The 57,671-nt window shown below is 39.1% G+C and carries 52 protein-coding genes, 1 tRNA gene and 1 pseudogene (1 of these 54 running past the window's edge); 10 read left to right on the top strand and 44 right to left on the bottom strand.

Translation table 11 applies throughout. The features are described from left to right. Nucleotides 1-517: 517 nt before the first annotated feature. The 8 genes from H4J41_RS13530 to H4J41_RS13565 all read right to left on the bottom strand — a co-directional run bounded on the left by H4J41_RS13530 (nucleotide 518) and on the right by H4J41_RS13565 (nucleotide 6,733). Nucleotides 518-2,173 carry a B12-binding domain-containing radical SAM protein gene (locus H4J41_RS13530; protein ID WP_182134718.1) on the bottom strand — a complete coding sequence of 552 codons (1,656 nt, stop codon included), beginning with the start codon at nucleotides 2,171-2,173 and terminating at the stop codon, nucleotides 518-520. A gap of 107 nt (nucleotides 2,174-2,280) precedes the next feature. Then, a complete protein-coding gene (locus H4J41_RS13535) occupies nucleotides 2,281-3,273 on the bottom strand; it encodes a DUF1186 domain-containing protein (protein WP_182134719.1) in 993 nt (330 codons plus the stop codon). Nucleotides 3,274-3,807: 534 nt separating this feature from the next. Next, entirely contained in the window at nucleotides 3,808-4,275 is a 468-nt protein-coding gene (locus H4J41_RS13540; RefSeq protein WP_182134720.1) for a DTW domain-containing protein, read from the bottom strand. A gap of 82 nt (nucleotides 4,276-4,357) precedes the next feature. Further along, entirely contained in the window at nucleotides 4,358-4,579 is a 222-nt protein-coding gene (locus H4J41_RS13545) for a hypothetical protein (protein WP_182134722.1), read from the bottom strand. A 124-nt stretch (nucleotides 4,580-4,703) separates the two neighbouring features. After that, entirely contained in the window at nucleotides 4,704-5,009 is a 306-nt protein-coding gene (locus tag H4J41_RS13550) for an energy transducer TonB (protein WP_182134724.1), read from the bottom strand. 219 nt (nucleotides 5,010-5,228) lie between these two features. Beyond that, on the bottom strand, nucleotides 5,229-5,648 hold the full coding sequence (locus tag H4J41_RS13555; protein ID WP_182134726.1) for a GFA family protein: 420 nt from the start codon (nucleotides 5,646-5,648) through the stop codon (nucleotides 5,229-5,231). 136 nt (nucleotides 5,649-5,784) lie between these two features. After that, the gene (locus H4J41_RS13560; RefSeq protein WP_182134728.1) at nucleotides 5,785-6,012 is read right to left on the bottom strand and encodes a DUF6429 family protein; all 228 of its coding nucleotides are present in this window, start codon (nucleotides 6,010-6,012) and stop codon (nucleotides 5,785-5,787) included. Nucleotides 6,013-6,292: 280 nt separating this feature from the next. Further along, nucleotides 6,293-6,733 carry an SRPBCC domain-containing protein gene (locus tag H4J41_RS13565; RefSeq protein WP_182134730.1) on the bottom strand — a complete coding sequence of 147 codons (441 nt, stop codon included), beginning with the start codon at nucleotides 6,731-6,733 and terminating at the stop codon, nucleotides 6,293-6,295. 282 nt (nucleotides 6,734-7,015) lie between these two features. Between H4J41_RS13565 and H4J41_RS13570 the strand changes: the two are divergent. Then, a pseudogene (locus H4J41_RS13570) lies at nucleotides 7,016-8,170 on the top strand (IS110 family transposase). A 349-nt stretch (nucleotides 8,171-8,519) separates the two neighbouring features. Here H4J41_RS13570 and H4J41_RS13575 read toward each other — a convergent pair. From H4J41_RS13575 to H4J41_RS13605, 7 genes are all read right to left on the bottom strand, one after another. Further along, nucleotides 8,520-8,858 (bottom strand): hypothetical protein, encoded by a 339-nt coding sequence (locus tag H4J41_RS13575; RefSeq protein WP_182134732.1) that lies wholly within the window; start codon nucleotides 8,856-8,858, stop codon nucleotides 8,520-8,522. A 151-nt stretch (nucleotides 8,859-9,009) separates the two neighbouring features. After that, on the bottom strand, nucleotides 9,010-9,309 hold the full coding sequence (locus H4J41_RS13580) for a type II toxin-antitoxin system RelE/ParE family toxin (RefSeq protein WP_182134734.1): 300 nt from the start codon (nucleotides 9,307-9,309) through the stop codon (nucleotides 9,010-9,012). Then, nucleotides 9,297-9,554, bottom strand: a complete 258-nt coding sequence (locus H4J41_RS13585; RefSeq protein WP_182134736.1) for a type II toxin-antitoxin system Phd/YefM family antitoxin — start codon at nucleotides 9,552-9,554, stop codon at nucleotides 9,297-9,299. The genes H4J41_RS13580 and H4J41_RS13585 overlap by 13 nt, the downstream gene beginning before the upstream one ends. 276 nt (nucleotides 9,555-9,830) lie before the next feature. Further along, a complete protein-coding gene (locus H4J41_RS13590; protein WP_404851964.1) occupies nucleotides 9,831-9,971 on the bottom strand; it encodes a transposase in 141 nt (46 codons plus the stop codon). Next, a protein-coding gene (locus H4J41_RS13595; RefSeq protein ID WP_182134738.1) for an IS3 family transposase occupies nucleotides 9,968-11,154 on the bottom strand; the annotation gives its coding sequence in 2 pieces (ribosomal slippage) (nucleotides 9,968-10,869 and nucleotides 10,869-11,154; 1,188 coding nt in all). Before H4J41_RS13595 ends, H4J41_RS13590 begins: the two co-directional genes overlap by 4 nt. 87 nt (nucleotides 11,155-11,241) lie before the next feature. Continuing rightward, nucleotides 11,242-11,895 (bottom strand): hypothetical protein, encoded by a 654-nt coding sequence (locus tag H4J41_RS13600; RefSeq protein ID WP_182134740.1) that lies wholly within the window; start codon nucleotides 11,893-11,895, stop codon nucleotides 11,242-11,244. 163 nt (nucleotides 11,896-12,058) lie between these two features. Then, a complete protein-coding gene (locus H4J41_RS13605) occupies nucleotides 12,059-13,084 on the bottom strand; it encodes a serine hydrolase (RefSeq protein ID WP_182134742.1) in 1,026 nt (341 codons plus the stop codon). 735 nt (nucleotides 13,085-13,819) lie between these two features. On the opposite strand from H4J41_RS13605, the gene H4J41_RS13610 reads away from it, so the two are divergent. Next, a complete protein-coding gene (locus tag H4J41_RS13610; RefSeq protein ID WP_182135141.1) occupies nucleotides 13,820-15,082 on the top strand; it encodes an IS110 family transposase in 1,263 nt (420 codons plus the stop codon). Between the two features lie 38 nt (nucleotides 15,083-15,120). Here H4J41_RS13610 and H4J41_RS13615 read toward each other — a convergent pair whose 3' ends face one another. The 4 genes from H4J41_RS13615 to H4J41_RS13630 form a co-directional block, all read right to left on the bottom strand. After that, nucleotides 15,121-15,378, bottom strand: a complete 258-nt coding sequence (locus tag H4J41_RS13615) for a hypothetical protein (RefSeq protein WP_182136732.1) — start codon at nucleotides 15,376-15,378, stop codon at nucleotides 15,121-15,123. A gap of 496 nt (nucleotides 15,379-15,874) precedes the next feature. Then, a complete protein-coding gene (locus tag H4J41_RS13620; protein ID WP_182136733.1) occupies nucleotides 15,875-16,108 on the bottom strand; it encodes a hypothetical protein in 234 nt (77 codons plus the stop codon). 113 nt (nucleotides 16,109-16,221) lie between these two features. Beyond that, complete coding sequence (locus tag H4J41_RS13625) at nucleotides 16,222-16,539, bottom strand: hypothetical protein (protein WP_182136734.1); 318 nt, start codon at nucleotides 16,537-16,539, stop codon at nucleotides 16,222-16,224. Nucleotides 16,540-17,478: 939 nt separating this feature from the next. After that, nucleotides 17,479-17,569: transfer RNA gene (locus H4J41_RS13630), tRNA-Ser, on the bottom strand. A 283-nt stretch (nucleotides 17,570-17,852) separates the two neighbouring features. On the opposite strand from H4J41_RS13630, the gene H4J41_RS13635 reads away from it, so the two are divergent. Further along, on the top strand, nucleotides 17,853-19,301 hold the full coding sequence (locus H4J41_RS13635; RefSeq protein WP_182136735.1) for an MATE family efflux transporter: 1,449 nt from the start codon (nucleotides 17,853-17,855) through the stop codon (nucleotides 19,299-19,301). A gap of 115 nt (nucleotides 19,302-19,416) precedes the next feature. Here the strand turns inward: H4J41_RS13635 and H4J41_RS13640 are convergent, their stop codons facing one another. From H4J41_RS13640 to H4J41_RS13650, 3 genes are read right to left on the bottom strand one after another with little or no spacing between them, the layout of a single operon-like run. Then, nucleotides 19,417-22,089 (bottom strand): M14 family zinc carboxypeptidase, encoded by a 2,673-nt coding sequence (locus H4J41_RS13640; RefSeq protein WP_182136736.1) that lies wholly within the window; start codon nucleotides 22,087-22,089, stop codon nucleotides 19,417-19,419. A 41-nt stretch (nucleotides 22,090-22,130) separates the two neighbouring features. Next, a complete protein-coding gene (locus H4J41_RS13645) occupies nucleotides 22,131-23,372 on the bottom strand; it encodes a RimK family alpha-L-glutamate ligase (protein WP_182136737.1) in 1,242 nt (413 codons plus the stop codon). After that, complete coding sequence (locus tag H4J41_RS13650) at nucleotides 23,341-24,294, bottom strand: RimK family alpha-L-glutamate ligase (protein WP_182136738.1); 954 nt, start codon at nucleotides 24,292-24,294, stop codon at nucleotides 23,341-23,343. Before H4J41_RS13650 ends, H4J41_RS13645 begins: the two co-directional genes overlap by 32 nt. 226 nt (nucleotides 24,295-24,520) lie before the next feature. On the opposite strand from H4J41_RS13650, the gene H4J41_RS13655 reads away from it, so the two are divergent. Beyond that, the gene (locus tag H4J41_RS13655) at nucleotides 24,521-25,681 is read left to right on the top strand and encodes a M20 family metallopeptidase (RefSeq protein ID WP_259364441.1); all 1,161 of its coding nucleotides are present in this window, start codon (nucleotides 24,521-24,523) and stop codon (nucleotides 25,679-25,681) included. Between the two features lie 24 nt (nucleotides 25,682-25,705). Here H4J41_RS13655 and H4J41_RS13660 read toward each other — a convergent pair whose 3' ends face one another. The 3 genes from H4J41_RS13660 to H4J41_RS13670 form a co-directional block, all read right to left on the bottom strand. Next, nucleotides 25,706-27,409, bottom strand: coding sequence for a SulP family inorganic anion transporter (locus H4J41_RS13660; protein WP_182136739.1), 1,704 nt, complete (start codon nucleotides 27,407-27,409; stop codon nucleotides 25,706-25,708). 231 nt (nucleotides 27,410-27,640) lie between these two features. Beyond that, the gene (locus tag H4J41_RS13665; protein ID WP_182136740.1) at nucleotides 27,641-28,177 is read right to left on the bottom strand and encodes a hypothetical protein; all 537 of its coding nucleotides are present in this window, start codon (nucleotides 28,175-28,177) and stop codon (nucleotides 27,641-27,643) included. Nucleotides 28,178-28,287: 110 nt separating this feature from the next. After that, a complete protein-coding gene (locus H4J41_RS13670) occupies nucleotides 28,288-28,983 on the bottom strand; it encodes a HupE/UreJ family protein (protein WP_182136741.1) in 696 nt (231 codons plus the stop codon). A gap of 236 nt (nucleotides 28,984-29,219) precedes the next feature. Here H4J41_RS13670 and H4J41_RS13675 point away from each other — a divergent pair, with 236 nt between their 5' ends. The 3 genes from H4J41_RS13675 (at nucleotide 29,220) to H4J41_RS13685 (ending at nucleotide 31,210) form a co-directional block, all read left to right on the top strand. Then, the gene (locus tag H4J41_RS13675; protein WP_182136742.1) at nucleotides 29,220-29,966 is read left to right on the top strand and encodes an ABC transporter permease; all 747 of its coding nucleotides are present in this window, start codon (nucleotides 29,220-29,222) and stop codon (nucleotides 29,964-29,966) included. Between the two features lie 157 nt (nucleotides 29,967-30,123). Further along, nucleotides 30,124-30,519 carry an antitoxin Xre-like helix-turn-helix domain-containing protein gene (locus H4J41_RS13680; protein ID WP_182136743.1) on the top strand — a complete coding sequence of 132 codons (396 nt, stop codon included), beginning with the start codon at nucleotides 30,124-30,126 and terminating at the stop codon, nucleotides 30,517-30,519. Between the two features lies 1 nt (nucleotide 30,520). Then, nucleotides 30,521-31,210 (top strand): RES family NAD+ phosphorylase, encoded by a 690-nt coding sequence (locus H4J41_RS13685; RefSeq protein ID WP_182136744.1) that lies wholly within the window; start codon nucleotides 30,521-30,523, stop codon nucleotides 31,208-31,210. Between the two features lie 188 nt (nucleotides 31,211-31,398). Here the strand turns inward: H4J41_RS13685 and H4J41_RS13690 are convergent, their stop codons facing one another. Continuing rightward, nucleotides 31,399-33,195, bottom strand: a complete 1,797-nt coding sequence (locus H4J41_RS13690) for an acyl-CoA dehydrogenase C-terminal domain-containing protein (RefSeq protein WP_182136745.1) — start codon at nucleotides 33,193-33,195, stop codon at nucleotides 31,399-31,401. A gap of 606 nt (nucleotides 33,196-33,801) precedes the next feature. Here H4J41_RS13690 and H4J41_RS13695 point away from each other — a divergent pair. Then, a complete protein-coding gene (locus tag H4J41_RS13695) occupies nucleotides 33,802-34,464 on the top strand; it encodes a nitroreductase family protein (RefSeq protein WP_182136746.1) in 663 nt (220 codons plus the stop codon). Between the two features lie 292 nt (nucleotides 34,465-34,756). After that, complete coding sequence (locus tag H4J41_RS13700) at nucleotides 34,757-35,449, top strand: crotonase/enoyl-CoA hydratase family protein (RefSeq protein WP_182136747.1); 693 nt, start codon at nucleotides 34,757-34,759, stop codon at nucleotides 35,447-35,449. A gap of 920 nt (nucleotides 35,450-36,369) precedes the next feature. Here H4J41_RS13700 and H4J41_RS13705 read toward each other — a convergent pair. The 15 genes from H4J41_RS13705 to H4J41_RS13775 all read right to left on the bottom strand — a co-directional run bounded on the left by H4J41_RS13705 (nucleotide 36,370) and on the right by H4J41_RS13775 (nucleotide 53,266). Next, nucleotides 36,370-37,542 (bottom strand): VWA domain-containing protein, encoded by a 1,173-nt coding sequence (locus H4J41_RS13705; protein ID WP_182136748.1) that lies wholly within the window; start codon nucleotides 37,540-37,542, stop codon nucleotides 36,370-36,372. 2 nt (nucleotides 37,543-37,544) lie between these two features. After that, nucleotides 37,545-38,381, bottom strand: coding sequence for a MoxR family ATPase (locus tag H4J41_RS13710; RefSeq protein ID WP_182136749.1), 837 nt, complete (start codon nucleotides 38,379-38,381; stop codon nucleotides 37,545-37,547). A gap of 349 nt (nucleotides 38,382-38,730) precedes the next feature. Further along, complete coding sequence (locus H4J41_RS13715) at nucleotides 38,731-39,396, bottom strand: hypothetical protein (RefSeq protein WP_259363202.1); 666 nt, start codon at nucleotides 39,394-39,396, stop codon at nucleotides 38,731-38,733. Between the two features lie 149 nt (nucleotides 39,397-39,545). Then, nucleotides 39,546-40,544 carry an NADP-dependent oxidoreductase gene (locus H4J41_RS13720; RefSeq protein ID WP_182136750.1) on the bottom strand — a complete coding sequence of 333 codons (999 nt, stop codon included), beginning with the start codon at nucleotides 40,542-40,544 and terminating at the stop codon, nucleotides 39,546-39,548. 125 nt (nucleotides 40,545-40,669) lie between these two features. After that, nucleotides 40,670-42,328, bottom strand: a complete 1,659-nt coding sequence (locus H4J41_RS13725; protein ID WP_182136751.1) for an AMP-binding protein — start codon at nucleotides 42,326-42,328, stop codon at nucleotides 40,670-40,672. A gap of 89 nt (nucleotides 42,329-42,417) precedes the next feature. After that, nucleotides 42,418-43,599 (bottom strand): acetyl-CoA C-acyltransferase, encoded by a 1,182-nt coding sequence (locus H4J41_RS13730; protein ID WP_182136752.1) that lies wholly within the window; start codon nucleotides 43,597-43,599, stop codon nucleotides 42,418-42,420. Between the two features lie 64 nt (nucleotides 43,600-43,663). After that, nucleotides 43,664-44,593, bottom strand: coding sequence for an SDR family NAD(P)-dependent oxidoreductase (locus tag H4J41_RS13735; RefSeq protein WP_182136753.1), 930 nt, complete (start codon nucleotides 44,591-44,593; stop codon nucleotides 43,664-43,666). 67 nt (nucleotides 44,594-44,660) lie between these two features. Then, nucleotides 44,661-45,122, bottom strand: a complete 462-nt coding sequence (locus H4J41_RS13740) for a MaoC family dehydratase (RefSeq protein WP_182136754.1) — start codon at nucleotides 45,120-45,122, stop codon at nucleotides 44,661-44,663. 78 nt (nucleotides 45,123-45,200) lie between these two features. Next, the gene (locus tag H4J41_RS13745) at nucleotides 45,201-47,006 is read right to left on the bottom strand and encodes an acyl-CoA dehydrogenase (RefSeq protein WP_182136755.1); all 1,806 of its coding nucleotides are present in this window, start codon (nucleotides 47,004-47,006) and stop codon (nucleotides 45,201-45,203) included. A gap of 72 nt (nucleotides 47,007-47,078) precedes the next feature. Beyond that, complete coding sequence (locus H4J41_RS13750; RefSeq protein WP_182136756.1) at nucleotides 47,079-47,840, bottom strand: SDR family NAD(P)-dependent oxidoreductase; 762 nt, start codon at nucleotides 47,838-47,840, stop codon at nucleotides 47,079-47,081. 105 nt (nucleotides 47,841-47,945) lie between these two features. After that, the gene (locus tag H4J41_RS13755; protein ID WP_182136757.1) at nucleotides 47,946-49,022 is read right to left on the bottom strand and encodes a phosphotransferase family protein; all 1,077 of its coding nucleotides are present in this window, start codon (nucleotides 49,020-49,022) and stop codon (nucleotides 47,946-47,948) included. 37 nt (nucleotides 49,023-49,059) lie between these two features. Beyond that, nucleotides 49,060-50,283, bottom strand: coding sequence for an acyl-CoA dehydrogenase family protein (locus H4J41_RS13760; RefSeq protein WP_182136758.1), 1,224 nt, complete (start codon nucleotides 50,281-50,283; stop codon nucleotides 49,060-49,062). 110 nt (nucleotides 50,284-50,393) lie between these two features. Then, the gene (locus H4J41_RS13765; RefSeq protein ID WP_182136759.1) at nucleotides 50,394-51,593 is read right to left on the bottom strand and encodes an NADH:flavin oxidoreductase; all 1,200 of its coding nucleotides are present in this window, start codon (nucleotides 51,591-51,593) and stop codon (nucleotides 50,394-50,396) included. Nucleotides 51,594-51,717: 124 nt separating this feature from the next. Continuing rightward, nucleotides 51,718-52,485: an SDR family oxidoreductase gene (locus tag H4J41_RS13770; RefSeq protein WP_182136760.1), complete on the bottom strand. Its 768-nt coding sequence runs from the start codon at nucleotides 52,483-52,485 to the stop codon at nucleotides 51,718-51,720. Nucleotides 52,486-52,543: 58 nt separating this feature from the next. Next, the gene (locus H4J41_RS13775) at nucleotides 52,544-53,266 is read right to left on the bottom strand and encodes a histidine phosphatase family protein (protein WP_182136761.1); all 723 of its coding nucleotides are present in this window, start codon (nucleotides 53,264-53,266) and stop codon (nucleotides 52,544-52,546) included. Nucleotides 53,267-53,828: 562 nt separating this feature from the next. Between H4J41_RS13775 and H4J41_RS13780 the strand changes: the two genes are divergently transcribed. Then, nucleotides 53,829-54,752 (top strand): LysR family transcriptional regulator, encoded by a 924-nt coding sequence (locus H4J41_RS13780; protein WP_182136762.1) that lies wholly within the window; start codon nucleotides 53,829-53,831, stop codon nucleotides 54,750-54,752. A 428-nt stretch (nucleotides 54,753-55,180) separates the two neighbouring features. Here H4J41_RS13780 and H4J41_RS13785 read toward each other — a convergent pair whose 3' ends face one another. The 3 genes from H4J41_RS13785 to H4J41_RS13795 form a co-directional block, all read right to left on the bottom strand. Next, nucleotides 55,181-55,906, bottom strand: coding sequence for an ABC transporter substrate-binding protein (locus H4J41_RS13785; protein WP_182136763.1), 726 nt, complete (start codon nucleotides 55,904-55,906; stop codon nucleotides 55,181-55,183). A 64-nt stretch (nucleotides 55,907-55,970) separates the two neighbouring features. Further along, a complete protein-coding gene (locus H4J41_RS13790) occupies nucleotides 55,971-56,813 on the bottom strand; it encodes a M23 family metallopeptidase (protein ID WP_182136764.1) in 843 nt (280 codons plus the stop codon). Then, nucleotides 56,806-57,671: the 3' portion of a 6-carboxytetrahydropterin synthase gene (locus H4J41_RS13795; protein WP_182136765.1), read on the bottom strand. The gene runs 16 nt beyond the window's last position; 866 of the gene's 882 nt are visible here — the last part of the coding sequence; the start codon falls outside the window, past its right edge; its stop codon occupies nucleotides 56,806-56,808. The genes H4J41_RS13790 and H4J41_RS13795 overlap by 8 nt, the downstream gene beginning before the upstream one ends.

Raw genomic sequence — 57,671 nt, forward strand, 5'->3', positions numbered from 1 at the left:
TGTGCGCAGAGAAAATGCATCTGGGCAAGACGCTTGATTGAGCAATAGCTGGCTATTGTGATTGAGAGCACCGTAGCCTTGGTGTATTTTAACCAGCACAAGTGGGCAATAACTTAATGAAATTGATATAACTTAAACGGCAGCTATGAGTTTGTAAAGACATAGCGTTGTATTTATCCTGACAGATAACTGAGCCAACAATATAGTCTTTAACCTTTTTAAAAATTCAGATGGCAGAAGCTATTTACTCGATATAATCACTTTAGGGGCTAACCTATTACTTTGATTCAACGCCTTTCTTATAATCTGCGATAAATTAAATATTGCCTATTCTCTGAGCGCTAAAGCGTTTGAACTCCCCCTAATCCCTTGACAGAGCTTCAATAGGGTTCATTTTTGCCGCATTACGGGCTGGAAGATAACCAAAAAAATACCTATGAGGCTCGAGCAAGCAGAAGCGGCTATTATGTCCTGCCACACTTGTAGCTGATAAAAAATGATGACATTTAATCAGCTATTAACTCATATGCCTTTGTTGTCGCTGCAATGATTTATTCTTAACCCTAGCTGCTGCTTGTGGCACCGCATAAAGGCTCAAGCTGCTAAACAAGCTTTTCAATTTAGCTGCTTCGTAATCTTGCTCTATCTTTTCGATAACCGCTTCATGCTTTTCAGGATACAAAGCTTCAACCGCTTGTGAAATTAGCTCAAATAACTTTTTCAGGTTAATTTTATGAATTTGCCCGGTTTTATTAAAAATCCACTCGGTAATCGCCATAAAATCATCAAACGGTTCATCCGACAACATATGGGGTAAAGCGTATTTAAAACGTCCTGAATTACCAATCATGTCCCAATAGCGAGCAAAGCGATTAATACGTTGCATGGTGGTAAAGCTCACCCGGTCGGTACTTAAGATATTAAAAGGCGGCAAGGGATTAAAACGCAAATCAAATGCTTCGGTATGTCGAATAATCGGGCTACCTTTCAAACGTTTCAATATACCCATTTGAATTTCATGCGGACGACAATGATAAAGTTGGTTGAAGCTGTCTTTAAAGGTCTCGAAGGTTTCGCCGGGTAAACCAAAAATAAGATCAGCATGAATATGCGCGTGGGTATGATCTTTTAACCAGATTAAATTGTCTTTCGACTTAGCGTTGTTTTGCTTACGGCTAATATTTTTTTGTACTTGTGTATTAAAGGTTTGTATACCAATTTCAAATTGCAAACTGCCCTCTGGAAATTGCGCTAACACCTCTTTTAACTTTCTAGGCAGATGATCAGGTACAACTTCAAAATGCAGATACAAGTCGTTAGTCATTCGGTCTAAGAAAAACTGCATAATTTTCATCGTGGTATTAATGTTTAAGTTAAAGGTTCTATCAATAAACTTAAAATTACGTGCGCCACGGTTATATAAAATTTCCATTTGCTCCAGAAATATGACTATCTCAAATGGCACAGAGGTTTTATCTAAAGACGATAAACAAAACTCACACTTAAACGGGCAACCACGCGAGGCTTCAACATAAAGCAAACGATGAGTTAAATCTTCATCGGTATAATACTGATAAGGTGATGCTAACTCATTTAATTCAACGGGTTTAGAGTGAACTATTTTTTTATCGGGTGGCGTGTTATTTATAATGTCTTTACACAGTTGATAAAAACTTAAATCTGCCGGACCTGTCAATACATAATCGGCATTGGCAACAATGGCTTGCTGCTCAGTTTCATAACTTACTTCTGGCCCACCTAAAATAATCTTAATGTCAGGCGCGATAACTTTTAATAAGCTAACCACATCGGTAGTTTCAACAATGTTCCAAATATAGACCCCAAACCCAACAATATCAGGTTTTGACGCAAGAATTTGTTCAACAATATCAATGGGGCGAGTTTGAATAATAAACTCTTTTATTTCACAATAATCCTGTAATTCTTTTAAATTAGCGTAAAGATAACGTAAACCAAAACTGGTGTGAAAGTATTTAGCGTTGAGGGTAGCAAGCACAATTTTAGGCACAGCTTTATCAATATCATCACTGTTTAACTCAGCAACCTGTGTACACTTTCTTATTGCCTCAGGTTTTATGGCATCTGAGGTATGTGCTTCAGTTAGATCAAGCTGGGTAAAGGTTAGTTCGGGATAATTTAATTGTTCTGCCATACTGCTTTTTAAATACCTTTGATTAAATACCTGATGATAATGTGCAATTATACTGTGATTGCTGATGTTATTCAGCAATCTTATTTTGGCTATTTCAACTTACTGTTTTACTGTAAACAACACTTTTTATATTTCTTGTTACTACCACACGGGCAAGGATCATTGCGGCCAGCCGTTGCTAATGAGCTTACGGGCACACTGTTCTCTAAAATGGTATTTTCGTCGTACAAGATATTAGACAACAAACCGCCCTCGCCCATTAACGAATCAAATACATCAAGGTTGTCGTTTGAAAGGTTATCGCTTGAAAGGCTATCGATTGAAGGATTGTCGAATACTTCATCATCTGAGCCATCACCTTCAGCCCAAGAGTTTAAGGTGTCAACAAGATTAAACTCTGTTTGAATAATGCCAGACTCAATCAACTTACGCCCATCAACACTTTGCCATGCTTTTACTTCATCTTGTTTAAAGCGGTATTCATCAAATACGTCTTTATCACATAAGCTAATAAACTGACTTTTAAGATCATCAAGTTGATATTCGATACAAGAATCAGCTAATGCGCTCATTAAAAAACTACTGATTGAACTGGGTAAAGCCAAAAATGCGGCTAACCAAAGCGTAATATGTTCACTTAATTCAGCTTTATCAATAGTGCCCACCTCGTATTGAGCAAATACCGCTTCCATAGCAGATGCTTTGCCATACATAGCTTGATGACCATCAACAATATAGTCAGACAAGGCTTGTGTATTACCATTGGCGACATTATAAAATAAGGTTGATGTTAATTCAGTAATCGCATCACCAAACACCCCTTCAATAGGCGTTAAAAACGAGTCACTGCACGAAAAAAGCTGTAAGCACTTTGACAGCGCAGGAGAATATTTTAATTCTGCTAATAATAAGGTGCCAAAAAATAAAACGGCATTCTGCTCATCGGTTAGCGAACTATCATCTGCGACAAATTGATCTATTATCTGCTCTAATTCAGCATAAAATGCTGACCAATTCGTTTTAGCTACGTCGAGCGCGGCAACAGGTAGTTCATTGTCATGTGCATTACCTATTACCAATAAAGCTTGTTCTAAATTCATGTAAATTCCGCGTTAAATAATCAATGATGAGTGGCAAATGCCAAATGTTATGACCATTCAAAGTACGTAGATTTTAGTCGGATTAAAAATATTAACTACAAGGTACATGCTTGACTAATAGCCAGCTATTAGGATTGAATGCAACAGGATAACGGGCTTTTTAAAGCGAATAAAACAAGAAATTTGAATGATGACGGGGGTATCTTAAACACTTCTTATTACCGTTACCATGCAAAGCATCAGATTCAACCGAATTTTCATTTGATTTGCCACTATAACGTCCAAATTGCTCTTGTTTCGCTGCCATAAATTTAGCGTGCCAATTTAACCAGAACACACACTCCTTGAAAAATGAACAACAAGGTTTAAGCCAACCTGACTTTATTTAGAATAACAATCATGACTTATAGGACTTTAGCTAGATATTTAGTACGATAGCTAGATATTTTACAGTGGTTTTTTAGCTTGTTCATTCAATAAAAATAGCGTAGACGCAGCCAACCCTAATTTTTAGTTTAATATTTTGTTAAGTTTTTAGCCATTAAATTGCTCAAATTTTAATGATAATTCTGCTGCCATTTTATCTTGTCCTTTAAGCCTTAATACTTCGATTATGCATTCGATGGTGCATAGGCCACCTTTAGGTTGATTGGCTCTCAGGTTATATAACGAAGCATTTGCCGTTTTCAAAGTGCATTGTGGCGCATTTTTTAAATACGAGCTCTGGTTGAAGATTTTATTTGATTCCTGCCATGTGCTATCAATAATAATAATGTTTTCATACTCTTCAATTGTTGGCCTTGATGCTGCAGACGATGATTCTGCCTTCGAATATAATAATACCGCCTCATTATTTTCTATGAGTCGAGTCAGGTCTTTATTAGGGTTTACTCTTTCCCAGATTATACGTTCAACAATTTCATTAGCACTTTCTAGTGCCAGAGCGCCGGTATTAGTTGCCCTATGTAATTCACGCTCATGTGTAAGTAAAAATATTTTCATTATTAGGTATTGTTCCGCTTTATCGGGGGAAGATCATTTTCCGTTTGAAGTTCTTGTTAGCATGCTTTACACCAAACTATTTTTATTTTGAATAAAGCCAATTGAAAAATTTTATCCAAATTTGATAGAAGACTAAAATTGTAATAATTTTAATTACAAAATAAAGTGGGTCAAACGAATCAGGAAAAAAAAGATAATTAAAATTTAGCTTATAAAACGCAAATTCAGCCATAAAAAATGCAAAAATAAAAGCCAATACATTGGCTAGTTCAGAAGTAGGGTTTTGCCAAAAAGATTTAAACATATGCTTTCCTTGCATGCTAACGCCCACTTAAGGGGCAAAATAGAGTTGGCTAAAATAGGTGAACGGAGTGAACAAAACAGCCAACTTTATTTTGTCCCTCTTTAAGTTGTTAGGGCTAAACGCCCTATTTAGATATACAATGCTTTTGAAAGCTACTATCAACAACATCTTTACTAAATTCAAAATCCATTTGAACCAAGGTTAAAACTGGTTGATTCGTTGTATTTTCCTTGGTAGGTTTATATTTCCATGTTGCTAATGAGGCTTGAGCGCTTTCATCAAATAGTCTTTTTGGATAAGATTTATTGATTTTATACTCTTGTACATCACCTTTTTCATTGATTTTTATAAGTAACTCTACACATCCAGAAATTTTTTTCATTGCTGCTTTTATTGGATATTTTGGGTTAACCCTTTCATTATCTTCCAATATGTATCGAAAATACTTTGGTCATAATCATTTGTTAAATCTAAATACTCTGTTTTTTCTTGGTTAGTGTTTATCGATGAGCAGGAAATTAACATTGATGAAAATGATAATATTAGTAATGTTTTTTTCATTTTTCTATTCCTTTAGATGGATATGTCGCAGGCTAGAATTTTAGCCCTAACGCCCGCATAAACTGCGGAGTCAGATTTGATGCGTTTGTTATGTATTAATTGGAGGATTCTCTTCAAAGGCGGGTAATTCATGTGTTTCTTTAACCCAAGGAAGCATTCTTTTTGTCCAGCATTGAGCAGATGGCTTAATTAAGCTTTGATCATTTAAGCTGCCTGCCGCAAGTGCTGTGTAATTGGGAAGCCATGCAGAAGACTCGAAAATATGTGTGCCGCATTCTGGGCAAAAAAACTTGCTCATAAGATTTCCAGAGTCGGTGGTTACTTTGAATTCTTTTAGCTTTCCTGTGATTGAAATATTCTTATCTTCAAACAGGCACATAGTTGCATAAGATGACCCAGTCCATTTTTGACATTCTAGACAATGACAAAGCATCGTTGCTTCTGGTTCGCTACTACATTGATATGTTACTGATTCGCAAAGGCATCCGCCTTTTAATTTGTTATTCATTTTAATAGTACTCTAATATTGATATTGTCAACGTCCTGTTAAGGGGTAAATTTTAGTTGGCTAAAATGTAAAGCGAAACGGAACTAGCCAACTGTAATTTATCCCGCTTTAACAGCTTATATGCCCAGTTTACCGCTCAACTTTTTGCGAATAGCTTATTAAACAACTCTTCAGATTTTTTGAGCCCTTCATCTGTTAATACAACAGATTTAGCTTTACCAACGGGATCACAAATTAAACCTTTTTCATGTAATCTCTTAGTCACTTCCCAGTCAATCTGTTTCCATGCTCGAAAGTGATCATGCAATGTGAGATACATTAAAGCTAGGGCTGCCTCATCTATTTTATTTTCATCAATATCCATGATTAACTCCAAAACCCGAAGGGCATATAACGAACTTGTAAAATAACTCGTTTATTATGAATTCCCCCCTAAAATCGGGGTGCCAAATGCATTACCTATATCGAGTAAATCGTCTACGGTGCGATACAGGAATACAAAGTATTAGTCGTTTTGGCTGAACTAGCTATTATACAGCCTCAACGCCTACTTAAGCGGAAAAATATAGTTGGCTAAAATGTTGAACGGAGTGAAAACAGCCAACTATATTTTGTCCTTGTTGAACAGCTTAAGTGATTACTTATCAAGAATGATCTATTTGTATGTCATTTGGAAAGGGGGTTCCCTTACCAGTTTCAAGCGCATCCTTGAGGCTGAGTAAGAATACTGCCCATTTAGTATTACAATGAGCCATAAAATCTGTCGTTTCATTCCAGTTTGAATGAGTAAACCTTACAAAGGTTTGATTCTCACCAGTTTCTAACTGAAATGAAATCTCTGTATCCATCCATGATTCTGGTATATTACCCGAATGTTTCCAACATACAGTTTTATTTGGAATAAGTTTTGTAACCGTAAAATCTGGACCTCCACCGTTAAAACGAAATTTAATCGTTGAGCCTTCCATTCCCGCTCCAGATATATCGTTAGTCCACCATTTTTTTAGACCATCATCTGTAGTTAATGCTTCATAGATTTTTTCAGGTAAAGCATTAATACCAATTCGGTGATTTATATTAACCATAACAATCTCCTAAAGTTGAATAAGCACATAACGAACTTTTAGAATAACTCGTTTATTATGAATTCCTCCTAAAAATCGGGGTACCAAATGCATTACCTATATCGAGTAAATCGTCTACAGCGCGATACAGGAACACACAAATTTTAGTACTTTTGGCTGAATTAGTTATTCTACAGCCACAGACACAATGACTCCCCACAAGGTGCTAGCCTCTAAACGTGGGTTAGTTTTACAAACCAGCGCCATAATTAGTGTGTCAAACAACTAAAAAAAGAGGCTAGCATGATAAAACATAACATACTTTTCATTGGCTTAGATACTCATAAAACATTTACTGAAGTCGCTTATATTGAAGACCAACGTGGCGCTAAATCAACGCATCTAGGTAAAATACTCAGTAATAAAGCCGCCTTTACAAAACTAGCGCGACAATTAGTCTCAAAATACCCAGATGCCACACTTCATTTTGTTTACGAAGCTGGCCCTTGTGGCTATTGGATTTACCGCTTGCTCACCAGTCTTAATCATTGCTGCTATGTCATTGCACCTTCGCTTATCCCTAAAAAACCAGGAGAGAAAATCAAAACCGATAAACGTGATGCGCTCAAACTTGCCAAGCTGCTCAAGTCTGAAGATTTAACCCCTATCTATGTCCCTGAGCCCGAAGATGAAGCCTTACGTGATTTATCACGAGCTCGTGAAACCGGCATGAAAGACTTAAAAGATGCTAAATATCAACTTAAAGCACTCTTGTTACGTAACAACATTAACAGCAAAATAAAAGATAACTGGTCATTACAGTATTTGCGTTGGCTCGCTGAATTAGTGCTACCGCATCCTTGTTAGCAAATTGTTTTGCAAGAAGCGGTTTCAACCATTACTGAGCGACTAAAACGCTTAAAAAGGCTGGATAATGAATTAACACATCAAGTAAAAAACTGGCGGTTTTATCCTGTAGTTAAAGCGATACAGGCTCTCCGTGGTGTGAGGTTATTAGTGGCCACAGGAGTGATTGCCGAATTAGGTGACTTATCACGATTCGACCATCCCAGAAAATTAATGAGTTACCTTGGTCTGGTACCAAGTGAATATTCAAGTGGCGATAAACGCCACTTAGGTGCTATTACCAAATGCGGTAATAGCCGTGTAAGACGACTACTGGTCGAAGGTGCACACTCGTACAAACACAACGCCGATATATCAAAAGAAATGCAATTAAGGCAGGAAGGATTAAGTAAAAAAATCATCGATATGGCATGGCAAGCACAATTGAGGTTATGCAGACGATATAATCGACTCATGCACAAAGGCAAACATCGTAATGTGGTCGTTACGGCCATCGCCAGAGAAATGATCGCTTATATTTGGGCTATTTCTCGCGAGGTAGTGCTACCAAAGATTGATGTGAAGCTAAGAATATCGAGAGTACCTGCATGAATAACTGTCTAAAAAAAGGTGTTGAGTTAGCGCATGGGATCAAGCATAGGGTGTGGCACAACCACCGACGGCGTTAGGATGGCAATAGCCTAGCGGCTATTGAACCACGAACATAGACTGAAGACAGGTGCCACGACGAAATGAGTAAGGTAGGCGCTGCTAACTAATAGGTTAGTAATCCACGAATATCAGCATGATAACCGACGAAATTACTTGCTTCATTCTATGCGTTAACTCACTTAATACTAAAAGTGAATACAATGGTGCTTAAATTAATGAACAAGGATCAGTGTATTTAACTTGACGTGGGGAGTCATACCAACGCCCCATTAAGAGGCTAAATTTAGTCCTACTTAATTGCCTTGTTAGGTGTTAATAGCGATGTAGTTAAAATCTCTATTTTATCGGTTGCATTTGAACAATATTTGCTAAACGCATTACTGAGGGCTAACTCGCTAGTTCGTTGATAGTTGAATGAATAATTAATTAACTGGTTAACTTCATTCTGTGAGGGCAGTTTTCTTAAAAAGCTTTTTAATGTATTAGCTTCATTTATATTTCTCGATAATTCATGTGCAACGTAACATTGCGCTAACTCTTTTGTAAGATCGTAGTTTTCCTCGTTGCTTTTAGCTAATGCATTTGGAATGTATGTAATTACCGCTAATAAAAGTATGTATTTAGTCATTATAAAAGTCCTTATTTAAAAATTCATTATTTAGTATAGAACAATTTGAATGTTAATAAACACCAACGCCCCAATAAGGGGCTAAAATAAGCGACGCAGGAGCAAACAGCCAACTGTTTTTTGTCCTGCTTTAATGACTTGTTAGCCGTATTTAACTCTGTAGAAGAAATCTACGAAGATCTCGCTCATGACGCATGACATGTAAAATATAAACTTTGTCACTATCCACTTTATAGAAAATACGACAAGGATTAACATTAACTTCACGGTAATTTAAGTTGCTTAATTCAAGTGGCCTTTTACCTGATTCAGGATGATCTTCTAGCCTAGATATTTTATCAAATATTTTGTGAGTCAATTTCTTAGCCGCATCAATATTACTTAAAGCAATATACTCAGCAATATCGTTTAAATCATCAAGAGCTGGAGATGTCCAAATTATTTCAGCCATTTGCCCATTTTCTCTTTTGCTTCTTGATTCGAGAATGTATTACCGTTTTTAATTGCTTGCTCACCGCGTGCAACACCCTCAAGAATTGCCATTCGTTGTTGCATAAATTCATAATCTTCAACATCAACTAAATAAGCTGATGGTTGGCCATGCTCAGTAATTAACACTGGTTCTTTAGATATGTGGAGATCAGCTAAAATTTTGGTCGCTTGACGCTTAAGTGTCGTAACAAGTTCAACTCTCATGGTAAATCCTATTTAGAACTCAAATAATGTATCACTATAGTATCACACAAACTTGAGGTTACAACTATACGGCTAACGAGCCTGTAGAATTACTCGTTTTTATTATAATTATTTAATCAAAATACTCTAACTGGATTATTTTCTTTTAACAATCAAAAACGTTTACGTTTTTGGCGATTTTAATTTTTGCATTGTTAAATATTAAATAATGGGGAATGTCTTTCTTACTCTATGTTTTTAGACGGTTTTAATGGTGTGATGATGGGATTTCAAGCCCTAATACAGGCTAATTCTTAACTTCTCAATGTTATGAACAAGGCAATACAGTTGCCATTGAGTATTCACTTTTTCTTGTCCGCGCAACGTGAATTTATTCATGTGATCTTCCCCCGATAAAACGGACACATTTTTTATCACGCCGCTATAGCTTCATATTCCATCGGTGAACAATAGTTTATACCTGAATGCATCCTCAACGCATTGTAGTATTTGTTGATGTAACTGCCAAGCGTTCCCCGTAATTCCTTATCGCTTTTAAAAATATTACCGCGAATAACTTCTGTTTTCATTGAATGAAAAAATGACTCCATATGGGCATTGTCCGTACATTTCCCTGCTCGACTCAAGCTATGAATTATCCCATGTCGTTTCAATACTTTTTGATAAACTTGCCCTCGATATTCTACACCTCTATCGGTATGGAGCATTAAATCACCTGGCGGTTTACGTTTCTTAATCGCATTTTTTAGTGTCCGTTTGGTGACTTCCATGGTTCTATTTTTATCTAAACTCCAACTAATAATACGCCGTGAGTATAAATCCATGATGACCGATAAATAACGCCATACGCCTTTCACTTTCACTTTCAAATACGTGACATCGGCTACCCATACTTTATCTTTAACCAATGGCACTTCACCATCAGGTCGTAAATTTTTTCCTGTGGTAAGAAAGCGCTTATAAAGCGCAGAGCGTGTTGTCACTCTCATCACTCTAGCAACTAGCCCAAGCGCACGATACAAGCGTTCAACACGTTTCTTACCGATATTGTATCCTTGCTTTTGTAGGGTCTTAAATATGCGAGGACTACCATAGCGCCCTTTATACTCGGTGAATATTTGTTGGATTTTTTGTTTAAGCTCCACATCTTCTATCGCACGGGCACTCGGTTGACGTTCACGCCAATCGTAATAGCCACTTTTAGATACATCAAAAAATTCCAGTAACCTCACGACCTTTATATCGGCTCTGAGTTTTTCGATGCATCGATATCGGCTTGATGTTCTTCCCCAAGAAACCTTTGCCACTTTTTTAGGATATACAGCTCCTCCTTGAGTTGTTTGTTTTCGCGTTCAAGTTGTTGCTCTTTGGTGAGCACTTTTTTGGTTTTTTTTTGACCCGCTACTTTTTTACGTTTATCCACCACAATGATCCCTTCACGATACTCTTTTCGCCATCGTGACATCATAAATGGGTGTATGTCGAGTTTTTCAGCAACGGATTTTATGGTGACGCTGACAACAAAACTCAGTTGTACAGCGTTGACTTTAAAGTCGTTTGAATACTTCCAAGTACGCCTTGGATTGTTGTACTTTGGCATAGAACACCTCATCTTTAGTTAGATTTTGGTGTCCGTTAAAGCGGGGGAAGATCATCACCTGCTTGAATGGCTTGTTATGCTCTGTATCTATTGACTCAACTTACCACTTAAAAGAGTAGAACCCTTCCCAATTACATCTTTTCTTTTGTCAAACCACTTCGTAAATAATACGCGAATTAGCCAATAAAAAATTATTACAATTAACAAATAAATCGGTAAGTTTGCATCAATGAAATTAGGCCATTTATCTGATGTATTCGCAACAAAGGAAAGTACCGCTCCTAGTAATGCATAACACATACGCCACAGATGTCGCGCAATACGATGAGCACCGGATATTCCACCACGTATAATCATATTCAAATCGAGAAGTGCTGCAAGTAAAGCAACACTTCCAAATATATAAAACATAGTAACCATGAAGCCTGGTTCTGAAGTGATTGCAGCATAAAAGAAATTCGCACTTATAACTGAAATGACAATAAACGCTACTATGTCAAAAACACCTATTTTCTTTTCTGGCATCAGAACTATAACCCATGCTGTTGAAGCGAAGTACACAGATGAAATAGCGATCGTAGGGTCATCGGCAAAATAGGCCCCACTTCCTGCCATTAGTAACAATGAAAAGAAAAACAAATTACCACTATACCTATGTAATTTTTCTCCTTTAGAGAAGATCAAAGCGCCTATACCAAATAATAGTACAAATGAACCTGCGATGATGTGAAACAAAAGCATAATAATTCCCTTTAATAAACTTTAGATAATATAAACCTGACCATCAGGCTTAAGAGCATAACGCCTCACTAAGAGGCAAAAAATTGTTGGTTAAAATTAGCGACGAAGGAGCAAAAAGCCAACTGTTTTTTGTCCTTTTGAGTGACTTGTTAGCATGATGTCCTTAAGTCTCAACCGAATTATTCTTTCCTAGCTGGATCTTTAACGCATCTCTAATTTTGTACAGAGTTGATTTATTGCCGTCACTAGACATTAGTATTATTGTATAGTCGTTTTTAAAATCAGAATGTTTGATTGTGTGATGGCTAGGATTAGAACCATCATGCTCCCAATAGACAATACTTCCATGTTTATCGTTGTAAAACTTCCCAAAGTCAAAGTAAGCGCGATTACGCTTCCCGGATAATTCATCACCTAGCAAGGTCTTTTTTATCTTCTCGATGGGCAGAAGTAAGGAACCCCTTAAGGCAGTTTCAAATTTTAACAAGTCGAGTGGTGTAACATATAAAGTCACCCCATTCACAGCAGTTGGATAGTCACCTGTTACTTTTAACTTGGAAAGATTATTAGCATCTACTTGAAAATATGAATCAGTCATTCCTGCAACATCGAAAATAAACTCTTTAGCAAAATTAGAATAAGTGTCGCCCGTTATTCTCTCTACAATCAAAGCTCGCACAACTACATTTAAATTTGTATAAAGATAATCATTTCCAGGTTCGAAAGCTAGAGTGCTATTTTTCATCTGCTTTATCACATCGGAAGTATCAATATATTTTTCCCATTTGACCTTAGGTAAACCTGAAGTATGAGTAAGTATATGCTCTACAGTTATATTTTTTGCCCAAAAAGGAAAACCTGGTATATAGTCAGAAATGCTGTCTTCATAACTTAATTTCCCTTGCTCAACGAGCTGCATAATCGATATGGTAGTAAACTCTTTACCTACTGAGCCTGGGCAAAACAAGTGTTTGTTTGATATTGGGGTTGTCCTATCATCATCGGAAAACCCTATATTTTCATGAAAAATCATACGTCCATCTTTACTTATCAAAACGGTGCCATTAAACCCAGTATTTGCAATCGTTTCTTCAACAACATTATGATATTGAATATCTTTTTCGGATTCTACCGCAAGAACAATTGGGCAAAAAACTATCATCCATATTAATAAAAACATTTGTCTCATATTGAACATCCTAATCATGCTAACGCCGCAATAAGCGGCTAAGTAATAGTTGGCTAAAATGTGTAGCGAAGCGAAACGCAGCCAACTATTGCGTGTCCGTTTGATTGCCTTGTTAGTTGCTGGTAGTTAAAACCACTAATATTACAATAAGTTATCATGTTAAAGAGGCAGGAGGAAGAACCAAAGAACCTTTCCGCAATAGACACCTAAACATGAACTTTGAGCCTTAAAAAAACTAAAGCGATTAAAACTATTAAACTGCGAAAGGCGAAAACTGGGTTGGGAAAAAAGGAAGCTAGATTGAACGACACTTCCATTGCCAAACCAAAGAATTGAACCAAACGCAAAACTATGCGATTTGCACTAAACGATAAATAAAATCATTCGATTTAGTGCGGACAACTAACGCCCTGTTAAGGGGCAAATTGTAGTTGGCTATAATGTGAGCGGAGCGAAACAGCCAACTGTAATTTGTCCCGCTTGAACAGCTTATAGTTCGACCAAGCCACTTAATTCAATAAAGTAACTTACTATTAGATTAGGTGGAACATGCTTCTGTTGGTTACGAATATTGAATTTCAAACATCCAATGTTTCTAACAAGACGTTCGAGCCAACAGAGCAACTCATTTCAAAACGCATACTCAGGGATCGCCCACCACGACTATCTATAAGACCTGCGAGAAACGAGATTTAAGCACATTCCATCTATAACTTTACTCGCTGGAGCATCAAAATGAAAGAATATAACGTCGATGATTTCGCTGCCCTTATTGGGATCGATTGGGCTGACAAAAAACATGATATTTGTGAGCACCCAAAAAACACTGAACAATATCACTACACCGTTATAAAACATAAACCCGAAGCGCTTCAAAAATGGGCAATGGATCTTAAATGGCGTTATCCCGATCAGAAAATTGCTATTGTGTGTGAACTTAAAAAAGGTCCTTTAATTTATGCGCTCGCAAAATATGACCACCTCGTCTTATTTACGGTGAATCCATCCGCGGTCGCAAATTACCGCAAAGCATTCACGCCTAGCGGCGCAAAAAATGACCCGACCGATGCATTCATACAAGTTGAAATGATTAAATTTCACATAGATAAACTCTCAGTGATAGTACCTGAATCAACATCAATGAGAGCATTAGCGCAACTGGTTGAGTATCGTCGTAGTTTAGTACAAGATAGCGTCGATTTATCAAATAAAATAACCGCAACTTTGAAGAACTACTACCCTCAAGCGCTTGAATGGTTTAAAGAAAAAGATACCTTTATCTTTTGTGATTTCATCAGTCAATGGCCATCGCTCACCGCAGTTAAAAAAGCCAGAAAGCAAACCTTATTAGACTTCTTTAATCGTCACAACTCACATTATGAAACCGTCAATAATGCTCGATTACTTAGCATTAAAGCAGCCGTTCCGTTAACCGAAGATGAAGGTGTAATAGCCCCTAATCAACTGTTAGTGGAAGTGCTTATCGCACAATTCAAGGTGTTGCTTACGGGTATTGAACAATTGGATAAAGCAATAAAACAGCTGTATAAAAAACAACAAGACAAGGCTATTTTTGATAGTTTACCTGGCGCAGGTCCACAACTAGCACCGCGCTTATTAGTCGCTTTTGGGCACAATAGAGAACGTTATACGGATGCTTCACAGATGCAGAAGTATGCGGGTATTGCACCCGTTATTGAAAGCAGCGGTAAAAAGACATGGACACATTGGCGCTATAGTTGTCCTACTTTTTTAAGGCAAACGTTTGTTGAATGGGCTGGTTTTTCGATACGATATTCATTCTGGGCGAAGGCTTATTATGAGCAACAAAAAAGTAAAGGAAAGCCACATAATAGTATTATAAGAGCACTGGCTTTCAAGTGGATCAGGATCGTATTTAGGTGCTGGAAGACCAATACTCCTTACGACGAATCAAAATATTTAGAAGCACTGAAACGAAGAGGTTCGCCGCTGTTAAAATTTGCAATAAATAGCTAATTTAAACTTGTTGTCCACCTCAGGGCGTGTTGTTATATTTATTTATTACTTGCATCACTGATATGTTTTTTTAAAGATTCTACTTGCGCTTCACAAGACTTTCTTTTATCACCTGTCATATCTGAACATTTTCGAGAAGAGTCTCCGTCATTAGTAATCATATCTTCAGTAGCTGCTATTGCTAAACATACAGGGGTTAAGGATCCGCAACTAGCCGCTGAATTATAACTTGGATTAGAACTACAACCGCTTAATCCGACAACCCACAATAAAGAAAGTAATTTGGTAAATGACATATCCGTATGCTCCAATAAATATAACGCCGCAATAAGCGGCTAAGTAATAGTTGGCTAAAATGTGTAGCGAAGCGAAACGCAGCCAACTATTGCGTGTCCGTTTGATTGCCTTGTTAGTTGCTAGTAGTTAAAACTACCAATATTACAATAAGTTATCATGTTTACATATAGGAGGAAGAACCAAAGAACGCTTCCGCAATAGACACCTAAACATGAACTTTGAGCCTTAAAAAAACTAAAGCGATTAAACCCTTAAACTGCGAAAGGCGAAAACTGGGTTGGGCAAAAAGGAAGCTAGATTGAACGGCACTTCCATTGCCAAACCAAAGAATTGAACCAAACGCAAGACTATGCGATTTGCACTAAACGATAAATAAAATCATTCGATTTAGTGCGGACAACTAACGCCTACTTAAGCGGAAAAATATAGTTGGCTATAATGTGAACGGAGTGAAACAGCCAACTGTATTTTTTCCGTTTGAAGTTCTTGTTATATTTATTTACTACTGCTTTTCTTAATAGACTTATTAATTGCATCTACTTGTGCCTGTTTTCTGTTACGGCAATTCACCCTATCTTGGGCATGACCTTGTTCGCATTTTGATGAAGCACCTTTACTGTCTATTACAGCGGAGGTTCCCGAATAAATTGCATCAAAAACATCATTACCTGTTTGAATAGTCCCACACGCAGATAGAAGAAAGGTTAAAATTATAATTAAAAACTTCATGCTTACTCAACTCCTTTGATAAATATAACGCCACGTTAAGCGGCAAAAAATTGTTGGCTATAATGTGAACGGAGTGAAACAGCCAACTGTTTTTTGTCCGTTTGAACGCCTTGTTATAAGCCAACTCTAATTACCCAAAGAACTCGGACAAATTCAATCGCAACTAACGCATAAAGTACAAGCAGTGGTACTTTCAGCCATAGATTTGAAATGACTGTATCAAGTTTTTTCCACGCATGTACTACATTTAAAGAGAATAAACCAATGCCTGCGATTAGAGATATTGTCCCTATGAAATATTGATACGTATTATGATCCGCTGCATAATTATCTCGCAAGATAATTACTGATATGGCTATAACAACTGATGAAAGAACAAAATTTCTGATGTTATCGAATATACTTTTTACTAGATTATCAGTTAATTGCATACTACTCCCTGAAGCATTGGCTTATAACAGCTTATTAGACGGATTAAATCCCACTTTCAACAAAGGTGAGTGTCCAACTAATGAATATTTATTCAAATTAATATACATAACTTAATATTAACATTCAACACGTTAATTTTACTTTTTGAATACAGCGATGTAGAAAGACAGATTAAATCCCACTTTATACATAAAAGCGGGATATGAAGTTAAGCTGTACTTATACACAGTGCCTATTTAAGGTTAATAAGGAATGATTATGAAATCTGAATTTCTCTCGCATATCGAAGAAACTATGTGGACAGTATGTTTCGCCAAGTCGTAAATCCAACGAACATATACAGCTAATATTTTCCTCTACTTGATATTCCAGCAAACGAATCTCATTAAGCTCGGTTTTCGCTAATTCAGTTTGACGTTCATAAAGATTATAGCTGCGTTGACTTTTAGGAATTTGAACCTTACTCGAAAGATTAGCGCTATAAACCTTACTTTGTCGTAGTTCACTAAATTTTAGACGAAAAAAATCGCCAATCTTTTGATTAGTGGTTTTTTATAATTTGGCCGTGAGCTAGGGAGTTGAACCCTACTCGAAGGATTGGCGCTATAAACCCTAGGTTGTTGTAGTTCGCTAAATTCTAGATGAAAAAAAACCGCCAATCTTTTGATTAGCGGTTTTTTATAATTTGGCCGTGAGCTAGGGAGTTGAACCCTACTCGAAGGATTGGGGCTATAAACCCTAGGTTGTTGTAGTTCGCTAAATTCTAGATGAAAAAAAACCGCCAATCTTTCGATTAGCGGTTTTTTATAGTTTGGCGGAGAGCTAGGGATTTGAACCCTACTCGAAAGATTGGCGCTATAAACCCTACATTGCTGTAGTTCACTAAATTTTAGACGAAAAAAAACCGCCAATCTTTCGATTAGCGGTTTTTTATAGTTTGGCGGAGAGATAGGGATTTGAACCCTAGAAGGGCTATAAACCCTTGCTGGTTTTCAAGACCAGTGCTTTCGACCACTCAGCCATCTCTCCAGTGTTCGAAAGCATTGCTGCTTCAGAACGGGGCGAATAATAGATACTGTTCACTGCTTTGTAAAGTGCTAATTTATCTTATTAGGCTTTTTATTTGATTTTTACTGTCAAGTGCTCAATAAAGCATCAAATGGTGGTTTTTACTCGCGGTTTTCTCACATTTATCTCATTTTTGCAGTGGGCTTAACTTTCACCTGATGAATACGATTTGTAACAATCGTATTCATCAGTAATTACCGCGGCAACTGTTATACTATCCTATTGCGAGTTTCCCGGAGATATTGTGCCTAAATCAAGTCAATCAGTTGCTGACCGAAGTCTTTTAAGTTTAACCTGGCCCATTTTTATTGATCTATTTTTCATTTTCATGATCAATGTGACTGACGCCTGGTTTTTAAGCCGTATATCTGATTCTGCAGCTGCGTCAATAGGTGCTGTTATGCCTATTTTAGGTATTGCCTTTGCGCTTTACAGTACTATGCATCAAGGCGGTAGTAGTATTGCATCACAGCGTATTGGCGCTGGAGATCATAACAAGTTAGCCGCAACTTATGGTGTGTTGTTTGCCATTCTGCTCTTTATCGGTATTTTATTAAGCATTATCATGATGGCTTTTGCGCCTCTCTTCGCGCAATGGATGGGTTTAACCGATGATATGGCAGGTATGGCAAGCATATACTTAAGCACCATAGGTATGGGCACTGCGATATTAGCCATACGCTTTGCTGCCGCCGCTGTTTTAACCTCTCAAGGTAAAACACATTGGAATATGTGGTCGACTTTCGTAATGACCATAGTCAATATATTATTTAACTATCTATTAATTGACGGAAAACACGGCTTCCCTGATTTAGGAGTACAAGGCGTTGCTTATGCGTCGGTCATCGCTTGGGTTGTCAGTTTATGCTTTACCCTTGTGATCATTATTAAACATTTACATATCAAGATTACTTTACCCAAGCGCTGGCTATTATTTAAAACAGATAGTGCTCCCATCTTAAAAATAGCACTGCCATCGGTGTTAGAGCCCATGTCGTGGCATCTAACCCAAATATTAATGACAGTTATGATCGTCACTATGGGTGAGCTTGCTTTAGCCACGCGTATTTATAGCTTTAATTTACTTTTTACCGCTATTTTATATGGTTTTGCTATCAGTTCAGGCGTACAAATTAAGGTCGCCCATTATATTGGTGCCAAGCGTTTTGAAGAGGCTGATCAACAACTGATGTTGGGACTTAAGCTAGGTATTGCCGGCGCGATGTTTTTTGTTTTCACATTATTGGCATTTTCTGACCAGTTGTTTGCAATATTTACCAGCAATATTGAAATTTGGGCGTTGGGCAAGCTGATATTGATTATTGCCATCATTGGTGAGTTTGGCCGAAGTTTTAATCTGATTGTTGGCGCATCATTGCGTGCGTCTGGCGATGCACGTTATGTGTCAATGGTTGGCTTTATTATTATGTGGTTTATGGCCTTACCCTTAGCTTGGCTTTTAGGGCTACATTATGGTTATGGTTTAGTGGGTATTTGGCTGGCAACCAGTTTAGATGAATGTATTCGCGGCATTATAGCCTTAAAGCGTTGGAATACAGGAATATGGCGCAGCAAAGGCATATATGTTGCCGAGTTACCTGCACCACTGAGTATTAATAAGCGTACTGATGACCCAGAAGTTATTAATCAGGAGATAACACAACAGCACAATGTTCAAGCATCAAAAACTTGATAAAACACTTGATAAAAAAAAGCCCGTATCATTATTGTTGATGGTTTTCATGTGTTGGTGACAAAGCCCATTGTTGCCTTAATTAGAGCGAGTAAAATGACACTTAATAAGCAGGCTATTCAATATCTCCGTCATCATTCTCATACTCGCTCAACATTTCATCAAAATGATCGATGTCTATAAAATCTTCATTAACAACAAAGGTATCAGTCACTTTATAACAGATACTTGCGGGCTTCGAATAGTTTGGCACCACATCATAGCTAAAAACAGAATAGTATTTGGGAATGTTGGCGTTACCATATTTATCGTAGGTATACTGGTCTTTTCCCGCATAGAGCTTAACCCCATCGAAAGGTGACATGGGTGGATGAAAACAATTTCTCACCACATAACAACCAATAAAATCTTTATCTTCTGGGTTATCCCAACTCAATTTCACCATTGAATTTTCAATCGTTAGCGTTAAATTAGTGGGTAATGACACGGCATTTTTACGACGTGTGACATAATTAATCATTAGACTCGGTTCGTTATTCTTGTCATTGCATGACCAGTCAATAATAGCGTCACGTTCTTGAGAGATCGCCGTCGGTCTGATAATGAAGTAGACAGGCTTTTCTTCAGAGTGAAGCCGTTCCAAATCTTGACGACAATAGCTGTCAAAAATCAGATGGTGTTGGGCACTTTTTTTAAGCTGTGTGTTACTGATTTCATAACCGATAAATTCAATTTTCTGTCGATTCTTGACGCTAACATAATCCAGATCTTTAAGCTCTGCCAGTTCAATCGTAAAGCGAATATCTTTGTTAGTATTAATACTGTTTTTATTCTGCATAACAAGATAGGCCTCAGTGATCACCGTTTCCTGGGGGTCTGGTAACTGATCCAATGTAAAAGCCATTTGACCATAAACAACCCCTCCTTCACTGTCAAATCCGCAGCTCAGACAATCTTCGTCAATCTTGTGCCTTGAGATGGTATTTAACGCTACTGGCGTTAATCTAAGCTCTGTGGGTTTCGCGCGATAAATAATATCAAGGAAAGGTCGATAATGGACCCCACCACCAAATGGACCATAACCAATATCAAACTGCATAAGTTGAGATTTTTGCCCTAAGGGCAATGTGTTTGGCCCCTGTATTCTAAACAAAATACGACCACTCGTAATTTGATTTTGTAATAACGCACGCTCAACGCCGTTAAAGTGCCATTCTTTCCATATACCTTGTCTGAGATGATCAGACTCAATGGTTTGTCCTAAGGTATGTAAAGGCACAGCATTTTGAACCTGATTAAAATCAGAGATGTCTTCCAGCGTATTAGCATCAAGGATCGAAATACTCCATTCGCCGTAGGTTTCAATTTTGGCACCCACTCTATTCATCGGATATAAAGAAAAAATGGCCGATTTGATGGTTAGCTCAGGAGATAAGTTTTTCAGTGAAAAAGCAATTAAGCCAAAACAGATCCCTTTTTTACTAGAAACACCAATAAACATAGAATTTCGACCAAAATGTTTTTTATTGGCATCAAGACTATATTCGCCAAGGTAACCAATATCGCTTTTGCCCGGGAGTAACGCACGAGAAAATTCATCTGGTGCCAACTTTGTTTTTAACCTAATTTCTGGACTAAACGGTGAGTTCAGCATATTGCTGGGATCAATCGCGTGAAGATTATAATAATACATTTGACCGCTCTTCAATTGAATATCGGTAAACTCGCCACTATGAGTGATCGCAATCAAATTCTCTCTTGAACAAGCTGATTTAGAGGTGTCACTGCGAAATATTTCAAAATATATCGCTTTATTTTCCAGACTGTCCCAACTCAAACTAACGCTATCAGCAGTGATATCAGTCACATTGAAATTTTCAATACGCGGTGGCGCCTCTTTAACGTAATTTCTCACTGTTCTGAAAGCAAGCAACAAGGCCGGAATATTTTCATCAATCGATTGCGCCATATATTGCAAATAATCGGGAATATTTCGGCTACCCACTTCAACCACTATGCTCATTATTCCTCTATCATAATAATACTCTCGGCCGCTACCGTGGATCAAATTAAACGGTGGTTTTCCTCGATGAATACCGTATTCTCGTCCGGTAACTTTCCTGATTTCATTGTTCATGTTGGCGCACAACACATTCAAATCAGTGCCTTCAATTTCTTTCTCGTGATTGAATTTATGCGCAGGGAAAAAAACATTACCTTGTGAATGATAATCAAGAGCAACACGAATATTGGGGTGAGTCTCAACAAACACTTTGATGGCTTGAGTTTCAGGCTCAGAAAATGCGGCTGGACCTGAATATATCGCCGAACTGGTATCCGTTCCTTTTTTAAAACGCACGCCAAAATTACGATTAAGGTCAACACCAAAGGTATTGTCGCCGTTGTCCCTCCTATTTTTGCGCCAAAATGAAAAATGGGTATGCGAATATTCAAAACCGTCAGGGTTAAGACAAGGCACAATATAAAGACTACTACTATTGAGTGCCGATGCTAACATCGGATGATATTGATGGTTATCAATAATATATTGAATAAACTTTATCGCTAACTCATTGCCAATCCACTCGCGCGCATGAATTGAGCCGGTATAAAGCAAAGCCGGTTTATTGCCCGCGTTACTCACATCATTGGAAATTGTTGCCATCATGATGGGCCGTTTTTCCCACGTTTCACCTATGCTATTAACCTGAATTAGATCAGGGTATTCGCGCATCGCATTGGCCAAAAATTCACAGGTTTGCTGATAAGTTGAATATTGTTTTTTCATAATAGAAGGCCATTTTATTTTTCAATCAAATAATATTACTGTTATTCACTGCTAACAGGCAGTACCGGCGGCAATTGCTCTTTTACTTGTATGTTTTCCCTACCTACATTTTCCAAAGGTGATAAATCACTCTCCTGTGCATCAACTGATTGAACAGCCACTGCAGAGGTTTTATCAAGGCTTGGTTGATAACGCGCATAATTATCTTGATAATTCCAAACATCACTCGGCCATTCTTCGTACTGATTTGGCTCAGCATTAAGTAATGGGGAACCGTCTGTACTTATTTTGTCGAAGGTTTCGCCGCTATCATTGACGCTCTGGTGACATTGTTTTGAAAAACTGATGTGGCGCATAGTGCGAAGCAAAGCAGAATTTATTTTCCCTAACTCTTCCCAGTTATAAAGCGGGATATAGGGCTTAGAAAATTGGCCTGAAGACAAACTCCACATCAGGTACTGGCCTATCCAGTCTCTGATATAAGAAAATGCGGCAAAAGCCGTGGCGCATTCTAAAATGCGGTATTGACCATCTTTTCCTACGGCGATATCACATGCCCAAAATTCAGCGTTAGCTGCTTTTGATGCCTTAACCGATAATTGCAAAACTTTTCGGGGTACTGCTTTATAATCCATGGAGCCACCTTGGCTCGTGTTGGTTAGCCATTTACCTAGCGGGGGTCTGCGCCAAAAGGCACATACTGGTTTGTGGCCAATTAACATCACCCGAATATCTGCTGCCATCGGGATAAAGTCTTGTACGTATACGGGGTAATATTTTTTGCTCTCTAAAAGTTCACAGGCCTGCGCAAATGAATCTACTTTGTGAACGAAATAGCCGCCATAGTTAGAGGGGCCATAAGATTTTTTGATGATTAGCGGATACGCTGACTTAGACAAAAAATCAAAGGCCTTTTGTGGTTGGTAAAAAATATGCGTATTAGGGATCGGCAGTGCATATTTTTTACAAAACCGAGTCACATTTTCCTTCGATTTATTTGAGAATTGGCTATCTAGGGAGGGGATAAATTGTACTGCTGGTAACGCGCGCGCAATTTCACGAAAAGTCTCATAAGCAGTCGCCGGAATATTACCGATCAATACCTCAATTTCTTTACTTTTTACCGTAGCAATAAAGCGTTCTTTGTCTTTACCCCAATGATAAACCACCTTTTCTATTTTATCAGGCCAGCCTTTAAAATTAGAGTAATCAAAAAAACGCTGTACATGGTCGAGATATAAAAAGGCAATTTTAGGCAATGTATTTGGCAAGTGCTTGCTCATGAATATTTCCTATAGCATTAAGTTTAACTTTGCGTTCGATTAAGTTGACGATTTTCTCAATTTTTAGCGCATTAAAATCCAGTCCGAATTTTTCTTGCTCCGGTGTGGCAAAGGCGGGAATACCGTTGACTTCCAATACCACAAATTGTTCGCGTTCTCGGTCATAAATCAGGTCAACCCCTGCAATATCTAAGCCTGTTAACCTAGCTGCGCGTAGCGAAAGAGCGGCTATTTGATCGTTTAGCTCGCGTAAAATTATCGAACCACCACAAGAAATATTTGTACGCCAGTCGCCTTGGGCTGCTTTGCGTCCGTAGCAACCCACAATTGTCCCGTCAACCACGTCTACTCTAAAATCTGTAAAGTCATTGTCTATCCATCTTTCGAGATAAAAATAACCAGGCTTAGTCTCATTCAATAACGGTAATAATCGTTCGAACTCGGCTACACTTTCAATGTTAATAATACCCTTGCCGCCCCAGCCGTTAGTGGGTTTAAACAGTGCTTTGCCGCCCCAGTTACGCAATATTTCTCTGGCCCTTTCCAACTCTTGGTGATGACATAATTGATAATTAGCGGTTGGGACACCATGTTGATTAAGTAAATGAGAGGTTTTAAACTTGTCTTCCGACACACAAAAAGCTTCAAAGCTGTTAATACAAGGCACCGTCATATTGAGCGCTTGGTAGAGATAAACTTGATAATCACTCTGCTCACTAGCGTTATAGGAAAAGTAGAGATCTAGGTTTGCCATGTCCACCTCGCCAGAAAAAATATGACCATTATTTGCATAGCCATTTTTTAAGCTCAGATTATTAATCACTGCGATCCCGTTTTGATTTAGTTGCTCAATAATACGTTGTTGTATTACTTCCCCACCGCCATTTCGGTACATCCACATCCCAACAGTGTAATCAGTCATATAGTTGCCACTCAGCAAAGTTAATCAAAAAAATAAACGCTTATATCGTTATCAAATATCAAGCTTAGTTCGAACCGTTATTAACCTCATCTGAATAATTATAAATTAATTAAGCGGCAACTAATTTGACAAATGTCAGGGTGAGGGATTATTAAATTTTTTAACCTTTGTTCTAAGTCACCATCCGTATTTTTATCGCCTATATTATTGACCAGTAAGGAACCACATGAAGATTAATCTAGATTTAAAAGCTGGCACTGAGCCAATGAAATTGGACGGATCAAGTTATGATTTTTCGGAGCTCGCAGAACTCATAAAAATGAACTCCAATACCCACAACAAAAAAGGCGTCGATCTTTTAGGTAAGCGCTATCAAAGCCTGTTTGAAATACTGGGGTATCACACCAAACGATACCCCAGAAGTCATATCGGCGATCATCTGCTATTTAGCTCTCAAACTAAGAGCGGCAATAAACTTTTACTGCTGGGTCACCTAGATACTGTTTTGCCGCCAGAAGTACCTAACCTGTTTAGTGAAGATAAAGATTGGATCTACGGACAAGGCGTCTGTGATATGAAAGGCGGCATTCATGTCGCCATTTGCGCCCTTAGGGAAGTAGCGAAAAGGCATGGAAGTATTGCTGATATTGACGTACTGCTAGTAAGCGATGAAGAAACAGGCAGTGATGATAGCCGTCAGATTACCGCTGTATTAGCAAAAAGCTATCAGGCCTGTCTGGTATTTGAAGCCGCAGGTAAAAACGGTGAAGTAGTGGTTGGACGCAAAGGTGTTGGTACTTTTGCTATTGATCTTAGCGGTAAAGCCGCGCATGCCGGTAACAATTATCAACAGGGTGCTGATGCTAATTTAGCGGCAGCAAAAATGCTTATCAAACTCAATCAGCTGACCAATCTTGCACAAGGCACAACAGTAAATGTTGGAAAAATTAGCGGCGGAATCGGTGCCAATACGATTTCACCCAATGCACATTTGCTACTGGAAATTCGTTACAAAACACACAACGAACGAGATCGTTTACTCGCTGCAATCAATCACATTGTCGCAACCGAGCAGGTAAAAGGGGTCACCGCCAAATTGTCTGGTGGTATTCAACGCGACGTTATGCAAGCTAACGATAAGCAGGCTCAATTTCTCGCCAAGCTAGAATCTATTTTAGATGAAAAATTACCGACAGAAACAAGAGGCGGAGTTAGTGATGCCAATATTGTTTCAGCAGCCGGCGTAGTGACAATTGACGGTTTTGGTCCCTTTGGAGAACACGACCATACAAAAGACGAGCGAGCATGTAAAAAGAGTTTCGTAAAGCGTGTTCAACAAGTCAGCCTAATTTTACTAGAATATAATGGTGTAAAAACTAATATTTAGTGGCACATTGGGCGCATAAAGCCCTTACCTTTGCGCCTCTTCATCGGCAATTTGTTTACTTTTATTTATTCTCAACGCTAAATACAAGTCAGAATGAACATAAATGCCCTCGCTACCTGATTTAATATCTGCGTTTTTAAACCACGCCAGCAGTTGGCGTTTTCTACCGGCAAGTTCAAGGCGTACCCCGCGCTTTTTAAAGATAGTATTCAAATCTGCCAGCATGGCCATAACACTTAAATCTAAATGGGTGAAGCACGGCACCGCGTCAATAATGACACACTCAATACCATCTTTTTGTCGGGCATATTGCTCTAATAACCTACGTTTAAAAAAACTAGAATTAAAGTAGGTTAACGGTGAATTAAAACGATAGATGAAAACACCGTCTATCGCTTTGGCTTTATCGCTGGTATCTAAACTTCGCACCACACCATTGATATCAACACCAAGTATATTGTCTGTCGGGCGCATTACGGTGCGAATAAATTGAAATAAACCCAGTAATACCGCCAGCGTAATACCAGGAATAACACCAATAAACAGCACCGCAAATAATGTGATTAAGGTTAAGTAAAATGCTTGCCGGTCTTTTAATCTTAATCGCCATACCGCTTTTAAATCTAAAAGATGTATTGAAGCAATGATCAATACAACACCCAATGCAGCGCTAGGAATAAACTCAAGTGGCGCCGTTAAAAAAATCGCAATAATGGCAATAATAATCGCCGCTATAATAGAGACTAATTGTGTTTTACCACCATTGGCATCATTCACTGCCGTGCGAGAGTCTGCGCCGCTCACTGCGAAGCCTTGTGATAAAGCAGACGCAAAATTTGCCATGCCCAAGGCCATAAACTCTTTATCTGGATCAATATCGTAGCTATTTTTTTCAGCAAAGCTGCGTGCGGTTAGCATCATACTCACAAAGCTGACTATCGCTAGGTTAAGTGCTGGCATAACTAGCCCACGAATAATACCAAGATCAAAATCAGGCGCTTTAAATAAGGGTAAACCACCTTCAACAATACCAATGGTTTTTATCTCAAACTGCTCTAAATTAAAAAACCATACTAACGTAGCTGCAAAAGCGATGGCGAACATAGAAGCGGGAAAAGTGGGTTTTAAGCGTTTAATAAAAAAATAAATGCTGACAGTAAATAAGGCCATTAATAGCGTTGGCACATGCGCTTGCGAGAGATATTCAGGTACACCCCCTAAACGCTCAACCAGGTGCCTTTCGTCAAATGTAAAACCAAAAACTTTAGAAAACTGACCCACAATAATGGTAATGGCGACACCATTTAATAGTCCCATCAAAATAGGTTTGGATAAAAAATCTGCCAATACGCCAAGCTTAAAACGACTGGCAATTATGCACCAAAAACCTGTCATCGCCGTCATGGTGATCACTAATTGCCAATGTTTAACAATGTCACCTGCGGCTAAAGGCGTTACCACGGCGGCAATAACCGCACAGGTCGCGGCATCAGGGCCAACAATCAATTGCTTGGAGGTGCCAAATAGCGCATATATGATCATGGGTAAAACACAGGAATATAAGCCAACAACAGCATTAACACCGGTCAGCTGTGCATAAGCGATAGCAACCGGTAAAGCAACTGCTGCAACCGACAATGCTGCTTTTGCATCATCAGCGAGCCATTTACGCTGATAATTGAACAAAACGTTTAAGCCAGGCATAAAGTTATATAAACGTGAAAACAAAGCCATTTCCTTACTGACAAAGTGAGTGTCTAAATAATAGAGTGCCTAAATAATAGAGTGATAAGACACTAATATAGCGAATATAGGGTCTAGACACTCCTGACTGCTTTAAAAATCTCATTAAGGAATGAAGACAAAAACAAACGTATAAAGCATTGAAACCTAGATAAAAAACTTGTCAATAAATCAGTTCATAAAGCCACTAACAACCAATTTTTATCACAAAATCCCTTAGCCTTTAATCGTATAATAACCCTTAATTGATAACGAAACTGTTACCGGTTGTTGCGTGGTGTTTTTCCAATACCAACCGTGAGAGCCTTTAAAGGGTGTCGTTAGTGAACCTTGCATATTGTTTGTGGTGGCAATTGAAAAGCTTTCAAAATATCCCGTTGTATCCCCTGCTGGCTCACCGTGAAAATCAAAATAAAGTGCTGTAACACCTGATGTCCACTCGTACTCCACATGGGCATATTTATCCATATATAATTTATATTCTAAGCCTTTGCCTGCAGGGATAATAATCTCAACGTTATCAGTTCGTAATAAATCATTTTGTTTACCTCGCTCAACTATCAAGATTGGCGACTTTTCTGACGCTTCGGCTATTGCCGTTAGCCCTAATGCTTTGCCACTACCCGTTGGGTCAATATTATATTCTGCTGGTAAAATGCAGGTGATCAGTAGCGTTATGGCCACTAGAAGCGCAATAGCAGTGGCTTTAACTAAAGTTGTCGTGCTATGTACAGGTATATTAAATTTATGCATGTTATATCCTAAATATCTTTTTATTTGTTTTATTGATTTACTTGATACGGTAACAACTCGCTAAAATAGCCCTAAGTTGATGGTACTTTAATGAGCGTAAATCACTAACGCTAACTGATAAAATAGCCTGTGAGTTGTAAACCTATCAGCATAAAGCCAGCGCTTATTAGGCCGGTATTGGTCAATGTTGCAAAGCTTAAGTAGCTACTATGTTTTCGCCAAAAACTTAATACGATTAACACCATGGCAAGTGCTAAAAGCTGACCTATTTCGACCCCCAGATTGAATGAAATAATATTGCTCACTAAGCCATTACTGGGTAACTGAAATTCTTGTATTTTAGTGGCTAAACCAAAACCATGAAATAAACCAAATACTGTGACAGCAATTTTAGTGTTGGGTTGGTAGTTAAATAGCCGTTGAAAACCGCCTAAGTTATCAAAACCTTTATAGACCACAGATAGCCCGATAATGGCATCGATAATATAGGGATTAATTTCAATCTGGCTAAATACGCCATAGAGCAAAGTTAAACTATGGCCTAGCGTGAATAAGCTGACATAAAGCAACACGTCTTTGCTGCGAAACAAAAAGAACACTACACCAACTAGAAATAATAAATGGTCATAACCTGTTAGCATGTGTTTTGCGCCAATATAAATAAACGGGAATATTGCGCTCCCTTCATTAGCCTCTAAAAACTGTTTTGTAACATCGTCTACGCCGTGAGCCAACAGTGAAAATGACGAAAAAATTCCTGTCGTTATTAAGAGTAAAAGTATAAAGTTTTTACGGGTGTCATTCACTGAGTGTTCCTTATTACTAGAGCTTGTTACTAGAGCTTGTTACTAGCGTTTTTATTAAATATGTTATCGCCGTGTTATACACTAAATTTGTATCTAAAGGTAATATACTAAATAATAGTTTCACCTTTATAAATAATTTGATCAACCCATAAGCGAATTTTCCTAATAGCGCGCTTTTAACGCTTATTATTATTGTTAACAAAAAGCTTATTCAAACCTTAGGTTAAATACTTTTAATGCCCGTAAATAATACCCTGCAAATGATCAGCTTAGTTGATCTATCTATTGCTTTTATCCCCGTTGTAATTGCGCTAGCTTTTTTATATTTATGGTCTCTCAATGTAAAACAAGCGAGCTATGCCCTTTCACGTATGCTCGTTCAGCTATTATTTATCGGCTACGCACTAAGCTATATTTTTTATTCCGACAACGTGTGGTTAATCACGGCAATTTTATTAGCTATGGTCAGTATTTCTTGCTGGATTGCCTTACGCACATTACCTGCATATCGATTAGTGCTGTTTAAACAAGGTTTTATTGCCATATTATGTGGCGGTGGCTTTACTTTATTGGTGATTAGCCAAGGCGCATTGTCTTTAAGCCCATGGTATCAAGCACAAGTTATTATTCCACTGGCAGGTATGATATTCGCCACCGCGATGAACAGCATTAGTTTGTCTGCAGAACGAATATTTTCAGAACTGGACAATAAAACCCCCTATCCAATAGCACGTAAACAAGCACTTAATGCGGCGACAATACCCGTAATCAATTCATTATTCGCTGTGGGTTTAGTCTCATTACCCGGCATGATGACAGGACAAATTCTGTCAGGGATTTCTCCTTTGATTGCCGTAAGATATCAAATTATTGTCATGTGTATGATTTTCGCCGCCGCCATACTTTCTGCGGTAATATTTTTACTCTTATCAGAAAAAACCCTTAAAAAAATTATCCAAAAAAAGCACAGCACCCAAGTCTAACTAGCTTGCTAATTACCTTATTATTTAAAAAATGAATCATTTGAGGCTGATTATTGATAAAAGTACCATTTGAAACTACACTTAAGTTGATATAATAAGATTAGTAATAATAAGATTAGCGACTTTTATGGCACATCGGTTTTATCAGGAGATCTAAATGAAGGCTGCAAATAAACAAAATCAAGCACCAAAAATTAACAGCGCTGTGGCTTTTAAACTCGGTAGTAATATATTAGAGAAATGGCAATGCAGTGCTAGCGACAAGCAAGCTATTTTAGGGTTGAGCAAAAGTAGCTATTATCGTTTTAACCATAATGAAAGCGCCAGCCTTTCTAACGACCAATTAGAGCGTATTAGTTACATTGCTAATATTCATCAAGCATTAAAAATGGTTTTTTCTAATCCTGACAATGTTTATGGCTTTATGGCGATGAAAAATGATAATCCTTACTTTAATGGCCACTCGCCACTATCGCTGATCTCAAGTGGAAATTTTGGCACCTTATACGAAGTTTTCAAGCGGATAGACGCCATGCGTAACGGGCAGTGGTAAGATGAAGGCCAACACTAAAAAAGTAAAGTTGCTGAACAAAATTGCCTTTAGGTTAGTAAACTCAAAATTTCCTCCTATGACGCTTTTTGATGATGTGTTCAGTCAAGAAGACTTTGCAACGGTTTACGCTATTCAAGCGCTCACCAACCCAAGAATATTAAATGAGCTTGGCGACTTATCACTACTATCAAGTAATGAAATTCCTTTTGGCATTGATGGTGTAAATTATGTAACTGCGCCTTTTACCCATATTAATCCTGAAGGCTCACGCTTTAGCAATGGTGACTTTGGTGTGCTTTATCTTGCCGACACGATTGATACCGCCATTAAAGAAACCCTTTACCATCAAGACAAGTACTTTCAAAACCTGCAGGGTTTACATTATGACACTGTGGATATGCGTTGTTTAAAAGTAACCTTTAGTGCAAGTGTTGTTGATTTATTTCAGGTTAAAGGTATTTATGAACCAGAGAATTACTCGCTACCAAGGCGGCTTGGCGCAGAGCTTAAAAAGAATGCTCAGCAAGGTTTTCAATATTACTCGGTAAGAAATAAAGGTGCCACCTGTTGGGGATTATTTTCACCTATTCATGTCACTAGCGCTATTCAAACTAAACACTTTGAGTTTATCTTTGACGGAAAATCAATGTCGAAGGTTAGAGAGTTAGTTCATCAGCCACTGTTAAGCTAGCTTATTTTTAATGCAAGGTATGAGTTGATAGCCATGCGCACTGAAGATTAACACCTGATATAAGGTAAAAATGGTTATGTATTGCTATTTAAACAAGACATAACCATGAATTACTTAGCGAAAAAAGAGGCTTTCAACGCTAAGTGTTTCTGCTATATTTTTTAGTAAAACATTACTATTTCAAGCAATTAAAAAGCGAAGTCTTCACTCGCTAATGCCATCATTGAATCAACACCACCTTCAATACAAGCGGCGTGTCCTTTTGCACGTGGCAGTATGCGTTTAAAGTAAAAGTTTGCTGTTTTAATTTTTGCTTGGTAAAACGCTTTATCTTCATCGCTATTTTTTAATTTATCTTCAGCCACTGCAGCCATTCTTGCCCAGAAATAAGCTAAAGTAACATAGCCAGCAAACATCAAATAGTCGACTGATGCGCCGCCAATTTCATCTGCGTTGCTCATGGCTTTTTTACCTACGTCAGCGGTTAATTCTTGCCATTGCTGAGAATAAGCCCCTAGTGCTTGAATATGCTCTGCCATTTCTGGATTACCTGCATGCTGTTGGCAGAATGCGCCAATATCAGTCATGAAAGGTTTTAAAATGGCGCCTTTACTGCCTAAAATTTTACGCGCAAGTAAATCTAAGGCTTGAATACCGGTAGTGCCTTCATATATGCAACTTATTTTAGTATCGCGCACTAATTGTTCCATGCCCCATTCTTTGATAAAGCCATGGCCACCTAATATTTGTATACCATGACTGGTACACTCAAAGCCTAATTCACTCAACAATGCTTTAGCTATCGGCGTTAACAAGGCAAGTCTTGTTTCAGCGTCTGCTACTTTGGCTGCATCTTTTTCGGCATGTGTTACATCAACTAACTGTGACAAATAACCCAATAACGCTCGGCCGCCTTCAGCAATAGATTTTTGCGTTAACAACATTCTACGCACATCTGGATGCACAATAATCGGGTCTGCCGGACCATTTGGGTTTTTAACACCGCTAATTGATCGCATTTGCAAACGGTCTTTAGCATAAGCTAATGCCCCTTGAAAAGACGCTTCTGTTGCTGCCGTACCTTCAAGTGCTACACCCAAGCGCGCTGCATTCATAAAGGTAAACATACAGTTTAAACCGCGGTTAACTTCACCAATTAAATAGCCTTTAGCATTATCAAAATTAATCACACAAGTAGCGTTAGCGTTAATACCCATTTTGTGTTCAATAGAACCACAACTTACCGCGTTTTTGTCGGCTATTGTGCCATCATCGTTAATGTTGAATTTTGGTACGATGAAAAGAGAAATACCTTTACTACCTTCAGGCGAACCTGGAATACGGGCAATAACGATATGCACAATGTTGTCAGACAAATCATGCTCACCCGCTGAAATAAATATTTTTGAGCCAGTTAATGAATAGCTACCATCGTCTGTTAGTTCTGCTTTGGTGCGCAACATGCCTAAGTCGGTACCACAATGCGCTTCAGTTAAACACATAGTGCCGGTCCAGCTGCCTTCAACTAGCTTTGGCATAAATTGTTGCTTTTGTTTATCAGTACCATGCGCTTCAATGGTAGCCATTGCACCATGACTTAAACCAGGATACATAGCAAAACTATGATTCGCTGCTGACATCATTTCGCTGATCGCGCCATTCAATGAATGTGGCAAGCCTTGACCGCCAAACTCTACACTTTGAGATAATGTGGGCCAACCACCGTCAACATACTGTTTATAAGCATCTTTAAAGCCATCTGGTGTAGTTACTACGCCATCGGTCCATGTACAACCTTGTTGATCACCTATTTGATTAATGGGCGCAATAACCTGCTCAGTAAATTTGGCAGCTTCGCTAAGAATAGCATCAACCATATCTTCACTGGCATCAGTATAACCAAGTTCTTGGTAATGTTTGTTGCAGTCTAACAACTCTTGCATAACAAACTTTATATCTCTAATCGGGGCTTTATACTCAGGCATTTATTTATTCTCCAGTTATTATTAGATACAGTCTTTTTTTAATAGAAATTAACTTTACTACCGTTGAAAATAACACAGTGGTAGTACCAGTACGAGCAATTAAGTTTTTTAGATTACTTTTAAATAAAATAACCATGAAAAAGCGTGTCACACTTAATTTCTGTAGCCTTAACCTCGAACAATCAAGAGTATTCTGGCCATCATGGCTAGTAGTCTTATAATTTTATGTTAATCACAAGACAGTTATAAAACAAATGACTATTTTTTATTACCTACTATTATGTTTTCGTATACAAGAAGTCATCAAACACATCAATAATTTGACTAGTGTCAAGATAGCTTGTAACTTAGTTAACTATCGTTAAGTTTAGTGCCGTTTGTATCTCATATATCATCACTACTATATGTTTTTATAATACCGTCTTATTAAAACTATTCATTGGTATTATAAAAACATCGGCTTTAGCATAAGTAACACTAAAAGCATGATTTTATGCTGTAAGTTATTATTAAGCTTAGATTCAAATTAAACTAGCTTCACATTAAACTTAGCTTCAAGCAGTAAATTAATCATCCGCTATTTTAAATCATTATAAAGGACCTGTTATGTCAGTGATTGCCCTGTTAGAAAAACGCTATTCTACCCGTGCTTATTTGGATAAACCCATACCACAACCATTACTTGAATCCATTTTTACACAAGCACAACAAGCGCCTTCAAACTGTAATGTGCAACCTTGGCAAACCTGTGTAGTGTCGGGTGAGAAGAAAGAGCAGTTAAAAAACGCTCTGATATCAACCGTCATGAAAGGTGCGGCACCCAATCCTGATTTTAACTGGCTACCTAAATATGAAGGCGTTCATCGCGATCGACAATTTGGTTCAGCGAATGCACTGTATAGTGCTATCGGCGTGACCCGAGAAGATAAGCAAGGCAGACAGCGTGCGATGATACGAAACTGGAGCTTTTTTGATGCTCCTCATGTTGCTTTTTTTACCATGGATAAATATTTAGATATTATGGGAGCCGTTGATCTGGGTATTTATGCCCAAACGCTTTCATTAATACTCGCAGAGCATGGGTTGTCATCTTGTATGCAAGGCGCACTGGGCCAATTCCCCGACCCCATAAAAGCAGCACTTAACTTACCAGAACAGCGTGGCATTTTATTTGGTATGTCATTTGGTTATGCTGATGAAAGCGCTGCCGTGAATAACACCCGAACTGAGCGTGAAGATATGGCCAATGCGGTGACCTTTTTTAGCTAATCTTAAAAAGCAGAGCAACATTTAATGGCTATATTGCCAATGAAATATAACGCTATTTTTAATCCATTTAAAATTTTTAAACAAACGCATATTTTTTGCTGGCGATTGTTTCAGTGCCGCTGATACTATGATGGTAATTATATTAGCAATGACCGAAAACCTGGGGTTATGAGCAAATCACACCATAACCCAAACTTATTTTGTTAACATTAATAAAGGCATCCGACCAAAAAGCAACAGGTTTTGGTTTGCAAGGCCATTTCATTCAAATTAGATAACTTTAGGAAGAACCGTGGAATTAATCGATTTAGACATTAATGAAAAAATTGCAACAATCACTTTAAAAAATGGCAAAGTTAACGCTATTTCTCACCAAGTGATAGCCGAAATAAATGACGCTTTAGATCAAGCTGAATCCGCCGGCGCTGTGGTTATTTTAACCGCTCAACCCGGCATATTCTCTGCTGGATTTGACTTAAAAACCATGAAAGAAAGTTCAGAATCAGCGGTGGCCTTAGTTACCGCAGGTTCTACTTTGTCTCGTCGTATGTTGTCATTTCCTTTGCCAATTATCGGTGCATGTTCTGGTCATGCTATTGCTAAGGGGGCATTTTTATTACTGAGTTGTGATTATCGTATCGGCAGTTTAGGTAAATTTAAAATCGGCTTAAACGAAGTCACTATTGGTATGACTATGCACCAGGCCGGCATTGAAATAGCCCGCAATCGCATACCCACTAACTATTTAACCCGCTCGGTGATTAATGCAGAATTATTCTCGCCAGAAACAGCAGTTTTAGCTGGGTTTTTAGACACCTTAGTAGAACCAGAACAGTTAATGGCAACAGCGAAGGCAGCTGCTACTCATATGCTGACATTGAATATGGATGCGCATCACGGTACTAAGTTAAAAACAAGAAAAGATATTTTAGCGACGTTAGATGCGGCAATTGCGCTTGATGCAGCTATGGTTATCGCTTTATAGAAGTTCTTTAAAGTCTGTTGATAACCTGCCTATGCACTTAAATCGGAAAGTCAGTTTAAGTGCATAATGATCATTTGTAGTAAGTCCGATACAGAAACAATCTAGGTATAAACGTAGGATGGACTTCAGTCCATCAGGTTAAATGAAATTTAACTGCTTTTAGTATTAAGACTCATTAAAAAAAACAAGACTAACTGCCGTTTTTTTTGGCCAATAGCATTAATCACCCGCTTAACGGTGACGGACTAAAGTCCGCCCTACAAAAAATCACCTAAATCTACATCGTCACCCGTAGGCTTTATGTAGGATGGACTTCAGTCCATCAGGTTAAATGAAATTTAACTGCTTTTGGTATTAAGACTCATTAAGAAAAATAATACCTGCTGCCGATGTTTTTTGGCCCATAGCATTAATCAACTGCTTAGCGGTTGACGGACTAAAGTCCGACCTAAAAAAATCACCTAAATCTATATAGTCACCCGTAGGCCCTATGTAGGATGGACTTCAGTCCATCAAGTTAAATGAAATTTAACTGCTTTTGGTATTAAGACTCATTAAGAAAAATAATACCTGCTGCCGATGTTTTTTTGCCTATACCATTAATCACTCGCTTAACGGTTGACGGACTAAAGTCCGCCCTACAAAAAATCACCTAAATCTACATCGTCACCCGTAGGCCTTATGTAGGATGGACTTCAGTCCATCAGGATAAATGAAATTTAACTGCTTTTGGCATTAAGACTAATTAAGAAAAATAATACCGGCTGCCTAGGTTTTTTGGCCGATACCATTAATCACTCGCTTAACGGTTGACGGACTAAAGTCCGACCTACAAAAAATCTACCAAGCTAGATTATCACCCGTATTTTTTCTGTAGGCCTGATATAGATTAGACTTTTTATTTATACTTACATGAGTCTTTAGCTCACTTCTTTAATAGCACGACCAATACCATCAACCGTTAGTGGAAACATTTTGTCGTCAATTAACCCTTTGATAATTGAAATTGACTGATGATAATCCCATTGATTTTCTGGTTGTGGGTTTAACCATGCCACCTTATTAAAATGCCCCAAGATTCGTTGCATATAATCAATGCCGGCTTTTTTATTCCAATGTTCAACACTGCCACCCGGTGCGATTATTTCATAAGGCCCCATGGTAGCGTCACCGACAAAAAGTACCTTATAATCACTACCAAACGTTCTTATTATCTCTTCTAGATCAACGGTGTTAGTACGACGACGGCTGTTGTCTTTCCATAAACTTTCGTAAACACAATTATGAAAATAGAAAAACTCAAGGTGTTTAAACTCAGTATGCGCCGCTGAGAATAGCTCCTCACAGGTATGAATGTATTCATCCATAGAGCCGCCAATATCAAAAAACATCAATACTTTTACCGAATTATGACGCTCAGGCTCCATATGCACGTCGAGTAAGCCACCATTTTTTGCAGTAGAGCGTATGGTGGTATTAATATCAAGCTTTTCACTGGCGCCAGTACGAGCAAATTTTCTCAGTTTTTTAAGCGCAAGTTTGATATTGCGCGTACCGAGTTCTTTATCTTGGTCAAAGTTTCTAAACTCTCGCTTATCCCACACTTTTACCGCTCGGTTATTACGATTGCCGTCTTGACCCACACGAATACCTTCTGGGTGATAACCATAGGCGCCAAACGGTGATTTACCGCCGGTACCAACCCATTTATTACCACCTTCGTGTCGTTTCTCTTGCTCTGCAAGGCGCTCTTTTAAGGTTTTCATTAATTCGTCAAGACCACCCAAGGCCTTTAACTTGTCTTTCTCTTCTTGGCTGAGTTGGCTTTCAAACTTTTTTCTTAGCCATTCATCCGGTACAACCTTGTCGAAAATATCGATCTTTTGCACACCGTCAAAATATTCAGCGAATGCACCATCAAACTTGTCATAATGGATCTCGTCTTTAACCATCACGATTTTAGCTAAATGATAAAAGGCTTCAACATCGGCAAAAACTACGCCTTTTTTTAGTAACGCAATAAGATCTAAGAGCTCGCGCAAACTCACCGGTACTTTGTGCTTTCTAAGGGTTAAAAATAAATCAATAAACACGTTTATTGCCTGTTTCTGCGACTAATAAAAGCGAGCTTTTCGAGTAATGACACATCTTGCTCATTTTTAAGTAAGGCGCCAAATAAAGGAATGATGTCTGACTTTTTATTGATCAATACATCTTGAGCAACATCGTCGGCAACTAGCAGTTTTAACCAGTCAATTAACTCAGACGTTGACGGTTTTTTCTTAATACCTTGCACCTCCCTAAGATCAAAAAACACCTCTAAAGTATGCGCTAACAGGTCTTGTTTTACATGCGGGTGATGGACGGCAATAATTTGTTCCATTTCTACTTTGGTTGGAAATTTAATGTAATGAAAGAAGCAGCGGCGCAAAAATGCATCGGGTAGCTCTTTTTCATTATTGGAGGTAATAATGATAATCGGTCGTTGTTTAGCTTTGATCACCTGTTGAGTTTCATAAACAAAAAACTCCATTTTATCAAGTTCTTGCAATAAATCATTGGGGAATTCTATATCGGCTTTGTCTATTTCATCAATTAATAATATCGGGCGTTGTTCTTCTTCAAACGCCTGCCAAAGCTTACCTTTAATAATATAATTTGAAATATCATTAACCCGTTCATCGCCTAATTGACTATCTCGTAAACGCGACACAGCGTCATATTCATACAAGCCCTGCTGTGCTTTAGTGGTCGATTTAATATGCCATTGATATAACTTACAATTAAGTGACTTTGCTAACTCTTCTGCTAGCTGGGTTTTACCCGTACCCGGTTCACCTTTGATCAATAGTGGTTTTTCTAAGGTAATTGCTGCGTTTACCGCTAAGCGAAGTTCGTCTGATGCAATATAATTTTCTGTGCTGTTAAACATGGTTTTCCCTATAAAGGTGATGCCCTGTAATGTTAGGCGCCATTAAAAATTGATGGATTAATATAACTATCGGACTCAATAATTACTCAGACCGGAAAAAGGTCTGGCGTGTCTGCTGATTGCTTTTATATTCACAAAACGCTTAAGGCTAATAATATCGTCTTAAGCTAAATAAGAGCAAACACTCAGTGAGTTTATTTTTAGTATCCTCCTACATGGCTTCACAAATATTACAGTTACGATAATGGCTTTTAATTTCACTCATAAATATTGCCTAACTTAATAATGAGCAAATCGGTTAGTACTGCTTGAACACCGATCTACTCACTTTAGTTTCCTTAGATTTAGGTTAAAACTTTTCTTCAAACCATTTTTTAGTTAAACCTATTGTAACCATGCTTTTAAGTTTAAAAAGTGCCATCCAATCACCGTCTTCAGGTACTTCCTTGCCACAACGTGGGTCTGAACGCTGCAGTGCTCCCGTCATTTTATGGTCGATTGGAATTGGCTCACAACCATGACCTGATTCACAGATAAAGTCCCAAGGGTCACGAGCCGGTACATGACAAGCAAAACAGTTGCCGTCAAAACGGTTTACCACATCCACAAAGCCACGTTTGGCGATTGTAGAGCCATTTTCATTAACTTCAAGTTCAAAAAATTCCCAGTCGCCCGTCGCTGGAGATGTTCCTGACTCGCGCTTAACCATCACTTCTGTAGGCACCAGTTGTACTACTGAGCCTGGAGGATAGATTGCGCCTTCTGGAGTGTTTGCCGCGGCTAAGGTACTTTTGATGTCACCTAAAAGGTTATCGACATAAAAGTGCCTTACGGGTGTCATTTCTCTTATACAACTGAAACTTGTTTCATCGACCTTAACAGCCTTTGTATCTAAAACGCTTCTAGCAACCACTGCTTCAGCCTTTACTGCGCTTGCTTGTGGCGTTTCTGCTTTAACAGATAACGCTGTCAAAGCAGCGAGTATCACTAAGCTACGGCTCAAATTAATCAACAATTTTTGCTACCTTCTCATTTCCATATAAATTTAACGCTATAGACTAGCAACATCCTTATTTGACTATAGCGTATTTTTTCTGCGCGAACATTATCTGAAAAAAGGTTATAAATACATATTTTATCTGCAGATACTGTTCATTTGCCGAATTAAATTTTAACGATTAATTTGCCTTTATTTTTACCAGTGAAGAATAAGTTTAAGCCTGTGATTGCCGACTCAAGCCCTTCTAAAACGTGCGCACGATGTTTGATTTTCCCTTGCATCACGTAAGGGGTCAGCTTGGTTAATAAGGCTGGAATTTCGCCAAAATGATCTGGCATGGTAAAACCTTGTATCGTTAGACGTTTTTTGATGATCGGGATCCAATTTGGCGCTAAGTCAGGGTTTTGTTTTGGATAATCTGCAATTAAGCCACAAACGACAATACGACCATGCGCATTCATTCTTTCAAAGACATGGTGCTGTATTGGGCCACCCGTATTTTCAAAGTAAACGTCAACACCACTTGGGGTAAGTTCGGCTAATTTTTCAGATAAATTATCTGTTTTATAATTAATAGCACCGTCAAAGCCTAATTCGTTAACAATCCAATCAGCTTTTTCATCACTACCAACCACGCCAATAACTCTAAGGCCATCCGCTTTCGCTAACTGCCCGACAATTGAACCAACCGAGCCTGCCGCACCAGAAACAACCAGGGTTTCACCACTTTTTGGCTTACCTATGCTGTACAAACCTTGTGTGGCGGTTAAGCCCGGTAAAGCAAATACCGATAAAATCGCTTCATCTGGCAGTGGCGCAGCAACTTTATTCAAGCCTGCACCGTCACTTAAGTGATATTCTTTCCAGCCCATCATGCCCATAACACGGTCGCCCACTTTAAAGTCAGCATGTTGACTTTCGACGACTTCGCCGATACCTGAACTGCGCATCACATCACCTAATGCCACCGGCGGAATATAACTTTCGGTGTCAGCACTCATCCAACCAAACATGGCTGGGTCAAGCGACATATGGTTTTGTTTTACTAAAAACTGCCCTTCTGCAACGGTTGGCATGGCGACTTGCACAACCTCAAATAATTCTGGGCCAATGGGGCCAGTACCTGGACGAGCGATTAAATTAATTGCGGTATAAGTAGTCATTATATTTCTCCTAGTTATCTGCTTTACTGAATATACAGAGCCAGATTAATAAAGCCTGATAAACAGATAAAGCAATGGTTAATTTTTATTAAGCCGATAGTGGCAAATAGTGTTGATTTAACGGTTTAGCTGCGTAATTCTTTTCGCAGCACTTTGCCGACATTGCTCTTGGGTAATTCATCCATAAATTCTACAAACTTAGGACGTTTATAATTGGTTAGCATTTCATGACAGTGATCAAAAATGTCTTGTTCGGTTAAGTTAGGATCTTTTTTAACAATGAACACTTTTACTGCTTCACCGCTAGCATCGTTTTTAACACCAATGGCTGCCGCTTCGAGTACCCCTTGGTGCATCACAAGAACTTCTTCTATTTCATTTGGAAAAACGTTAAAACCAGAGACAATAATCATGTCTTTTTTACGATCGACAATCTTAAAAAAGCCATTCTCGTCCATGGTGGCGATATCACCTGTTGCTAACCAACCGTCTTTTAATACTTCATCGGTGGCGGCTTGACGATTAAAATAACCTTTCATCACTTGTGGGCCTTTTACCCACATTTCGCCCGGTTGTCCTAGCGCAACATCCATACCATCATCATCGACTAAACGAATATCTGTTGAAGAAACAGGAATACCGATAGAGCCATTGTAGTTTTCTTGGTTATAGGGGCTCATCGTCACTAGGGGTGCGCACTCAGTTAAGCCGTAACCTTCTAATAAACGTGTGCCAGTGACCTTTTCCCAAAGTTCTGCGACGGGACGTTGCACAGACATACCCCCCCCAAAACCAAGCTTTAGTGGACTAAAGTCAAGTTTGTCAAAACCTGGGGTATGTAACAAACCATTAAATAAAGTGTTTACACCGGTTATGATGGTAAAAGGATATTTAGCTAATTCTTTAACAAAACCGGCCATATCTCTAGGGTTGGTAATTAATAGATTAGTGCCACCAAAGGGGATAAAACACAGACAATTAGAGGTTAAGGCATAAACATGATAAAGCGGTAACGCGGTAACCATAATTTCTTTGCCAACCTCGTAAACATTTTTAGTCGCGGCATTAGATTGCTCAAGATTAGCAACCATATTACGGTGGGTTAACATCGCGCCTTTTGAAGGTCCGGTTGTGCCGCCAGTATATTGTAAGAAAGCTAAATCAGTTCCCACCACCTCAACCGGCGTAAAATTAAGCGCCGCGCCTTTTGCCATTGCCCGATTAAATTTTACTGCTTGAGGTAAATGGTACGCGGGTACTTGTTTCTTAACATACTTTAGTACGCCATTAATTATAGCGCCTTTAATTTTACTCAACCTATCACCAACACCAGTAATAATAACCTGCTCTACGTCCGTTTTATCAATAACGGCGGCAAGTACATGAGCAAAGTTTTCAAGAATAAGAATGCCTTTTGCGCCCGAGTCTTTTAATTGGTGTTGTAATTCACGCGCGGTATAAAGCGGATTGACATTAACCACAGTGAGTCCGGCAATCAATGCGCCAAATAATGCGATAGGATATTGCAGGGTATTTGGGATCATAATGGCAAATTTATCGCCTTTAACTAATCCTAAATCTTGTTGCAAATAAGCAGCAAAGTCGTTAGCTTGTTGTGCAAGTTCTTGATAAGAAATGCTGGCACCCATATTAATAAATGCGGTATTGTTTTTATAAAGTTTGGTGTATTTTAAAAACAAATCTGCCAAAGAGTTATATTTGTCTGGATCTATTTCAAATGCTAGACCCTTTGGGTAACTTTTTTCAAGCCAAATTCTTTCCATTTTATTCTCTCCCCAATTATTGATTTTTTAAGTGACTTTTTAAGCCACCTTATTATTATTTTACCGCCGTACTACATTGCCTTTAATGTTTAAAGTACTTCAAATAAACCTGCTGCACCTTGACCACCACCAATGCACATGCTGATCACCACATATTTTACACCGCGTCGTTTACCTTCAATTAACCCATGCATAACCATACGTGTGCCGCTCATGCCGTATGGATGACCAATTGAAATAGCACCGCCATTTACATTCAGACGATCTTCTGGAATACCCAGCTGTTGAGCACAATATAAAACTTGTACGGCAAAGGCTTCGTTAATTTCCCATAAACCAATATCATCCATAGTTAGCTTATTACGCGCTAGTAATTTTGGTATCGCATAAATGGGACCAATACCCATTTCATCAGGTTCACAACCCGCAACGGCCATGCCGCGATAAACGCCTAATGGCTTAAGTCCGCGCTGCTCGGCTAATTCACGCTCCATTAATACCACAGCGGCTGCACCATCAGATAACTGTGACGCATTGCCACCGGTAATTGAACCATGTTCTTTTACTGCTTTCAACGCCGATAAACCTGCAATATGAGTTGATGGACGGTTGCCTTCATCTTGCGTTAAGGTCACTTCTACTTTACTAATAGCACCGGTTGCTTTGTCCATCACTAATTTTGTTGCTGTAACTGGCACAATTTCATCATCAAACTTATTCTCGGCTTGTGCGGCTGCCGTGCGTTGTTGAGATTTAAGTGCATAAGCATCTTGTGCTGCTCTTGATATATCATAACGATTAGCTACCACTTCTGCAGTATCTAGCATAGGCATATATATCGCTGGGCGATAGGCTTTTACACTGGGGTCAACCAGGCGATGCATATTCATTTTATCGTTTTGCACTAAACTAATGGAGTCACAACCACCGGCAACCATCACTTGTGCGCCATCGCAAACAATATGATTTGCCGCGGTTGCTATCGACATTAAACCTGATGAACATTGTCTATCAATCGTCATACCCGCAACAGAAACCGGTAACTCGGCCGCCATAGCCACTTGACGAGCAAAGTTCATCCCTTGATTACCTTGTGTTAACGCGGCACCAAAAATACAGTCTTCAATATCATTTACATCAATTCCTGCCCGTTCTACTGCAGCTTTTACCGCCACAGCAGCCAATGTTGGTGCTGATAAATCATTAAATGCGCCACGGTACGCCTTACCAATTGGCGTACGAGCTACTGATACAATAACGGCTTCTCTCATGATACATCCATATTAAGTCTTTGATAATTAATCGATAGTTATTTAGCTAAATAGTTACGCGTGACTATTTTGTTGTGTTTTGTTGTGATTTCATAAAAGCCATAGCTTTTAAAACAAACTTTTCACCTTGTTTTGCACCTGACGCTAATGTCGTTTGGCCTGTTTGATTAGTTAACTCGGGCCATTGTTCGCGCACAGTTTCAGGATTTTGGTTTTGCCCGGCAATAAAACAACCCTGGGTTTCAACAATACTGGCACTTGAATAGCCGCCTGCGCCAGCACATAAAATAAAGCGATTAGGGGCATCGTCATCACACAGTGTTAACAGGCCGGCCGTTACCGCTTCAGGTGCAAAAGCTTGGACAATTTCTGCCGGCATTAAATCTTCCGTCATACGTGTGCCTGCAGTTGGCGCTAGGGCATTGACGCGAATATTATTTTTTGCGCCTTCAAGCACTAAGGTATTCATTAAACCTAACACCGCCATTTTTGCCGCGCCGTAATTTGCTTGACCGAAATTACCGTACATACCGCTTGAAGAGGTGGTCATCACGATACGGCCATAGTTTTGTTCGCGCATGATGTCCCAAACCGCTTTAGTGCAATTAACTGAGCCCATAACATGAACATCCATCACCAGTTTAAAGTCATCTATGCTCATTTTAGCAAAAGATTTATCACGTAAAATACCGGCATTATTAATCAAGATATCAACACGACCCCATTTTTCCATGGCTTGGTTCACCATGTCTTGTACTTCATCAAAATTGGCAACGTTAGCACCGTGACTGATAGCTTCACCGCCATTTTCTGTAATTAAACGCACCACTTCTTCAGAGGCTTGTGACGATGCACCGCTACCATCGCGCGCACCACCTAAGTCATTAACCAGCACTTTTGCACCACGTACTGCAAGTGCTAAGGCGTGTGAACGGCCTAAACCATTACCCGCGCCCGTAACAATGGCGACCTTACCTTCAAAACTTATTGGCATAATATACTTCCTTAACATGCTTTAATTAGTTGTTTATTAATAGTTCACATTGAGACGATAGATAAGGTTATTTCACCATTTGCACTGAAAGCCATTCCGCCACTAATGCCGGTGTGTCGCAACCTTCAATTTCAACCGTCACTTGTGTAGATAAACGATATTGCCCTGGTTTTTTCTCTTCAATCGCTAGCGTTTTAGCATGTGCTCTAACGCGACTATTTACCTTAACCGGTTGCAAGAACCTGACTTTGTCAAAACCCGCGTTTAAGCCCATATAGAATCCCTCAATAATGACACTGAAGTCTTCCGCAAAATGAGAAAGCATTGATAAAGATAAAAAACCATGGGCTATGGTTGAGCCAAATGGCGTTGCTTTTGCCTTTTCTTCATCAATATGGATAAATTGATGATCTAGGGTGCAATCCGCAAATTTATTAATTTGCGCCTGCGTTATTTGGTGCCAAGGTGTTGGCTCAGCTTCAAAGCCAATGTAGTTGGCTAATTGATCTTTTGTTATTATGGTTGGCATAGTAAATTTCCCTTTAAGCGCATGATTATTTAAGACCCTGGTTATGTAAGTAGATAGTTATTTAAGGCCCGTTAAGCTTTAAAACCAGTCTACTTTCATGTCATAGGTTGTACTGTCTGAATTTGCTAAAATACTCGACCATAGCGCTATTTTTGGTAACTCAAAGCGATAAAAATACTGTAATGCTTGTAGCTTTCCGTGATAAAAATGCTCATCGCTTTGATGTGGTTTTTTGCTCAGTGCTTCGCTGGCCACTATGCCTTGTTTTAACCATAACCAGGCGACAATAACCTGACCAAAAAATTCAAGGTATTTTACTGAGTTAGCTAAAGCCAAATCGATATTGCCGGTCGACATTGCGCCTAATACCACTTGAGTTGTTTGTTTTAAGGTCTCAACAGCGGCACTGAGTTGACTAGAAAATTCAGCTAAATTTTTATAGGATTTTGCTTGTTCAATGGTTTTATAAATTTCCGCTAGGGTTGCTGTGTAGCCGGCCATTTTATTCATCGGTACTTTTCGGGTTAATAAATCTAACGACTGAATACCTGTGGTGCCTTCATGAATAGCATTTAAGCGATTGTCACGATAAAACAACTCCACAGGATGCTCGTTAATATAACCATGTCCACCCAATACTTGAATAGCTAAGTCGTTAGCTTTAGTACCATATTCTGACGGCCAGGTTTTTATAATTGGCGTTAAAAAATCTAATAACACTTGTGCATCTTGTTGTGCTTCAATTGTGGGGGCTGTTTTTTCGTCGTCGCTCAGTTGTGAGCCATAAAGCACCAGTGCAAGTGCGCCTTCAGCATAGGCTTTTTGTGCGAGTAACATACGGCGAACATCGGCGTGTTCAATAATATTAACCATGGGAGAAAGTGGATCTTTGCATGATGGCAAGCGCCCTTGTGGACGATTTTTTGCGTAATCAAGCGAATATTGATAACCGGCAACCGCGAGTGTTGCAGCGCTAGTACCCACCATAATACGTGCCTCATTCATCATATGAAACATGTACTTAAGCCCTTGATTCTCTTCACCAACCAAGTAGCCCACTGAGCCATTTTTCTCACCAAAGCTTAAGGCTGTTGAGGTGTGAGCGCGACCGCCCATTTTGTGAAATAAGCCCGCTAGCGCCACCTCATTATCCTCACCCAAAGTGCCATCAGGGTTCACTAAAAATTTAGGCACGACAAATAATGAAATCCCTTTAATACCTTTCACTGCGCCTTTTACACGCGCAAGTACTAGATGGACAATATTCTCACTTAAGTCATGATCGCCACCAGAAATATAGATTTTATTACCGCTAATGCGATAAGTATCATCTGCTGACTTAACCGCCTTGGTGATTAAATCGCCAAGCCCTGAGCCGCTGCCTGGTTCGGTCATCGCCATGGTGCCCATGAATCGTCCTGAGCGCATGGGTTTAACCCATTTTTCAATCAGGGCTTTGCTACCATGGGCTTGCAGTAAATTTGCATTAGCCGTGGTCAACATGTTGTAACCTAAGCCAACACCCCCTGCGGCGGTTAGATAGGTGTTAGCCGCGCTTGCAATAATGGGCGGTAATTGCATGCCATTTGAGGCGAAATCTGCACTCGCTGAAGAAATACCCGAGGCTATTACTGCTTCAATAGCCGGTTTTAACTCAGGTATAAGGCTGACGTTTTTACCGTCAAAAGTAGGTTGATGCGTATCAAGTTTTTGTCGAATAGGTAAGAAGTGTTTCTCAGCTATGGCTTTAGCCGTATTAATGACCTCATTAAAAGTCTGACGGTCATGGTCTTGATAGCGTGCTCGTTTTATCAGTGATTCACTATCAAAAAGCTCATAGAGCATAAATTCAAGATCACGTTCATTCATTAATGTTGCAGACATAAAATTATCTTCTCATCTTTTTACTTAGCTAAATCACAGCGAGTTAGTGCAAGTTACTACATGGTTATTAACTTATTGCGCTGAAACACCGCCATCTATGGCGATACATTGCCCTGTCATGTAGGTATTCGCTGGAGATAACATCATCAGCATCATGGCAACAATTTCTTTAGGTTCGCCTAAGCGATTCATTGGGGCGCCTCTAGCCATTTTCTGTTGTTGTTCTTGGTCTGCAAAATTAGTCACCATAGGCGTTAAGGTAAAAAATGGACAAATGGCATTGATACGAATATTGTCACGACCATATTCAACCGCACCAGATTTGGTTAAACCAATCACCGCATGTTTAGCCATCGCATAAGCACTACCTCTGGCGGCACCACTTAGGCCAGCCATAGAACTCACATTGAGAATGCTACCTTCACCTTGTTGCAACATTTGTTGTATTTGATGGCGCATGCCAAATTGAACACCTTTAACATTAATGGCAAATTGACTGTCCATTATGGCTTCGTCTATCTCATGTAGTGGCATAAATTCGTGGGCGACACCGGCATTATTTACCCCTATATCAACACGGCCAAAGTGTTTAATCGCGGTGTCGACCATAGCTTTACAGTCATCATTTTTTGAAACATCACAGGCCAGTGCAATAACCTCAGCGCCGGTTGATGCTATATCTTCAGCCACTTTTAACACACCAGACTCGTTAATATCACTGATCACTAACTTGGCACCACGCTTAGCCAACTCTTGTGCTAACAGCTGACCAAAGCCTTGCGCTGCGCCGGTAATAACCGCTACTTTTCCTGTAAAATCTAATAGTGCATCCATGGTATTTCCCTTACATTTCAAATATTGTTGATGAATTTTTTGTTATAACGCGCCGTTATCACTCAATTTACATGGCTATATTTTATTCAAAACTTACCTTTGACATTACTTATCTGTTGTTTGTTCGTCTGTTTTTTCGGCTGCCTGTTCGCCTTCCTGCTCGATAATACTTAAAGCCATTTGCGCTAAAGGTTCAACAAAGGCCCCCACTTTATCGGCCTGTTTATTTGATGCGTTACCCTCTGACGCGCGTTTTGCCACGCCTTGCACTATTGCCGCTAATCTAAAAAAGCTAAATGCTAAGTAGAAGGTCCAATTGTCGATACGGTCAATGCCCATACGTTGACAGTAACTTGCAACATATTCTGCTTCTGTGGGTATGCCTAAACTCACCCTATCAACACCTTGCAGGCCATCGATAGCGCCCATCCCTTGTGGCATACGCAGCTGCATACATTGATAAGCTAAATCAGAAAAAGGATGTCCTAACGTCGATAATTCCCAATCCAACACAGCCATGACTTCAGGCTTGTCTTTGGCAAACATCATATTGTCTAGGCGAAAGTCACCATGTACTAAGCAAACTCGGCCATCATCTTCAGGCAGGTGTTTTTCAAGCCAAAGTATCAGCTGGTCCATAGCCGAAATTTGCTGTAATTCTGTTGTGCGATATTGCGAAGACCAACGACCAAATTGTCGTTCAAAGTAGTTACCTGCTTTGCCATAATCTCCTAAACCCACTAGCTCAATATCAACGCTGTGCAGAGCGACTAAGGTTTTATTCATCGCATCATATAGTTGGCTGCGATAAGCATTGGTTGAAATTTCAGCTAATGACGGACTCCAGTAAACGCTACCATCACAAAACTCCATCAAGTAAAACATAGCGCCAATAATACCGGTGTCGCGACAAAGGTGATAAACCTGAGCAACAGGTACGTCAGTACCTTTAAGAGCATCAAGCACTTCAAACTCTCGATCAACGGCGTGGGCAGATTTTAACAATTTTCCCGGTGGTTGGCTGCGCAATACATACAAACCCGATTCAGCCGTTACTTTAAAAGTAGGATTTGACTGCCCACCGGTAAACTTGCTTAATGTGATAGGGCCAATAAAACCTGCGACATGAGACTCAAGGTATTGAGTTAATTTTTCTACATCAAAAGCAAAGCTTGCTGTCATCTGTTTATCTCTTTCATCGGTTTAACCTGCTCAATGTTTATAGCAATTGACCTGAGGTTGTCTTTTTCACTAAATCGCGGCCAAGTTGCATCATGTGTACTTGATCTGGGCCATCGGCTAAACGCAAGGTTCTTTGACCAGCAAAGGCATGGGCCAAAAAGGTATCTTGGCTGACACCAACTGCGCCATGGCATTGAATAGCACGGTCAAGTACATCAAGTGCCATACTCGGCGCGACAATTTTAATCATAGCGATAATATCTTTAGCGGCTTTATTGCCGTCAGTGTCCATTTTTTGCGCCGCTTTTAAGGTCATCAAGCGTGCTTGTTCAATCTGACAAGCAGAAATAGCAATATCTTCACGCACTGATTGCTGTTTGATCATAGGGCGACCAAAAACAATGCGCTCGTTAACTCGCTGACACATTAAATCCAGCGCTCGTTGTGCTACGCCAATAGAGCGCATGCAATGATGAATGCGGCCTGGGCCTAAACGACCTTGGGCAATCTCAAAACCTTTGCCTTCACCAACAATAATGTTTTCAACCGGTACGCGAACATTGTCAAAGGTGATTTCAGCATGCCCTTCGGGGGCGTCGTTATAACCGAACACTTGCATTGGACGTACCATAGTGACGCCCGGTGTTTTCATCGGCACTAGCACTTGAGACTGCTGAATATAGCGGTTGCTATTGTCAGGATCAGTTTTGCCCATCACGATCATAATTTCACATTGTTTGCGACAGGCGCCACTGATATAAAATTTACGACCATTGATAACATATTCATCACCTTCGCGTTCTATGCGAAGTGCTATGTTGGTCGCATCACTTGAGGCAACTTCTGGCTCGGTCATAGCAAATGCTGAACGAATTTTGCCTTCAAGTAGCGGCTCTAACCATTTTTTTTTCTGCGCTTCATCACCATATTTAGCCAATACTTCCATATTGCCAGTATCAGGGGCCGCGCAATTAAACACTTCTGGTGCCCACATCACTTTGCCCATAATTTCGGCAAGGGGAGCGTATTCTAAGTTAGTTAGCCCGGCACTATATTTACCGTAACTTACCGGTAAAAATAAATTCCATAAGCCTTGCGCTTTCGCCTTGGCTTTAAGTGCTTCCATTAAGGGCGGGGTTGACCATTGATCCTGAGCTACTTGCTCATGCATTTGTGCTTCAACAGGATAAACATGGCTGTCCATAAATGTGCTGACACGTGCCATTAATTCTTTAACTTTGTCGCTGTATTCAAAATCCATGGGTGATCCTTATTATTTTTTAGTATCTGGCTGTTATTTTTGTCGTTTTAGCGCCGTTAACCCTCTGCAGTTTTAAATTCACACTATCGCGAACATTTCTGCGATGGCGATTAACTTAATTTCATCAGCGCGGCTTTATTAAATTGTGCTATTTCATCAGCTTTATTGTCTTTAATTTTATTGACCCACTCTGGATCAACTAACAATGCTCGGCCGATAGCGACCAGATCAAATTCATCATTATTTAAACGGGCCAATAAACCATCGATACTGGTTGGGTTGGATGTCCCTCCAAGGTCGACACTACCTTCACCGGTAAAATCACTATCTAAACCCACACTACCGACAGTGATAACCGGTTTATTAGTGATTTTTTTCGTCCAACCGGCAAGATTAAGGGCTGAACCTTCAAATTCAGGTAGCCAAAATCGGCGCGTGCTGGCGTGAAAAATATCTACACCGGCATTGCTGAGTAACAATAAAAATGTTGTTAACTCTTCAGGTGTTTGACAAAGCTTAGCCTCATAATCTTGTTGTTTCCATTGAGAAAATCTAAAAATAATTGGAAAGTCTTCACCAACCGCAAGACGAATGGCTTGCACTATTTCAACAGCGAAACGTGCTCTATTTTCTAATGAGCCGCCATATTTATCGCTACGTTGATTGGTGCCTTGCCAAAAAAATTGGTCAACTAAATAACCATGCGCGCCATGCACTTCAATTGCGTCAAAACCAATAGCTTTAGCATCACCGGCCGCTTGAGCAAATGCGCTAACCACTTCATCAATATCTGCTTGGCTCATGGCAATACCGTTAGGTGTGCCCGGCTTATACAAACCTGAGGGGCTATAAGCCGGTATGGTTTTATCTGGGCCTATGCCTTCTTTACGTACTGAGCCTACATGCCATAACTGCGGGGCAATTTTTCCACCGGCGGCATGAACTTCATCAACCACATGTTTCCAACCCGCTAAGGCTTCTTCACCAAAAATAGCCGGCACACGCTCATAACCGTTGGCGGCTTTATGTGAGATAAACGTGCCTTCGGTAATAATTAAGCCAACATTACCTTCGGCTCTGCGACGATAATATTGAGCTACCTCGTCGGTTGGGATATAGTTTGGCGAAAATGTCCGAGTCATCGGTGCCATGACAGTGCGATTTTTTAAGGTTAAACCACCGATGGATAAGGGTTGAAAAAGTTTAGCGGCACTATTTACGGTGTTAGTTAAGGTGTTAGTTACGCCCTTATTTTCAGCTTTTGTTTCTACACTTTTTTCTACATTTTTTTCTGCGTCAATGCTAGTCATCTTATTCCCTAAACTCGTTCATTTTTATTTGCTCTGCGTAAATTAACTAAAGTGGCGACAATAAGTCTAACAGCCTGAACCAACACTAATTGACGCTTGTTATATCAATTTAAAGGGCTATTACCTAGCCAATCAAATAGCCGCCATCAACATTAATCGCCGTACCTGTGGTGTAGCTTGAAGCGTTGGAAACCAAGTACAAGACAGTACCCGCCATTTCTTCAGGCTGAGCCACTCGCTTCATCGGCACGTGATGTAACATTTGTGCTAATATTTTTGGATTATTAACTAAGGTAGAAGCAAACTTAGTGTCTGTGCCACCGGGTAATATGGCATTAACACGAATGTTAAATTGGGCACATTCTTTCGCAAAAGTTTTGGTCATCGAAATAACCGCAGCTTTAGTAATAGAATATATACCTTGATAATCGCCCGGTATAACACCATTGATAGAGGCCACGTTAACAATCGCCCCACCGTTATTTGCTTTCATCAATTTAGCGCCAATCGTTGACATGAAAAAATAGCCACGAATATTAACGTCAACCGTTTTTTGAAACGCCGCTAAATCAGTATCTAATACATGGCCAAAGTATGGATTTGTCGCGGCATTGTTGACTAATATATCTAACTTACCGTGCTCTGCTGAAATTTGAGCAAATATGGCTTCTATCTGCTCCATTTCACCAATATGACAAGCAATGGCTTGTGCACTGCCACCCGCGGCAATAATTTGCTCAACAACGGCTTGGCAACCTGCTATTTTACGACTCGAGACAATCACATGAGCGCCGTTTTCTGCCAGCAGTTTAGCGATATGCTCACCAATGCCTCTGCTTGCACCGGTAACTAAAGCAATTTTTCCTGTTAAATCAAATAAATTGGTACTCATATCTTCATTCCTTGTTATAAATTTTGTCTTTATTTTCACTTATCTCTTAACGCTTATCTCACCTAAACGTTACCCAGTCAGCACCTGCTTGAGTTAGATGACTATAATTATTAAGATAATCAATGCTTAAGTTTTTATTTGAAAAGAGTAATTTGGTCACACCGGTATTACGTAACTGTTGAATGATGGCCAGTGTATTTTGATCTGATAACCCTAATATATGTTGAACAAGCACAGAGATTGTACCGCCCGAGGTAAAAATACATATATCGGTTGAGTGCTTGGCGTTATTTAAAGGTTTTTTAATCATTAATGCTTGGTTAATAACGTCTTGCAAAGCTGTGATACAACGTTTTTTAAATTGTGGCCAGCTCTCAATATAATCACTGTCGTATGCACCACCAACCCAGCGTTTAATGGCCAATGAAAATTCTGCTTGAAAAACGTGATTGGCGTTGGCTAACTGATTGGTTTTTTGTACTTTATCAGCAAAATTTTTCCATTGGGCATCATAACGTGTCAGCACTTCTACATGGTTAAATTCATTAAAACCTGAATGTAAAATCCTCGCAGGTTTATTACCCTGATACCCTAATAAAAAATTTTCAAGGGTTTGTTCATGGCGCAGTAAATCGCCCGAAAAAATGTACTCAGGTGCCGGCAAGGACTGCCAACACTTACCCAATAACTGAGATTGCATCGCACCTTTTTTAGATAACTGATCATAATCAGCTTTACCAAATGAGGCTTGGCCATGACGAATCAGATAAATAGCGGCCATAAAACTAGGCTACTGCCATAACGTATTGGTTTTGCATTAGATTTAAATATTCTTTTATGATCATTTTATTGCTTACCACTTTATTGCTTATCTGTTTATTACTTGCCATTGTCATGATTAAAATATCAGCTTAACGCGATTAATCTATGCTAAGTGCCCGCAAAAAATTAAGCAAATGAATAGTTCTTATAACTTACTATTCAAATTATGAATAGATAATAAAGAGGATTACTTGTAACATAACTAAAGGATAACTCATCACCGTTGACACTATTTTAATTGGCTTGTTATTAATTGCCTTGGTATCAATGATTATGCTTTTACGGATGATAATACAATTGTGGGTGATTTTTTGTAGGTCGGACTTTAGTCCGTCAACGGTTAAACCAGCTATTAACCTAGTGAGTTAACAAAGATCTACAGCGAGCTATTTTTTATCGGTCTTAATACCATAAGGAAAAAATGAATAGTGCTAGCTAACTAGTAGCCAAAAATGCACATAGATTAAAATAATAACATGACCAATAGTGGCTTAATGCTTGCTAAATTAAATGGAGAAAGTATGAAAGTAGATTTAAATCTATTTGTGGTGTTTGAAGCGATTTACTGCGAAGGAAATATTACCAAAGCGGCTTCAGCCCTTAACTTATCGCAACCTGCCGTGAGTCATTCATTAAGTAAACTTCGGCATAATTTTGATGATGCTTTATTTATTCGTCAAGGTAACCAGATGCGGCCAACACCGGTTGCCAATAATGTTATTGCCGATGTGCGTGAAGCCTTACAACAATTAAAAGTTTGCTTGGCGCAGTCTAGACAGTTCGAACCTTTAGTCTCGCGTAATAACTTCAATGTTTCGTTACATGGCGCTTTAGAAGCCTCATACTTACCCCCTTTAATGCAGCGCATCAGAAAAGAAGCGCCTTTAATTAATTTACAAAGTAGTCGCCGAGTCAATCGCCATGAATTGGAAAACAAATTGGCCAGTGGTGATATTGATTTAGCGATAGACACCTTATTACCGGTTAGTGACAATATTTTGCATACCCAATTAGATCAAAGTAAATTAGTGGTGCTAGCACGAAAAAACCACCCTATTGTAAAATCGACACTTGATTTAGCGACCTACCTCGCACAAGAGCATGTACTGGTTTCATCTCGCACAGTAGGATTAAGTATTGAAGATTTTGAGTTAGGACGGTTAGGACTACAACGAAAAATTGGCTTGAGGTGTCAGCATGCCTTTTCTGCCTGCCAAGTTATTGCCGATAACAACATGTTGCTTACACTGACCGAAACAACAGCGAAAATGTACAGCCAGCTGCTTGATTTGCAAGTATTTTCTTTACCCGTGAGTTTGCACGATATTGACGTGCATTTATATTGGCACCGCAATGTCGATTTTGACCCCGCCAATAAATGGTTAAGAAATCAAATTATTCAAACTACATCGACGAGTTCAACCCTTAACGGCCAAAATACGTAACCGAAAACACTTAACCGAAAACAATCGCGGCAATGAACTTATACCCATTTCATTAATTAGGTGGTCTACTTTATACACAGGAATAATGGCCAAATAGAAGGCATTTATTTAATAACGAGTTGTTCTAATTATTAAATAAATAACGCAGCAGTGGATTATTTTAACCCGTAAAAATGATCAGATAATTAGTGAGATTGGTATTAATAAGAAAATAATACTAACGTTGAAATTTAGTCTATGGGGCTAGCTGGCCTAAGACCGGCTAAGATTTAAAAACAGTTGTCACCAACTCGGAGGAGTCAGCTTTAAAGCTCAGATAAGATGTTTATATTATTTTTACCGGAACCGGTCTAACTTAACAGCCAACAAGTGTGGTTTTACATTTATTCATCCGTATTGAAACCCAGTATTGAAACCTGATTTTACACTTAATTAAGTTGGTTCCATTTATTAATTATTTTATCTAACTCACCCGATTTTTTTAAATCACCAATGGCCTGATTAATCGCTGTAACCACGTCAGGTTTAACTGATTTTTTGCTGAAAATAATATGAATGTCTGCCTGGTAAATACTTAAAGCATGCTTTTCAAATTCTCCAGCCATTTTGTACTTGTCAGAGAAGGCTTTAATGGTGGCCGGATCAACCAAAAAACCATCAATGTGCCCGGCTAATAGTAATTTTACATTCTCTTCAATATCAACAACTTCAAGAATATGTTCTTGAAATTCAGCCGTTTTCATTAACTTTTGATATTCATCACCGTAATAATAACCACTTTCGATACCAATCATGTAATTGCTGTTGGTTAAGTCTGATAAACCACCTAACTTAATACTATTAGCTTGGCCATTTCTAACAAATAAATTCACTGTCTCTTGTCTATAAGGTTCACTAAATATAGCGTAACGCTGTCTTTCTTCGCTTAATGACGCGCCCATAGCAACATCCATTTCACCGGTTTTTATATAGTGTAAATGTCGCTTCCAGGGTAATTCAGTATATTCTGCTGTATAACCAACTTTGGCAAATATTGTGTTGAAAATTTCTAAATCTAAGCCGACAAGCTCTTGCTGGCTATTACGATATTGATAAGGAAACCAAAGTTCCCAGCCAACATAGAAATTTTTGGCATAACTAGTAAAATTTACCATTAAACAAACTAAGAGGAGAAATTTTTTCACAGCAACCTCACTTATGGCCTTAGCTAAATTATTTTTATTTCAAAGGCTTGAGCTTTAAGACTAACGCAGGATCTAAGCGCATATTAAACCAGTTTATGCGCCAATCTAAGTGTGGGCCTGTCGCTCGACCACTTGCGCCAACAGCAGCAACAAGTTGTCCTTTGCTTACTTTGTCGCCAACACTGACATATGAAGCGCTTAAATGCAAAAATGTTGAACTAACACCATGGCCATGATCTATGATCATTGTGCCACCTGAGTAGAACATATCAGAGACAAACATCAGCACAGTACCATCGGCAGGCGCTTTAACAGCGTCACCTGTATCACCCGCATAATCTAAACCATAATGTGGCCATTTAGGCACGCCGTTATAATAACGTTGACTACCATAAACGCCGGTAATTACTCCTTCAATAGGGGCAATAAATCCCTGAGCAAAGGCGATTAAGTTACTGTCAATTTTTCGAGCGGCTTTAATTTTTTTATTATCTTCCCTAACACGAATATTGGCCTTTTTGTTAGGGTTCATAATGCTTTTAGCAATACCTTCAACCCGTTGAATATTGTATTCACGTTTTAGCGGTTTTAATATCTGCTGTTCAATTACGCCACTTGGGCTAATGATGGTGAGTTCACTATTATTTTTTTCATCTCGGCTGAAGCCTAAGGCATAGTCGCCGTTTAAAGAAACCTTAATCACTTTACCATTAAGCATGACTTTATTTTCTGGCGCTGTTTTACCTACAATTAACGCCCCTTGAAAAAACTGCTCACTCAGTTGCGTTTGAGTTGACGTTTTTGCTGACACCTCTTGCGTGGCCAGTAAACTAGCTGTAAAGGTGAGTATTAATAATAATGAACACTGTTTAGCCATTAGCTATAGCTCCTTTAGCAACACCTTCAAAAGCAACCACTTTAAATTCATCGTTCGGAGCTTGCTTTTTAAGTTGGCGCAAAATAAAGTCAGCCAATAACTCAACCGTTGAGTCGCAATCAACCACATCTAAAATGTTACTTGGCACGGCAATATCAAATCGACCTTGTGGCGCAAAGTAAGAAAACAATTGGTGATCGGGAGTCAAATTAGCCATAGCTGTAGCTGACAATTCTATCTCACTTAACGCCATGCGGTCAGCTTCACTAGCAAGATATATATCTTGCCAACGTGAACTCCAAGCCGCTTCATGTGCTGCTGAGCGTTGACCATTTTTATAGATATGAATTTTTGAACGATGACCATGAGCGATACGCTGACAATTACCATCATGCAATTTCAAACCATGGGTATAGTGATAATAAGCACCATCAATATTTTCTGGCCGTAACTTTAGTATCAAACCTTGGACATTTTTTGGTAAATGACTCAAAATTATATCGGTTAAATAATGGGTCACCGCCGCGATGTCTATTTGCTTGGTATCTATTTTGGCAAATGCACAGCTCGGTGATTGTAAATAGTAGCTACCCTGCTTGGCACTGAAATTGACAGATTCATGACCTGCTCGATGAGAGGATACTTCCACACTAACGGTGTTATTTTGCATGGGCAATAATAACTTATGATCAACCGCATCATCTATAATGGCCTTAATTTGCTTTTTAACCACAGCAAAATCAAGCACCATACTCATTTCATTTAAACTACCCTCAAGCAAAACATCAACAATCCAACTTTCGCCCACAATGCCACGTTCAGCACAACAGTACGAGAAGTCGATAACGGTTAAATCAT

It is taken from the genome of Colwellia sp. MB3u-45, assembly GCF_014077005.1.
Lineage (GTDB): Bacteria > Pseudomonadota > Gammaproteobacteria > Enterobacterales > Alteromonadaceae > Cognaticolwellia.

Excerpts from the sequence above, each read along its gene's own strand:
- H4J41_RS13530 (WP_182134718.1), bottom strand. The coding sequence starts at position 2,173 with ATGGCAGAACAATTAAATTATCCCGAACTAACCTTTACCCAGCTTGAT.
- H4J41_RS13535 (WP_182134719.1), bottom strand. The coding sequence starts at position 3,273 with ATGAATTTAGAACAAGCTTTATTGGTAATAGGTAATGCACATGACAAT.
- H4J41_RS13540 (WP_182134720.1), bottom strand. The coding sequence starts at position 4,275 with ATGAAAATATTTTTACTTACACATGAGCGTGAATTACATAGGGCAACT.
- H4J41_RS13545 (WP_182134722.1), bottom strand. The coding sequence starts at position 4,579 with ATGTTTAAATCTTTTTGGCAAAACCCTACTTCTGAACTAGCCAATGTA.
- H4J41_RS13555 (WP_182134726.1), bottom strand. The coding sequence starts at position 5,648 with ATGAATAACAAATTAAAAGGCGGATGCCTTTGCGAATCAGTAACATAT.
- H4J41_RS13560 (WP_182134728.1), bottom strand. The coding sequence starts at position 6,012 with ATGGATATTGATGAAAATAAAATAGATGAGGCAGCCCTAGCTTTAATG.
- H4J41_RS13565 (WP_182134730.1), bottom strand. The coding sequence starts at position 6,733 with ATGGTTAATATAAATCACCGAATTGGTATTAATGCTTTACCTGAAAAA.
- H4J41_RS13575 (WP_182134732.1), bottom strand. The coding sequence starts at position 8,858 with ATGACTAAATACATACTTTTATTAGCGGTAATTACATACATTCCAAAT.
- H4J41_RS13580 (WP_182134734.1), bottom strand. The coding sequence starts at position 9,309 with ATGGCTGAAATAATTTGGACATCTCCAGCTCTTGATGATTTAAACGAT.
- H4J41_RS13585 (WP_182134736.1), bottom strand. The coding sequence starts at position 9,554 with ATGAGAGTTGAACTTGTTACGACACTTAAGCGTCAAGCGACCAAAATT.
- H4J41_RS13600 (WP_182134740.1), bottom strand. The coding sequence starts at position 11,895 with ATGCTTTTGTTTCACATCATCGCAGGTTCATTTGTACTATTATTTGGT.
- H4J41_RS13605 (WP_182134742.1), bottom strand. The coding sequence starts at position 13,084 with ATGAGACAAATGTTTTTATTAATATGGATGATAGTTTTTTGCCCAATT.
- H4J41_RS13610 (WP_182135141.1), top strand. The coding sequence starts at position 13,820 with ATGAAAGAATATAACGTCGATGATTTCGCTGCCCTTATTGGGATCGAT.
- H4J41_RS13615 (WP_182136732.1), bottom strand. The coding sequence starts at position 15,378 with ATGTCATTTACCAAATTACTTTCTTTATTGTGGGTTGTCGGATTAAGC.
- H4J41_RS13620 (WP_182136733.1), bottom strand. The coding sequence starts at position 16,108 with ATGAAGTTTTTAATTATAATTTTAACCTTTCTTCTATCTGCGTGTGGG.
- H4J41_RS13625 (WP_182136734.1), bottom strand. The coding sequence starts at position 16,539 with ATGCAATTAACTGATAATCTAGTAAAAAGTATATTCGATAACATCAGA.
- H4J41_RS13640 (WP_182136736.1), bottom strand. The coding sequence starts at position 22,089 with ATGAAAAAACAATATTCAACTTATCAGCAAACCTGTGAATTTTTGGCC.
- H4J41_RS13645 (WP_182136737.1), bottom strand. The coding sequence starts at position 23,372 with ATGAGCAAGCACTTGCCAAATACATTGCCTAAAATTGCCTTTTTATAT.
- H4J41_RS13650 (WP_182136738.1), bottom strand. The coding sequence starts at position 24,294 with ATGACTGATTACACTGTTGGGATGTGGATGTACCGAAATGGCGGTGGG.
- H4J41_RS13655 (WP_259364441.1), top strand. The coding sequence starts at position 24,521 with ATGAAGATTAATCTAGATTTAAAAGCTGGCACTGAGCCAATGAAATTG.
- H4J41_RS13665 (WP_182136740.1), bottom strand. The coding sequence starts at position 28,177 with ATGCATAAATTTAATATACCTGTACATAGCACGACAACTTTAGTTAAA.
- H4J41_RS13675 (WP_182136742.1), top strand. The coding sequence starts at position 29,220 with ATGCCCGTAAATAATACCCTGCAAATGATCAGCTTAGTTGATCTATCT.
- H4J41_RS13680 (WP_182136743.1), top strand. The coding sequence starts at position 30,124 with ATGAAGGCTGCAAATAAACAAAATCAAGCACCAAAAATTAACAGCGCT.
- H4J41_RS13685 (WP_182136744.1), top strand. The coding sequence starts at position 30,521 with ATGAAGGCCAACACTAAAAAAGTAAAGTTGCTGAACAAAATTGCCTTT.
- H4J41_RS13690 (WP_182136745.1), bottom strand. The coding sequence starts at position 33,195 with ATGCCTGAGTATAAAGCCCCGATTAGAGATATAAAGTTTGTTATGCAA.
- H4J41_RS13695 (WP_182136746.1), top strand. The coding sequence starts at position 33,802 with ATGTCAGTGATTGCCCTGTTAGAAAAACGCTATTCTACCCGTGCTTAT.
- H4J41_RS13710 (WP_182136749.1), bottom strand. The coding sequence starts at position 38,381 with ATGTTTAACAGCACAGAAAATTATATTGCATCAGACGAACTTCGCTTA.
- H4J41_RS13720 (WP_182136750.1), bottom strand. The coding sequence starts at position 40,544 with ATGACTACTTATACCGCAATTAATTTAATCGCTCGTCCAGGTACTGGC.
- H4J41_RS13725 (WP_182136751.1), bottom strand. The coding sequence starts at position 42,328 with ATGGAAAGAATTTGGCTTGAAAAAAGTTACCCAAAGGGTCTAGCATTT.
- H4J41_RS13730 (WP_182136752.1), bottom strand. The coding sequence starts at position 43,599 with ATGAGAGAAGCCGTTATTGTATCAGTAGCTCGTACGCCAATTGGTAAG.
- H4J41_RS13735 (WP_182136753.1), bottom strand. The coding sequence starts at position 44,593 with ATGCCAATAAGTTTTGAAGGTAAGGTCGCCATTGTTACGGGCGCGGGT.
- H4J41_RS13740 (WP_182136754.1), bottom strand. The coding sequence starts at position 45,122 with ATGCCAACCATAATAACAAAAGATCAATTAGCCAACTACATTGGCTTT.
- H4J41_RS13745 (WP_182136755.1), bottom strand. The coding sequence starts at position 47,006 with ATGTCTGCAACATTAATGAATGAACGTGATCTTGAATTTATGCTCTAT.
- H4J41_RS13750 (WP_182136756.1), bottom strand. The coding sequence starts at position 47,840 with ATGGATGCACTATTAGATTTTACAGGAAAAGTAGCGGTTATTACCGGC.
- H4J41_RS13755 (WP_182136757.1), bottom strand. The coding sequence starts at position 49,022 with ATGACAGCAAGCTTTGCTTTTGATGTAGAAAAATTAACTCAATACCTT.
- H4J41_RS13760 (WP_182136758.1), bottom strand. The coding sequence starts at position 50,283 with ATGGATTTTGAATACAGCGACAAAGTTAAAGAATTAATGGCACGTGTC.
- H4J41_RS13765 (WP_182136759.1), bottom strand. The coding sequence starts at position 51,593 with ATGACTAGCATTGACGCAGAAAAAAATGTAGAAAAAAGTGTAGAAACA.
- H4J41_RS13770 (WP_182136760.1), bottom strand. The coding sequence starts at position 52,485 with ATGAGTACCAATTTATTTGATTTAACAGGAAAAATTGCTTTAGTTACC.
- H4J41_RS13775 (WP_182136761.1), bottom strand. The coding sequence starts at position 53,266 with ATGGCCGCTATTTATCTGATTCGTCATGGCCAAGCCTCATTTGGTAAA.
- H4J41_RS13780 (WP_182136762.1), top strand. The coding sequence starts at position 53,829 with ATGAAAGTAGATTTAAATCTATTTGTGGTGTTTGAAGCGATTTACTGC.
- H4J41_RS13785 (WP_182136763.1), bottom strand. The coding sequence starts at position 55,906 with ATGGTAAATTTTACTAGTTATGCCAAAAATTTCTATGTTGGCTGGGAA.
- H4J41_RS13790 (WP_182136764.1), bottom strand. The coding sequence starts at position 56,813 with ATGGCTAAACAGTGTTCATTATTATTAATACTCACCTTTACAGCTAGT.